Origin of the sequence: Paenibacillus sp. Soil787 (assembly GCF_001429545.1) — a bacterium.
Lineage (GTDB): Bacteria > Bacillota > Bacilli > Paenibacillales > NBRC-103111 > Paenibacillus_E.
Genome location: NZ_LMSP01000015.1, coordinates 1 through 57671 on the forward strand (window position 1 = coordinate 1; position 57671 = coordinate 57671).

Below are 57671 nucleotides of genomic sequence, written 5' to 3' on the forward strand. Positions count from 1 at the left end.
CCTGCCATTATCCAGTATTGGATGGAATTCGTCTTTGAAAACATCTTTTCATTTTCATACATGGCGGTGACCGGTTCGGTCATGATGGTTTTGTGCGCTAGCGTCTGATCGCGGCAGATCTGACGACCTTGAGCACAATTTTTGTGCGCTAGCGTCCGGTCACGGCAGATCTGACGACCTTGAGCACAATTTTTGTGCGCTAGCGTCCGGTCACGGCAGATCCGACGACCTTGAGCACAATTTTTTTGCGCTAGCGTCTTTTGTGCGCTAGTATTCCTTCTCTCCATGCTACCAAATTAACCAAAAAAATTAGAAAGGGAGTATCCTTATGCTCTACCTCGAAACTTATACTTTCTGGTAAAAAAACGGCTTCGTCGGCTTTTCGTGTTGATGAGCCTTTAGGGGAAAAGCGGAGGTTCGGTAGCTGTAGGGGAACTTCAGGGTCTTATTCCATCGAAATGGGGCCCATTTCTACCTAAAATGGCGAAATAGCGTCCCATAGTTCCCTTCCCCTCCTCAAAGTGCTATTTTTCATGAAATAGAGCCCTCTCGTTCCCTTTTACAATAAAAAATCAAGATTTATCGACGTAGTTATTCATCACTAACATAGCTGCGCCTACTACGATCGATTTGCTCTTCAATTCGGAAGTCAATATCTTAAACGTGTCGCGAAAAGGTTCCCATACAACCTGCCCGCACTGTTCTTCGATTAAAGGCACAATCTCACTGTAATTTTCCACCAAATCACCACACAAAATGACGGTATCAGGATTGTACATACAGACGATATTGTTAATGGTTATACCAATGTAAAGCGAAGTTCTGGAAATAATGTCTTGAGCCCAGTTCTCTTCGTTTTGCGCTGCTGCGAACAGCTGCTGGATATCGGCGGTCTCCTTGATTCGGTTGGCCTCATGCAGGATAGCCGACTCGTCAATATACGTTTGCAGACATCCTCTTTTGCCACATTCGCACATGTTGCCATTCGGATCCAGCGTCGTATGTCCTAACTCTCCTGCACTGTTTGAACCCCCACGAAAAATGTCACCGTCAATAATCAAAGAGGAGCCGACTCCGGTACCCAACTCAATCAATGCTGTCTTCCTCGATCCTTGCGCGGAGCCTAATAAATACTCCGCAAGGATTTTCACTTTCAAGTCATTGTCAATGACCGTATGAATATGCAGCTTGTCCTGGATAAACTTAGTGAAAGGGATATTTCGCCAACCCAATGTCGACGAATATTGGACGATTCCCCGTTCATGGTCGATCACACCGGGCACGCCTATACCGATGCCAATGATTTTTGACTTGTCGAGATTTTTATGCGTAATTATCAAGTGAATTGTTTCGGAGATGATGGCGGCTGTAGCTTCAGGAGTTGTTTGCAAAGCGATATGCTCAACTCGCTCCTCATGGAGAAGTTCGCCGCTGAACTCCATGACTCCGAACTTAATCGCCTTTTTACCGATATCCACCCCAATGGTATAAACCGCTTGAGGATCGATATCTAACATAATCGCCTTACGCCCAACGCCTACCGAGGTTAACGCAGTCTCCCTCACCAATCCTTGTTCGCATAACTCAGCCACGATGCGTCCTACAGATGTAGGACTTAACTTGGTGATTTTGGTGATTTCCGCACGGGAGATGGGGCGACGCTTTTTAATGATTTCCAAAATCATCTGCTTATTGTGGAGTCTAATCACATCTTGATCATGTTTCTCAATTTTTTTCATTCATTTAGATTCCTCTTCTTTATTCCACCCATGTTAATAAATTCATGTTATCAAGCTACTACACCGCAGTCAACCATTAGCAACATGATCTATCTCTTTATATTTTTTATTGCTTTTATTTTTTCCATATCGATCTCATTTAACGGATCATTATCCACTCGTACCCCTCTACCGAAATGAATCTCTTTAACGCCTGTCGATTGCAGGAAGGAGGGAATTGCACTTACCGTCAAGCCGCTTCCGGCCAAAATTTGCAGGTGCGAATGCTCCGCCTTTTTAACAAGCTGCCTAATTTCTTCTTGCGCATCAAGCACGTTTGGCTTTCCTCCGGATGTTAGCACCCGGTCAATTTGGCTATAAGATAGAAGGTCCTCTAGAGCCTTCTCAAGATTGCTCGCTTCGTCAAAAGCACGATGAAAAGTCACGGACAACCCTTCCGCCTCATCTAACAATCTGCGCAGCGTCTCATGATCAATCCTACGGTCTGCGGTAAGCGTCCCAAGTACAATGCCATGAGCGCCAATCCGTTTCACTTCTTGTATATCTTTCATCATCGCACCCAGATCTCTCTGGTCGTAGCAAAAAGATTGGCTATGCGGGCGAATCATCACCTGAACAGGGATGTTCGTGCTGTGCACAACCTCGTCAATTAGACCGTAGCTTGGCGTTAAGCCACCCTCCAGAATTCCCGTTATGAGTTCGATACGATCCGCACCGCTCTGTTCAGCCAATAAAGCATCCCTCACGGTAGTTGCAATCACTTCCAGCAGCATAATTCTCCTCCTAATATAGGGATCTTTGAGCGTAGCTCAAAGTCTCTCCGCTTCACCAATTGAAGTCGTTATCCTTTGACTGCACCTTCCGTAAGACCTGATACAATGTATTTTTGGGCAAAAGCGAACATAATCACAACCGGAATCAAGGATAAAATACCCGCTGCACTCATTTGACCCCAGTTAATATCAAATTTTTGCACAAAACTGCTTAATCCTACTGGGACGGTTTTGGTGCTTTCGCTATTCGTAAACATAACCCCGAAAAACAAATCATTCCACGCGCCTGTAAATGCGAATACAAGGGTAGCAACAATTCCCGGCCGCATAATCGGCAGAATAATTTTGATCATCGTTTGAAACTTGTTACATCCGTCAATAAGAGCCGCTTCCTCAAGGGATACGGGAATTCTCTGAAAGAAACTGGACATCGTCAGTAAACAAAAAGGAATGTTCATGGCCGTATAAGTAATAATCAACGAAGGCAGTTTATTTAACAAGTGCAATTGGCTGAATGTTATGAAGAGCGGAACTAGAATGACCATCACAGGAATCATTTGAGTAGCTAAAAAGGATATGATAAATAGCTTCTTGCCTCGAAATGAATACCTGGCCATACTATAGCCACCTAGAATGGATACTATCAACACCAGGATTGAACTGCTCATACTTACAATAAAACTGTTCATAAAATAATGCGGAAAGCTAGAATTCTGGAAAGTGTCTATATAGCTAGAAAAGGTTAAATTTTGGGGCCAAAGCGTTAGCTTCCCGCTATAAATTTCTTGTCTATCCTTTAGCGAAGTGACTAACATCCAATAAAAAGGAAACAAAGCACCGATTAAGAACAAGGTTAGCGCAATGACTCGAGAAACGGTCGGTGTTGCATGCCGAACATAGGAGGCCATTAGAAATCACCTGCATCATCATATTTAGTCGTTTTCAAGAAAATTAACGTATAAAGAATAAGAATCGCCAGCATCATAATTCCCAAAGCGGAGGCTTGCCCATAGTCGGTCGTATAAAAGATTTTATTAAATATATAGGAAGGCAAGTTATGAGAAGTATTAGCTGGACCCCCGTTGGTCATGATGTAGATCAAATCGGCTGAATTGAATACCCAAATCACTCGAAGCAGCAAGGTAATAATAATCGTCGGTTTGATATAAGGAATCGTTACCCGAAACAGTTTGGTCATTCGGCCTGCCCCATCCATATCAGCAGATTCATAGATGTCTTTAGGTACATTTTGTAGAGCAGCAAGAATCATAATCCCGAAAAAAGGCACTCCATACCATACCATCGCTGCGATGACTGGGAAAATAGAGACATGTGGAATAGCCAAAAAGGGGATGCCTTTTTCCAGAATTCCGAGTTTCACCAATAAGTAATTAATAAGCCCGTTCTGTTCATTAAACAACCATTTAAAAATCATCCCGATTAAAAAAGCAGACACAGCCCAAGGCAGGAAAACAATAGATTGATAGATGTTTTTCCCTTTAAACTGTTTATTTAGGGCTAATGCCAAAATAAAACCAAGAACGAATTGCAAACCGACCGTTAAGATGACCCAAAGTACAGAATTAACTAATATTTGAGGGAGATTCTTATCTGCCAGCAAAGATTTAAAGTTTTCGAAACCTGAAAAATGGATATCCCCCGGTTCAAATAAGACATAATGCATAAAAGCAAGCTTAAGTCCCGAAAGTAATGGATAAGCAAAAAAAGCTAGAATAATTAGAACAGCAGGAGCGATTAATAAATAGGGCTCGAATGATTTCCATCGAATTGCTTTCAGCATGCTTTCTCTCCCCGCCTTTTCAATACTTAGAATAGATAACCGGGGATTCATCCGTGTCCCCGGTTATCTGCTTTCTTTTTTATGGATTTTCCTTCAAATAAGCTTGTTGTTCCTTTGTCAGAAAATCTGCAAGATGTTTAACAGTATCTTCGAGCGATTGCGCTTTTGTCAAATATTTTTGCGTTTCTTCCACAGCGAACGTTCCCGTGAATTGACCAAGCTTCGCTAAATGGCTCGGAGGGCCGGCAAACACAATGTTGGAATCCGCCATGGAACCCGCATACCCAGCAATAGGACCTTTGCTGAAGAACGGATCTTTCAGGTTTTCTTTGTAAATAGGAATCGTTGAATTTTTGATACTGTACGCCAAGTTGTTCTCAGGAGAGCTTAAGAATTCGATTAGCTTCCAAGAAGCGTCTTTATTTTGTGATTTGGAAGACATGGCATAAGCGGCCGTGTAACCCCAGAAAATATAGCGTTTTCCGTCATCGGCTTTTGGCATTGGAACGACGTTCCACGTGCCTTCTTTCATATTTTTCTGAGCGGTAATAATCACTTCAGGCGTTTGATTTAAAATAGCCGTTTGTCCGTTTAAGAACCCTTGAACCATTTCGTTGAAGCCCCAGTTCACAGATTCTTTAGGAGCATTCCCGTTTAAGTAAATATCATAGAATTTCTTAAAGGCCGCAGCGCCTTCAGGTTTATACAAAATCGATTTGCCATCCTTATCAAACCAACTGTCGGAGTGAACCGCCGCCATCACATATTCCATTGCGCGAATAACGCCATTGGCTCCTCCCCTAAAGGAAATACCGTATCTGTTTTTCGCTGAGTCTGTGAATTTTTGCGCTAGATTAAAGTAATCATCCCATGTCGCGATTGTTTCGGGCATATTCAGTTCTTTAAACCAATCGCTTCTGATAAATAAGCCCTGCAGCAAGAATCCATCTGGAATCGCATAGACTTTACCTTTGAATTTGTTTCTCGCTTGCTTGGTTGCTTCCGTTAGATTATTTAATTGATCCCATTTGTTATAATAGGGCTGCAGGTTCTCGATATAACCAGCTGAAGCCATGGCTACTAAGGAAGTATCATCAATACTCAATACGTCAGGAAGAATGCCAGCTGCCCCCATGGTCATCCATTTCTTATTCGCATCATCCCAAGGAACAGACGTATATTCAACTTCGATATTCGGGTTTTTCTCTTGAAATTGCTTCAAAAGCCCCTGCATAAGCGCTGTTCTTTCCGGGCTTGGAAGCGGATCGAGATACGAGATTTTCGCTTTCTTGCCTGTGGCTTCTTTGGCTCCAGCGGCTGCTGTGGCTTTTGCTGCTTCATTCTGCCCGCCATTCGTAGAGCAGCCTGCTAAGGAAAAAGTAAGCACAAGACTGGTACATAAGGCTAGAATTGTAGCTTTTTTCTTCATTTTATAACCCCTCCTATAAGTTGATCTATGTTATAAATCTTGCTGAAGATAGCTTCTTCAACAACATTTAGTAACTAAGCCTGGGTTTCTACACAGTTTCTAAAGTAAACACCGCTTTGTTCATTCCGATAATCTTGCGATTATCGTTCGTAATGTCAGTTGGCGTGAGTTGATACATACGGTCAATCGTCTCTTGGTTGCTATAACCAATCTGCTCAAGAATGGATGCCGTAATGATAGGCCACTCCTCCTCAGAACCATCCATCACTTTAAGCGCGAAACCTAGCTTTTCTTTTTTCAATCCAAAGCAGTACACGCCTTTCGCTCCGCCCTTAGCGACTATATTGGAATCCATAAGTAAACTGGAGCAGATGCGATCTGAACCGGCAATCATCTCATAGTGCTTATTCATAAGAGCAGTTATTCGGATGACGGCGGCTCGAAACTCAAGATCTTCAATCACCTCTGGGCAGGCCAGTTTCATGAAAGCAGTCGCCAAATGCTTAAGAGGAATAGCGAACACCGGAAATCCGCAACCATCTGTACCTAGGTGGATGTGCTCTCTAGGACATTCAGATAAGTAAGCGAGCGTATCTACGATCTCGATTTGAGCAGGATGATCAGGTTCAAAGTAGCCTTCGGTTGGATATCCCATTGTTTTGCACAATGCAAGAATGCCAAGATGCTTTCCTGAACAATTATGATAAATTGAACGTTTAGGCTTCTGCGCTCTAAGCATCGCTTCTGAAGCAGGAACACTTAAAGGGTAAGTAGGGTGACAGACAAGCGCTTCCTCGCCCACCCCAATTTTGGTAAGCATGGATTCCAACGCTTCAACATGGAAGGTCTCCGCACGATGGGACCCGATCATAATCGCCGTTTCTTTATCAGAAAGCCCGAACTTTCTATCCGCGCCATGCCGAATAACGGGAATAGCTTGAAATGGTTTACCGGATGACCTTAAATAGGTTAATGACTCTACATCCCCTACTGCGTACTTAACAGCACCCAAGATGGAGACTCCGCAAATATGCCCGCTATGCACGCATTCCAGAGTACCTCCACGATACTCTTCAACTAATGTTTTCTCCATTTGTCTTCCCCTCTTTTGCGTTAAAGTTCATGGTCTAATGTTGTTGTGAGACTAGTTATTCCATAGGTGTTATTAATTGTCGAAATAAAACGATAAAATGAGAATATTAACAGTGGAAATAGACCGATATCACGATATTCACTCTTCATTTTCCTTTTATTTATTCCAGTGGTGTTAATAATTGAATAGTAACAACTCACCTATCTGTTGTCAAACATTTTTATTGACTCTAAATCCTCAAACGGATAGGCTCTTTCTGCTTATTTGCAGCAAAAGCCTTCCATCAAGCTAAAACTTGAGGGAAGGCCTTTTCATTAATTAGTTGGCGAGAACGGTTTTGACGCCCAACGAATCTCCCATTCAGAACCAAAGGATGGCAAAAACATCCCTTTGACCTGTTGATTTTTTAAATAGATACGGCTTCTAAAATACAAAGGTGCAGCTGAAGCATGATCTTGAATGCCAATTGCTCCAACCATTCCCCCTCCCTGCTCATTCAGATGCTTGATCCGAAACTAATGGTTTATAGAGATTCTCCCAAAAAGGTCTTTCATAATATAGTAAGATTTCTTTAATCTTTCATGATACTGAGGCTTATCCCAGTCTTCCCATTGATAGCGATACATATCGGAGGAACTAATCTTTCTATTGTTTGCTTGTGGATACGTATTGACAGATGTTCCACCACCAGGACTTTCTTTTTGCTGCGTCCCGTCTTGTTTATAGGTTACTATCGCCATTTTGATTTCTTTTATGATTTCAGAAGCACCTAGTCCTTTACCCCAGATGTCCCCGATAGTCTCGTGTTTGCTTGGATCTCTAAAATTAAGCAATTGCCATGGAATTCTTAACTCTAATACATGATCCTTGGCATTCAAAGCTACATCCGTTAACGAATTAAAGGCTGGATGATTTGGATTCCCATCCCCTGAACGTAACACCCCAGTTTCGTAGCTTTCCAACGGCAACACAATAGACTTCCCGTTTACATTGGGGATCGTCAGCGGTTTGCTTAAGACCAGCTTCATGGTATGGAAAATGCCATTGTCCTTATTCTTGGGATAGTCTAGCTTAGGTATCATACCTAAAGTATGCCCGTAGGTAAAATAATTCGTATCATAGTAGCTGTCTACCCAGATTCTTGAAGTTTTATCTCCCTTCAGATCGATCACGAAATCTATACCCTCTTCCGTCGTGAGATCTGAATCTCCCGGAACACGGTGCTGTCCTTGATTTGGAATTGTACTGAGCAGCAGCATCGTATTTATTTGTGACCAATCTAACGGTTGTTCGGTTCTATTGAAATCCAAGCGGAAATAAACATAGCCTTCGTCGCTTGTGACAAAAAATTGCTTCAGGGACGCTTGTCCATCGACTTGATGATTAGCGGAACTAGCGGAAGAGCCATTCAATTGGATCGGTTTTATTTTCTTGGAGTCCCAGTCACTAGTCTCACCATCCACATAAATCGACTTATCAGCAGGACCCGGGTCAAAACTTAGCAGTCCAAAATGCTGCTCTCCGGTCTGCACATTGGACCAGAATGGACGACGGTCGCTATTATCCAGTTCCGCAGTATTCCAAGTTCGCTTAAACCATTCATCCTGCCAGCTAAAGAGTAGTCCCCCAGCCAAGCCTTCACGGGTCATATCCTCAAACAATCTCACATCGATATTCCCTTGTTCCGTTTCATCATGCTGCCCCTGATTCCATCCGGCTACATTTCGGTGGGCCATCCCCCTGGAAGAGGGTACCCCAAATTCTGCGATTAAAACAGGCATTTGGTGATTTTGTTTCAGATCGTTTAAATAACCGGCGTAACTATTTTTCTCACCGCGAAAATCGATGTAATTTGTATATTTAGGTTCATAATTGAGAAAATCGGGGTAATAGGGATACACGTGATAGGATGCGAAATATCCCCCTTTATAACTCGGATTTACTTTAATGAGATTCGGGTTTATGACAGCCATATCTTCTGTTTCCGAAGGTTCCGTGGGGTGTTGCATCAGATCGGTTGTTACCCAGTTGGTGAAGCTGATTGGTCTTTGCCACTGATAACGATCTGATTCATAGACAGCGATTGATTCCATTTTATCCGCGAGCCAGATCTCAAAAGGTTGTGCATTTTCTGTCCTAAAATATTGTCCGTTATAATTCTCCATGCCCTTATGCTTGTTGTTGGTGGAGTCGACTACTGTCGGGTCCCACTCGACACCCAAGATCCAACCTACGACATAAGGGGAGACATCGGCTTTATATGCACCAGCGGCATGCCCTGACCGTTCAGGCAGATTGGCTTTTCCATGAATGACATCCACTACATTCTGCATTTCCTTCTTAAAGTCATCTGCCGTATTCCCGGCAAATGCGTCATTCGACGCAACCATATCCTCTTCATCGACCCATACGCCATGAAACAAATAAATGGGCTGGCTCGTTTTCGAATTATACTCTAGCAAAGCCTCGTAAAATGCTGGTGGATGCAAGGTATAAATCCTTATGGAATTTACATTCATATCCCCCATTTGTTTGAACCACCGCAAGTAATCAGCCTTGGCAATTCCCATTTCCCCAGGGAATAATCCCGGTTTGGTAGCCCCTAAGTTCACACCTTTAATCAGCATATCCTGCCACTCGCCATTATGATTAATCTGTATGTAGGAACCCCCGACTTTAGCGGGAACTTTAACTCCATCTATGGTTACTGGTGTTATCGTCGATACTGGCGGAACAGATGTTTCCGGTGTCATAGGCGCTGCATCTTTATCTCCTCGCTGTACAATATAAGCAAGAACTCCTAGCGCTACAACGAACATGATTACTAACATTGCACGTTTCCCTCTAAACAACCCCATGCCTAACTTCCCCTACTTTTTATTAAGATGAAACACCTTTGCGCTTCATCTCTCCCCAACCCTGTTTTTTTCCCATAATCGCTGAAAAGAGTGCTTTCACGCGCCAATACGTCATGATCGGCCGATACCAAAACGCCTCCGACAAGGCAAAGAAAAATAAGCGATTGAGCTCGGATACACGCTTATGTTTTCCTAACCTCCATTCCTCAAGAAGCACGGATCCCATGGACAGGAATGATCCATACATGATCATGAACAGAAGTAAAGCCAACGAATATTGAATATTGACTTCCCCCAGGATCCAACCAATCCCGACGACAAGATAACCTATCATTTCAATGACAGGACCAAATAATTCTACAAAAAGGAAATACGGAATGGCGATTAATCCGATCCCCCCGTATTTTGGATTCAGAGCCATTTTCCGATGCGTCCACAAGCTTTCGAGCAACCCCCGGTGCCATCTAACCCGCTGGTTTCTCAATATTTTTAAATCCTCAGGCGCCTCGGTATAGCACACTGGATCTGCGACGTATTCGATTCTGGCTCCCCATTTATTCTCGATATTCATTCTGTGAAGTCGAACTACAAGCTCCATATCCTCGCCAATTGTTCCCAGCTTATAGCCGCCCGCTTGAATGACTCTTGCTGTTTTGAATACCCCGAATGCACCGGAAATGATGAGAAGGAGATTGTTTCGGCTCAACCCGATTCTCCCCATAAGGAACGCGCGCATGTATTCGATCGTTTGCATAATGACCCAAGGATTCCGGGAAAGCTTCATTTCTTTCATTTGCCCATGAATGATCGTGCTTCCGTTCGCAATCAGCACATTTCCTCCCGCGGCAAGAACTTCCTGTTCGGTATTTTCTATGATCGGCTTCATGATCTTGAGAAAAGAATCCGGCTCCAATACGGTATCACCGTCAATAGAAGCAAAATACGGATATTTGGTCAGGTTAATCCCAGCGTTCAATGCATCCGATTTTCCGCCGTTTGCTTTGTCGACAAGCAATAATTGAGGATAAATTTCCGACTTATAAACGGCTTTGATCGGTTTGGTTTCGATTCCGTTACGCTTTTGGAACACTTTATCTTTCAAGGGTGCCATTTTAAACCGTTCGATCATTTTTTGGAGGGTTTCGTCCGTCGATCCGTCATTGACAACAATGACCTCATATTCGGGATAGTCCAATCGTCCGCTTCCTGTGACAAGGGAAAGCACTGTACCGATTATTCCCATCTCTTCATTATAAGCCGGAACGAGGACAGATAAAGGAGGGGTAAATGCAGATCTTTTGACTTTCTTATAGGGCTCCACATTATGGAGGCCCCGCTCCCTCTTTAACCGATTAAAAGCCAGGAAGAAAAGGATCAAATAAAACAAACAAACAAATACAAGATAAAAAAAGATCACTTGATTCACGATCTGGAAGAGAGAGACAGCAAGATCCCAATAATTATTCATAATCCATGCTCCTCTCTAACCATTCATTAGCAATATTCCTGGCATAACTATCTGGGTGCGTCGCGGTGATAGAGAGAAGGATTTCTCTTCCATTTTTGTATTTACGAATGGCTTTGGCTGCCTCAGATCTTATGGCATAGCTTTTATCGCTGATGAACTGCTTCAGGTATGGCAAAAACCGTTCAGTTTTTATATTTCCCATGAGTCGGGCATACATCAGTTTTTCCCCAGTGAACTGTGGACTCCCCCATTCTTCTTTTTGGGACTGCTCATTAATAATCTGCGTAATTACGTCAGGAGAGCTAATATAACCAAGGCTTGCAATCGTTTTGGTTGCCCTCACTCTCTTCTCCTGATCAGTTACATTCAACAAGCTTTCCAGCAATTCTTGTAGTTTCAACGAGCGAAAATTTTTATCTCTAAGTACATCTAACATACTTAACTGCCATTCATAAGGGAGATCATAGAAAATTTCTACATAGCTCTCGAAATTATCTGTATGAATAACTAGGCTAATCATCTCGTTTAACAGAAAAGGAGGAAGCCCCTTCGATTCCTTGAACAACTCCTGCAGATGGACGTATCCGAAATCGGCCAAAAGGAGATAAATCTGATATCTCTCTTCCGATGAACACTTCTTGCTCTCCAACAGCTTCAATAAATCGTCCTGCATTCTTTCAATCTTAAAAAGTTCAATGAAATACAGCGTATTCATTCGGGTACTCCATTTGGAGTGAAAGAGCCTTTTTCTGTACCAAGGGACAAAATATTCCTCGACAAACGGTTTTACCGGATTAAAACTAGGCTCAATTTTGAAATTACTCAGATAATCGCCGAAAAAGTCTTCAAGGGCTTCAAACTGATAACGTTTAATCGGGCGACACCGACGGCTTATTAAGGAATTATTCCTCTTCCCGGCGACAAAGTATTCTTGGAGCTCGTTCATGATATGTTCCAGCCATGCCTTTTTCCGTTTCTGAAACAGGTTGATCCTCATTTTTCTCAAAACCAAATATACATAAACAAAGCATAACAGCACAAAGAAAACGACCGTGAGTAGTATGACAGTGAAGAGATTAATCATCGCGTCCCCCGGATTAATCGTCTTATTCGGGCGCGCAGCTCTTTAATGCTGAATGGTTTAATCATATAATCATTGGCACCTCTTTGAATAGCCATTGAGATTTCTTCTTCCGAATCTCTGCTGGTTAACATCATGCACAAATACCTGCGCCGGTCGTATTGCGTCCGGATTTTCTGCAGAACCTCCAAACCATCCATCTTTGGCATGATTCTGTCAATAATGAGAAGAAAGCGTTCATTCTGGCGATGCCAAGGGTCGTTGAAAAATTCCTCCCCGTCCGGATATGCTCTAATCTCAATCTCAAAATCTTGATCCGCAATATCCTCTAATTGATGCTTCAACATTTCACGAATTAATCTGTCGTCATCAATAATTCCGACTTTCAGCTTCCTTAATGTGATGGAGGTGAAATCCGCCGTCCCGTCCATAACGCACGCTTTCCTGTCGGCAACAGCCTGATCCTTCGGAAACGGCATAAGTGTTAAGCATTGTTCTACGGTCTGTAAGGGATCCATAAAGTCCAACACTCTAGCCGAGAAGGTACCGCAGATCTCTCCTGCAGTTGTCTGAAAGCGGAGCTTAGCGAATCTTTCAATCAACCGGTACAATAATTTCATGGCGTCTTCTTTGACGGTTTTCGGAAGAACGAGAACAAATCCTTCTCTATGGAATCGATATAAGGAATCCGAAGGCCGGATGCTATTTTGGATAAATTTCCCCAGTTCCTTCACCAACTGATGTCCAATAGCATAGCCATACGTTTCCTGAACGTCAGGGAGATCATCCACCTGTACATAGACCATGGAGAACGGCTCATGGGAACGTTTCAAATCATTAAGTTGATGCTCTATTTCTTGTTGAAGACTTTTGTAATTATTTATTCCGGTCATCGGATCAATAAGAATCTGATCTAAGATTCGGTTTCGTTTCTTCAGGTTTCTGATCACCCTTGTGACGAGTTCAACGGGTTCAACACGGGAACTAATAACATCATCCGCCAAGGCAATACATGCGTGACGCAACTCCAAATCATCCTTATCTAAGGATATCAGGATCGGAACATGGTTATCTTGACACAGTTGAACGAGTCCATCTAATACATGAATGCCATCTTCTGCGATAAGGTTTACGTTAATAATGACATAATCAGGGTATAGCTGATAGAAGAGTTCCATGGCTTTCGGCTGGTTATCTGATTCGAAAATAGCCATCCCGTTTTCTTTCTCCAGATGTTCTTTGTAAAAGGAAAGAAACTCAGGGTCATCATTAAGAACCAATACGAGAAGTTGGTTTACCAATGTTGAATGATTATGGTCGTTTGCTTCATGATTTTGCTTGGCATCATTCATATTTTTAGACTCCTCGACTGGCTCATAATTTTTATCCTAAACACAAAATACTGTACGATAAATTTATGACTTTTGATTAATTTCGGAAAGCGGTAAATTTCTTCTCCACTGCTATCCCTTTACGATCAATTCCGATATATAGTCCTTTAGAACTAGTATAAACTATAGAAAGGTCGAAAAATAGTGAATTTTGTGTAAGTCTCGCAAAAAAATGCTGTTCGAGAACTTTGCTGTGCTGCAAGTTCCTTCCACCAGCATGGTTCGATCTTTCATAAAAAAAGCCTTCGGCTCAGGGAATCCATCCCTGTTCGCCGAAGGCTTTTTCATTCTAACCCAGCACCACGCGGTCATCCGAAAGCTTGTTGCCGCTGATATGCTCAAACTCACCGAGCAGCTGCTCCACGGTGAGGTCCTTCTTCCGTTCCTCGCTCACATCAAGGATGATGCGGCCTTTGTCCATCATGATCAGGCGGTTGCCGAGACGGATCGCCTGCTCCATGTTGTGCGTGACCATCAAGGTGGTCAGCTTCATCTCGCGCACGATCTCCTCGGTCAATCGTGTGATGAGCTCCGCGCGCGAAGGATCCAGCGCGGCGGTGTGCTCATCAAGCAGCAGAATCTGCGGCTTGGTGAACGTCGCCATCAGCAAGCTGAGGGCTTGGCGCTCTCCGCCGGAGAGCAGGCCCACCTTCGCGCGCAGACGGCCCTCCAGGCCGATGCCGAGGCGCTGCAGCTGTTCCAGGAACAGCGCGCGCTTACGCGCGGTGACGCCGAAGCTTAGCCCGCGCTTCTTGCCGCGGGCATACGCCATGGCGAGATTCTCCTCGATGGTCATTCGAGGAGCCGTCCCCGCCATGGGGTCTTGAAAGACGCGGCCGACCCAGCGGCTACGCTCGTATTCCGGCAGGTGGTGGATCACCTCGCCGCCGATACGCACTTCGCCGGCATCCGGCGTCATGACGCCGGAGATGATGTTCATGAGCGTCGATTTGCCGGCGCCGTTACTGCCAATGACCGTGACGAAGTCGCCGGGCCTCAGGTTCAAGTTAATACCGATTAACGCGATTTTCTCATCCGCGGAACCGGGGTTAAATAGCTTAGAAACGTTAGAGAGCTGAAGCATTAACGATCACCTCCCTTGTTCATTTTCACAGCAAGGGCGATGAGTTCAGCCGAACGCCTCTTCGCTGTAGCTTTTTGCTTAATAGCTCGCTGCACAGAAGGAAGAACGAGCGCGATAATTACGATAATCGCAGTAATTAACTTCAAGTCTGATGCTTTTAGCCATTCGACTCGCAGGGCCAATGCGACAACAATACGGTACACGATGGAACCGAGTACAGCAGCGAGTGTCGCTCGAAAAACCGTCCGAGCCCCAAAAATCGCTTCCCCAATAATAACGGAAGCCAGTCCAATGACGATCATCCCGATACCCATCGAGATGTCGGCGAAGCCCGACTGCTGCGCGATGAGAGCTCCGGATAGCGCTACCAATCCGTTCGATAAGCTTAAGCCTAGAATCGTGGTTCTGTCTGTGTTCGCTCCAAAACTGCGAATCATTCGTGCATTATCACCCGTCGCTCGCAGAGCAAGTCCCAAGTCAGTATGCAGGAACGCATCCAGCAGCAATTTGAACACGATGACAATAATGAGCACAACGGTAATCGGCGACATTGAGCTGAACAACGTATCCGCTCCAAGAAGCGAAATATTCGGCTTGCCCATAATGCGCATATTAATGGAATACAAGGCAATCATCATGAGAATCCCTGATAAAAGTCCATTAATTTTACCCTTCGTATGAAGCAGTCCTGTACAAGCTCCAGCCACAAGACCACCTGCAAAAGCAGCCAAACAAGCTAGCAGCGGCGAATAGCCATGAGCAATCATGATAGCTGCAATAGCGCCGCCTGTTGTAAAACTCCCGTCAACCGTTAGATCGGGGAAATCGAGAATGCGAAACGTGATATAAACACCAAGCGCCATCAACGCATAGAGAAGTCCTAGCTCGACGGCACCATTCATTGAATCCATCATGTGAATAACCTCCTACTTTGAAAAAAAGGGATGAACGAAAGCGACGTTCACCCCTTTTGTGTCATAAGCCTTACTGAATGATGTTTTTCTCTTTATCTTTTACGGCATTTTTCATAGCGTCTGTTACATCAATTCCTTGAGCTTTTGCTGCCTTCAGGTTTAAGATCAGATCCATTTTTTCAGGAACAGTCACTTTCATGTCTGCTGGTTTTTTACCATTCTTGAGAATGTCGACAGCCATTTGGCCAACTTGGTAGCCATGATCATAATATTTGAAGCCAACCGTTGCAAAAGCTCCTTTTTCCACGGTATCGCGGTCACTGGAGAAGAACGGAATTTTCTTTTCATTCGCGATTTGAATGATACCATCCACTCCGCTAACAACTGTGTTATCAAGGGTAATCAAGAAAGCATCCGCGCGGCCAACGAGGGATTGCGCAGCTTGTTTGACCTCAGACGTATTGGTAACCGGCGCTTTAATGAGCTTAATACCATGCTTCGTTAAGGATTGCTCTGCATTTTGGGCCATGACAACAGCGTTAGGCTCCCCTTCGTTAATAACAAGACCAACTGTTTTCACTTTAGGCATGTTCGCAGCAACGAAATCCATTAATTGCGCTACAGCCATTGGGTTCGTGTCTGATGCTCCGGAAACATTACCGCCCGGCTTGTCCACATTGCTAACAATTTTGGCTGCAAGCGGGTCTGTAACAGCTGCGAAAAGAATTGGAGATTTCTTCACTTGCTGTACAAGAGCTTGCGCGGATGGTGTTGCGATACCAAGCACCAAATCGTAATCGGCGGAAGCAATTTTTTGAGCAATAGATAAGTTATTCGGTTGATCGCCTTGCGCATTGTTGAAATCGACTTTCAAGTTGGTTCCTTCTACGATACCGCCATCTTTAAGCGCTGCTAGGAAGCCTTGACGTGTTGCATCCAGAGATGGATGTTCGACAATTTGTGAGATAGCTACTTTGTAAGTCTTTTGGGCGGCAACAGTTGCTGCCGGAGTTGCTGAAGCTGCAGCGCTTGCTGCTGGAGCCGGAGCCGCCTTTTGCCCACAACCTGCTACGACCATAAGAGCTGCTGTTAATGCGAATGATACGAGTGCTTTCTTTTTCAACATAATTACCCCTCTCTAAATTCCCATTTATCGCTTGGACTCATTGCTCACTCACCACTTTAACGCTTTTGCGGGACAAAGTTTGAGGATATGAAATACCCAAGTCTCCATATTAATTAACCATAGTTTAAAGGGCTCTGGGGTTTCCGTCAATTGTTTTATCCGTATTTATATGTTTTCTGTAAACATTTGGAGAAGATTGCTCAGGACTGCTGATGAACATAAAAATCACGAAGCAATTCATCCATCACCCGATTCGTTCGCGCCGCAGTCCGACCGGTACTTGGGCTTTAGCTACTCCGTGCCTTTTGGTGTAATCCTCTACATATTCGACACGAGATCGCCTCCTCCTTTGGCCTTTTCTTATAAAAGCAGCTGATAACATGAGTGGTACAATACATTTATGATAAATTGGCACTTCTTCTATACCACTTGAATGGGTATAATTTATGAAAACTAATTAGGAAGGTGAATATATGTACATTCCATCACACTTCGAAATAGATGACGACCTGATTACTTACGATATTATCGAGAAAAATGGCTTTGCCACACTGATTTCTCAGCATCAAGGCGGTCCATTCGCAACTCATCTACCCTTATCATTGGATAAGAGTAGAGAATACTTATTTGGCCATTTTGCACGCCCTAATCCGCAATGGAAGGAGATTGAAAAGCAGGAGGTCTTAGCGATTTTTCATGGCCCGCATTGCTATATTTCTCCCTCTTGGTATGAGACACAGACTACTGTTCCCACTTGGAATTATGTAGCTGTTCATGTGTATGGTCAGGTTGAGCTTGTAGACGATGAACAAATAGTGATGAATTCGTTAGCAGATTTGGTTCTAAAATATGAAGAATCGGGCAGTTCCTATCAATTAGACCAAGTAGACGCTAATTACTTAGCAGGGTTGAGTAAAGGTATTCAAGGATTTAGAATCAAAATTACTCGCATCGAAGGAAAGGTTAAATTGAGTCAAAACAATCCAACAGAGCGCCAAAAGCTTGTTATTCAGCAGTTAGAAAATAGGACTGGTGAAGATGAACGTAAGATTGCCTCTCTTATGAGAGAAAATCTTAGATCGTGAACCTCTCCTATTATCGTGAACAGGTACCCCGTACAGGCGTTTTTGCCATAAATGGGTCAGAAGTGTGCCTCCATACATCGAACAGTGTGCTGATTCCCGAATTCAGTTAATCAACAGCCATCATTTCGCACAATCAACAGGTTCAATCGGGCATAGTATTGAAATATTGCATTTCTTAGAACAATCGGCGGGTTTAAACTAGCAATTTGGCGAAATGTTGTATTTTGTACAAGAATTGGCGGGTTTAAACAGGTAAATTGGTTAATTGTTGTATTTTGTGCAACAAATCATCCGGTTTTACTCAGGAAAACGTGTTTTTAGCTCAAATTGTTGTACGAAATGCAACATGTAGGGCTGGAACGCTTCAAAAGCAGCTATATTGTTGTACATTGTGCAACTTGGACCTATCTTTAAGCAGCAGATGATTAGGCCTATCTTGAAACAGCAGATGATGAGGACCTATCTAGAAACAGCGGATAATTGGATCTATCGTGAACTGCGGACGGCCAACTCCATGTCGTGATGCTGCACCTCAACGCCCCTAACAACCTCACCCAACAGCTACCTAAAATAAACGGCTACGCCGTCCAACTAGGACGAGTGCGTTTATCAAAAAATACAGCCGACTTACTGCGTGAAACATATAAAATCTTATATTTCAAGGATAAACGACTCCGTCGTCCTTCTGGGACGAACTCATTTATTAAGGTAGATGCGAAGCAAAAGTATAAAACTTATATTTTCTGCCCTGAAAATTAAAAATTTTTATTCATCAGTGGTACCGCAACGCGGCTCTTATCTACGGACAAAAAGCCCGCATATGCGCTGGCCTTCAACTATCCGAGCTACTAAAAAAGCGTTCCAAACCCCGAAGTACTAGGGTTTGAAACGCTTTTTGCATTCTTGGCTCATCCTATTTAGGAACGAACTTCGATAGACGCCATGGATTCCAACTGTGAGTGATCCGAAGACATCTGCTCTTGCAGCTGCAGCTGCTGCGCAGCAAACTCGCGGTACATCTCATGAGACTCCAGCAACTGCTGATGTGTGCCACTGCCTGTCACAACGCCTTTGTCCAGAAAGATAATTTGGTCGGCGTCTACGACCGTCGATAAGCGGTGCGCAATCACTAGCGTGGTGCGTCCTTGCATCAAATTTTGCAGGGCTTGCTGCACAACGACCTCCGATTTACTGTCCAGACTCGATGTCGCTTCGTCCAGCATCAGTATCTTCGGATCCCGCAGCAAGGCGCGCGCAATGGCAATCCGCTGCCGCTGTCCACCCGACAGCTTGATGCCGCGTTCACCGACCTCGGTCTCATACTTCTGCGGCAGTTCCTCGATAAAGTCATCGGCATACGCCATCTGTGAAGCCCGCTTTAGCTCCTCCAGCGTCACTTCATGCTGCAGCCCGTAACAAATATTGTCACGAATCGTGCCTGCTATGAGCGGACTTTCCTGCGAAACATAACCAATCTGACTCCTCCAAGAAATGAGCGAGAATTGATCAATTCGGTCGGCCCCCATCGTGACTGAGCCCTTTTGCGGTGCATAAAATCTTTCCAAAAGAGAGAACATCGTCGTCTTACCGCTGCCGCTCGGTCCTACAATTGCCGTTACCTTGCCCGCTTCCATGGTGAAGCTGACATTTTTCAGAACAGAGTCCCCTGCTTTGTAGCTGAAGGATACTTGATCGAAGTGAATCGACTGCGAGGCATTCGTGACAGGTACTCCGGCATGCGGATTCTCTTCTTCGTAGTCGAGTACCTTGAGGATCGTATCGGTCGCCCCCATCGCCTTCTGTACCTGATTGAAAAACTGTGTAATTTGCGTAATCGGCGCAACAATCTGGAACAAATACAGCATGAAAGCAACGAGCTGACCAGCGGAAATAGCCCCAGAGGCAACCTGCATGCCGCCATACCCGAAAAGTACGACAAACAGCATGAGCATGACAAAGGTGACAAGCGGCGCCATTAAGGCTTGAATCCGACCCTCTTTGAGCCCGAATTTGAAGAGCTTTTGAATCCCTGCAGCACCTTCATTATACTCAACAGGCTCGGCGTTGGCTGCCTTCACTAAACGCATTTCCGATAGCACTCGATTCAGCACGGAGGTGAAGCTGGCTGTCTCGGCTTGCATGCCCTTGGATATTTTAAACATTTGCCGCCCCAACGGAAAAAGGATGACGAAGGCGATCGGGAATACGCTGAACATGATGAGCGTCATTTTCCAATCCATAAACAGAAGCACTACAACTGATCCAATAATCGAGATGACCCCCGTGACGAAACCTGCCATATGCTCGGCAATGAGTCCCTTAATTACAGCTGTATCATTCGTCATTCGAGAAATCGTATCCCCCGTCTGGTGGTTATCATAGTATCGAACCGGCAGCACGAGCAGCTTCTTCCACAAACGATCCCGAATGCCGGCCACAACGCGCTGTCCCGCAAAGTTCAGTAAGTACACCGAAATCCCGGAAGCTACTGCCGATGCAACAAAAGCGATGGCCATACCGCTAATCTGCGCCCAATTCAGGGAACTAACAGAGAAGCTATCGACGACATTCTTCGTAAATAACGGGATCACCAATCCCACCAATGTTGAAATAATGCTTAACCCTAATGCTATGCTTAATACAAGCTTAGGCGGGTTAGCCTGTGCGAGCAAACGAGCGAACCCGCGCCAGTTGCTTTTAACCTTAGGCTCTTCTTTCCTTGTAACTGCCATCTATCTCTACTCCTTTACCGATTGGATGTTCATCCGTCTGTCTGGTATGATTGCTTACCTTAGGTATCATACACTTCTATTTTAAACGGAATATAAACAAGATCCTATCGGCCTTCAGGCGGAGAAGCAGCCTCCTATTTCATTGTATTCTCGCGATAGTACGCCACGGTCTCGGTAAGCGCTGTCCGCAGCGGCGTAGGTCCCGCTTCACCGCCAAAACGCTGTACAAACTTCCTGCTATCCACGACGAAAGGCTGCTCAAATTGATACAGCATCTCGATAACCTCCTTGGCCGCCGGTAGGAATAGACCGCCCAGACGGAGCATCCCACGGCCCATCGTGCCAATGCGAGGAGCGTGTCCTGCAACCTCATAGGCTAGTTCCGCGAATCGCCGTGCGCTTACCGTCTCTGCATTGGGGACATGCCACACCTGCCCAAAGGCATCTTCATGCTCACTTAGGGTCACGAGGGCTCGACCGAAGTCGTCTATATACGTAAATGTATGCGGCGCATCTGGATTCCCAAGCAATGAAATCGACTTTCCAGCCGCCACCGGTGTGAAAAAACGCGCGCCAACGTACGAGTTTCCTACCTGAGGTCCAAAGAAATCAGCTCCTCTGCCGATCGTTACTCTTACATTCCCTTTCTGGTGTAAATCCAACAGCTCACGAGCAACTTCAGCCCTTACTTTGCCTTTACGCGTGAAAGCCTTATAGGCTAGTCCTTCATCGATCAATCCTACAACTTCACCGTACATATAGAGGTTATCCCCCATGATTAGGTTCGCCTTATGATGGGCAGCTGCTTTCGTAATATGGCTCATCAGTTTCTGAAACAACCCATCCCACTTATGATAAGGTGGCGACGCGCATTGAAATACGTTCTTCGCCCCTTTTAGCGCAGTTAGAGCACCGCTTTCACTCATCAGATCTGCTTGCATCACCTCAACACCATCAGGCACAATTGCCCTGCCCGTGGAATTAACCATTCTGACTTTCTTCCCTCTCCTTATAAGCTCCTTCATGACGGCCCTGCCCAGCGGACCCGCTCCCAATATGACTTCCATGCTGCATCCTCCCAAATGGTTTTCATCCAGATTGACCGGCTGACTGCTTCCTTATGAAAAAACAATAAACCCTATAGCAGCTATAGGGTCAATACGTTTTTCACAGGAATTTGAAGATCAACAATAAAGTCATCTGTATGGATCATATGGGCAAAATCGATCAAATACCGTTCCAGCACAGGACCGTTTTCTTCATAGCCGTTCAGGTTCATCCAATCCTTCAAACGTTGGAACAGCGATTTGCACGTATCTTCATTAGGAAAACCCGCGTAAACTGCGGATATGTAATCCCCGCCTGGGAGCCATCGGGTAAACGCTGGTTCAGGCTTAGTTGGCAGCAGCGGAACACAAATCTCAATATCGGAGTCGTCCCTGTCAAACGTAAGTATATCTTCATGGTAGATAGTCAAAATGTGTCCATCTATCGTCAATCCGTGCGCTTTGATCCGGTCGAACAACGCCATAAAGCGTATGACTGAAGCCTCCATTCCGCATTCGTCTCTTTTACGTTCGAAAGCGATGAAGCGATCTGAATATGTTTTCAGCTCTACCACAACTTGCGTATGCTCGAATTCGTTGCGCAGCTGCCTCCCGGTGTCTAAATGCCGCAGCCTTTGATCAATTGTTCCAACTAACGTCTCCAGCATGCGGATGTTTTCTTCCGCTTCCGCCTTTTTCTCACGCATCAGCTCCGGAATGCTGTCCATACTTTTGCTTTTGAGAATCTGACCGATCTGCTCTAGCGTGAACTGCATGCTCTGCAGGTCCTGCACGATTTTAACCGCAAGAATATCTTGACTGGAATAGTATCGATAGCCATTCTGCCCATCCACACGGTGCGGCTTCACAAGCCCAATTTTGTCATAGAAATGGAGCGTTTGGATCGAGATCTGACATATTTTTGCCGTCTGCCCAACGGTGTATCCTTGCCTACTTGGCATAGTTTTCATAGCATGATTACGATTCCGTCGCTATCTGCCAGATCACTCCGAAAGGATCTTCCAGACGACCGAACATCGTCCCCCAAAACATTCGTTCGAAAGGCATTTTCACAACGCCACCCTCGGAAAGTCCATCAAATATACGGCGCGCTTCTTCTTCACTCTTAAATTCCAGCGTCAAATCCAACCCGTGGCCTCTATCCACCGTATCCTTACCTGAATCAGCCATGAAGAAGCGAAGGCCAAGGGCCTGCAGCTCCAGATGCATGACGCGATTTTTGATAGATTCATCCGCATCCGGCATATCCGCGAACGTACGAAGACTAACCATTTCCCCGCCTAGTGCCTTCACGTAAAAGTCAGCTTGTTTTCTTGCATCACTGCTGTAAATGTATGGAGTTAACGTTGCCATAATGCTTCCCTCCTAATGAATAATCGTTGGATACAAACCGATCATACCAGATCTAGCCTAGGGAAGTGAATACGATCCCCAAACTAAGCGGTCTCTTCCTTTCTCTTTCGCTTCATACAGAAGCGCATCTGCCCCGGCGACTAACTCTGTCGCACTTTGTTCCTTGTCCCGAACCGTAGCTCCGAAGCTCATAGTGATATTGAACTTATTCTCGCCAGTACCGAACTCAAGCGCGCGCAGCTTTTCTCTGATTTGATGCAGCAAATCACTTGCAAAATGCCGGTCCTGCGTGTACAAAATAATGACAAACTCCTCGCCTCCATATCGGAAGGCACTGCCATGCTCACTAGGAATGCTTGATTCAAACAATGTTCCGATCGACTGCAGAACCGCATCCCCTGCCTGGTGACCATACTGATCATTAATGTGCTTGAAATAATCAATATCTGCCATAACGAGGGTAAAATGCTGCTGCTTCGCAATCGTTTCCTTGATCCGCTCTTGGAAGCTGCGATGATTATAGAGCCCAGTGAGGTAGTCTTTTTTAGCTAAATTCTCAAAAATGCCCTTCTCTACAAAATGCCTTCGCTCCCGCGCCACGAGGATGCCGCCAATCACACCGACCATGATCAAAAAAGCAAAATTGAAAAAATGCCGCGGCAGATCTTCTATTATAAAACCGCCATCGACCGTGATTACAACGCCGATATAACCAAGAACCACCATAACGGTTGCTACCATGGCCCCAACGAGACTCCAGTATAATGACGCATGTAAAATAACCAAATAAGCAATTGGATATAAGGGACTCAGGGTACCTCCGGTTAGCGAAATAATCACTACAAAGGCCACGTAATCTAACAGTACTCCCGTCCTTGTAGTGTAGCGATAGAAGGCAGAATCGATAGGACTGCGATGTATGGCAAATTCCGTTATTCCCATATAAATAATAGTAAAGACAAATAGACTCAAAAAAATGATCAGATCTAATGTCGTTTGATGATAATACTTCATAAATAGAATGGTTGAGGTCGGTATAAAAAACCACCGTACACAACAATAGGCAATTTCCAAAACATGGTCAGATCTTCTAGTCAAAGGCACGGTGCATTCACTTCCTTGATATGGGCGTCGTCTATTACACATCATATTATTATTTCCCGATTGAAGGAAGAGCTTACTTTTTTCGTTATTTTGTTACGCAGGATGGGACCATTTATTGGCTGCGAGACCGGCCATTCACGCGCTAGGAATCTATAGCAGGGGCTGTCGTTATGCCCTAGCAGAGGCCAGATTTTGTTTTTCACTGTTTCTTCTATACAATGAAAAGGTAAGAACATTCTACCTACAGACTCACTGAGGAGGTAATCCAATGAATAATTTTACATTTTATAATCCAACCACACTGCATTTCGGTCAGGGACAACTTGAGAAATTAACAGCCGAGGTACCTAAATATGGCAAGAACGTGCTGCTCGTCTATGGCGGCGGGAGCATTAAGCAGAATGGCATTTATACGAATGTCGTTCATCTGCTGAAAGGCTTGGATGTAAATATCTTCGAACTGAGCGGTGTAGAGCCTAACCCGAGGCTAACAACTGTTCATCGGGGTGTTGAAATGTGCCGCAGCCAGAACATTGACCTCATCCTCGCTGTCGGCGGAGGCAGCGTTATCGACTGTGCCAAGGCTATAGCTGTAGGAGCGAAGTACACGGGTGACTTCTGGGATATCGTTACACGGAAGGCTTCTGCAACGGGTGCGCTGCCATTGGGAACTGTCCTCACCATCGCGGCAACAGGCTCAGAAATGAATTCCGGTTCTGTTATTACGAACTGGGAGACCAAAGAGAAACTCGGTTGGGGCAGTCCGTTCTCATTCCCTAAATTTTCGATTCTCGACCCAGCTCACACGACTTCCTTGCCAGAAAATCAGACCGTCTATGGCATGGTTGATATCATGTCTCACGTGTTTGAACAGTATTTCCATCATACGCCTAACACACCGTTGCAGGATGGCTTCTGTGAAACAATCCTTCGCACAGTGATCGATACGGCTCCGCGCTTACTGCGAGATCTAGATGATTTGGAACAACGTGCAACAATTCTATATAGCGGTACAATGGCGCTAAATGGAGTCCTAAGCATGGGCGTTCGCGGCGATTGGGCGACCCATAATCTCGAGCATGCCGTGTCAGCCGTGCACGATATTCCGCACGGCGGCGGCCTGGCGATCCTCTTCCCGAACTGGATGACCTACACACTCGATGCAAACGTGTCGCGGTTCAAACAGTTCGCACAGAACGTCTTTGACATGGATGCGATAGATAAATCGGACCGCCAAGTTGCGGAGGAAGGCATCGCCGCTCTACGTGAATTCTTGGCCTCCATTGGCGCGCCAAGCAGACTTTCGGATTACGACATCGACAACTCGACAATTGAGCTTATGGCCGATAAAGCCATGGTTTACGGGGATTTTGGCAACTTTAAGAAGCTGACTCGCGAAGATGTTGTAAACATTTATCGGATGTCATTGTGAGAATAGGAGTGGGCTGACATTATTGTCAGCTCACTCTTTTTTTCTTTCTTTTTAAAAGCTGCAATTCATTTACAGACAGGGTTTCCTATGAAATACTTAGATGGAAATTATTCCTTTTGTGGAGGTTGGGTTCATTTGAGCGAGATTCGTGTGTCAAGTCCGATTAAGAATCGAATTAGCAACGTCTTTATTCCCGTTAAGAATATTGAAAATGCACGGGATTGGTACTGTAAGTTACTTGGTGTAGCTCCTGACGGGGATATCTTGTTCGGACACCTCTACGCCCTTCCCATGGATGGAACATCTCTTGTGCTTGATCAAATGCCCATGTGGGGCGGCAACGAGCCTGGCGGCCCTCCGACCTATCAAACACCTGCTTTTATGTTTCAAACCGAGAATATTCAAGCTTCTTATGAATTCATGCAAAATAACGACGTGGAACTTGTTACAGAGATCCAGAATGAGCAATGGTTCGCTTTTCGAGATCTGGATGGTAACCTGCTTATGGTTTGTAAATAACATTTGAGGAAGTGTCGTACATTGTGCTGCACTTCTTCTTTTTTTTTGCCTCCATCAGCATCTGAATACTTAAAGCGTCAAGGATCATACTATATCCATGACAAAACTTACTTTTACAGCCGATCAATTGGTCAGTTCCACCACGGCTTCCAAAAAATTTGGCGAGTTTCGTAAAAAGGCGAAGGATCTACCCCAATTTATAACAGAGAATGGTGTCGTCGATACGGTATTGGTTGGGTACCCTTACTTCGAGCAAATGTTTGAACGACTGACTCAGCTAGAAGCACAAGAGGAAGAACGCATCCTGAATGAACGAATAGATCGACTCACGCAAGACCCGGCCTCTATTATGAATTGGAATGAAATCCGCAAAGAACCACACGAAGGAGCGATTGGCTATTCGTTTTGATGTAGGCGCAGCTCAAGAGTATCGGCAGTTGGATATTTCCGTATTAGATGCAGTTAATCAAGCAATTGATGAATTGAGTTACCGAGCGAATGAGGTTGGCGAAGAGCTTAGCCATTGTCCGAACCCTAAATTCGCAGGTTGTAAAGCGATTACCCTACAAGGGGCTGGCATCCGAATTGTTTTTAGGATAACAAACGATATCGTCGAAATTCTGCGTGCGGTCCCCGTTTCTAAAATAATGGCAGCTGAGGCCCCTAATTATAAAGCATTGGACCATTTTCCAGGCAACCATCGGAATGAATTTATTTTAGCTATCCAAAAATGGAAACAAGAATATGAGCACTAAGGCCGCGTTTTCTTATTAAAGCCATTCAATAAATTCAAGGCGATTGCCGAATGGATCATTCAAATAGAATCGTTTTACTCCCTCATCGTCTCTTGCATCATCCGGAGTGGTTTGCATGTTAAGATTCGCCAAATATCTCTGCAACTCGTCTAATTGGCTGACCTGAAAGGCTGGATGAGCTTTTGTAGCAGGAACAAAATCCTTTTGAACTCCGATGTGAACTTGATGAATACCGCATTGAAACCAAACACCGCCGCGTTTTCTTAAGTTTTCAGGTTTCGGGATTTCTGTCCAACCTAGTAATTTGGCGAAAAAGTTTCTCGCCTCATCCTCGCAACCCTCAGGTGCTGCTAATTGAATGTGGTCAATTCCATGAAATGAAAAGTTCATACATAACCCCTTCCATATAAATTTCACATAGTGAAACGAGGTTTCATTTTTTCTTTAATTTTATCAATAACTTCCTATAAATTCCACTATTTATTTGTGAGACGCCTGATTGGTTACAAGCAGACAAACGAAGAATCCTGGGTTAAATATACTAGTTTGCCGATCGTTCACTTAAATGTATAATGATTATTCGAGGTGATGACGATGGCAAGATCAAAAGAATTTGAAGTTAATGAAGTATTAGATAAAGCAATACAACTATTCTGGGCACAAGGGTACGAGAAAACTTCAATGCATGAATTGGTTAACTTTATGGGCATCCATCGTAGAAGCATTTATGATACGTTTGGGGATAAGCATGCCTTGTTTATGAAAGCTCTCGAACGATATGAAGCTAAGCAAGCCAATAAAATTAAATTTTTGGTTGAAAAGAAAAAGCCGATCAAGGAATTAATTCGGGAGTTGTTTGAGTCGATATTAAGAAATGAAGGAGAACCTCTAGGGTGTTTTCTCGTGAATTCAGGCGTGGAACTGGGCGTGTTGGATCCTGAAGTTGCATCCCTGGTTGATGAGAGTTATTCACGAACTGAGGAATTGTTGACTAACCTTGTTCTGGAGGGTCAGCAAACTGGTGAGATCAAAGCTGACTTTGAACCTAAAGTTATTTCTCATTATTTAATGAATGCGTGGTTGGGTCTACGTACGCTGGTTAAGACAACAACGGATCAACAAAAATTAAAGAATATTATTGATATGACACTGTCCGTTTTAGATTAAAAGTGTAAGTCAAGGAATGCCGCTCCAAAATTAACATTCTTAGCCACAAAAAAATTCTTTACTGTTCGTTCTAAAATTGATATACTAAAAGCAAGTTAGATCTAACTTGTTTTTTTTACCTAAATAAGAATGATCGTTCTAAAATCATTATTCACACTAATCTGCATTTTATGAAGGAGAGAATATTATGAGGTATACAGTTATTACAGGAGCAAGTTCAGGGATTGGATATGAGACGGCATTGGCGTTTGCTGCACGTGGCAAAAACTTAATTTTAGTAGCTAGAAGATTGGATAAATTAGAAGAGCTTAAATCAACAATTCAGGAAATTGATCCTAGTGTAAATGTTATTGTTCGTACAAGTGACCTGTCTGTTACAGATCAGGCCTACACACTGTATAGCAATCTAAAGGAATACCAAATTGAGACTTGGATTAACAATGCGGGGCTCGGTGAAGCTTCTTTTGTAGCAGAACAGAATTTAGATAAAGTTGAAACTATGTTACGTGTTAACATCGAATCCTTGACGATCCTTTCTACACTATATGTGCGAGATTATGCTGATGTAGAAGGAACTCAGTTAATTAACGTCTCATCCGCACTCGGATATGCCATTGCTGTTGGGAGTGTTGCTTATTCTGCATCTAAATATTACGTTAGTGCCTTTACAGAAGGGCTTGCAAAAGAACTAGAAATGAAAGGTGCAAAACTAAAGGCAAAGGTTTTAGCACCAGCTATAACGGAAACGGAATTCGTGAAGAAATCATTAGATACTGAAGAATTTGATTATAAAGCAAACATGCCTAAGTACCACACTGCCAAACAAATGGCGGGCTTCATGGTGGATCTTTATGATAACAACGAAGTGGTAGGGATTGTAGACCAGAACTATGATTTCAATCTGAGAGGCCAAATCTATCCAATAATTTCAGAATTTTAAATTCAATTCATATATCCGTGGAATACATTGAAAAAGGAGAGTATCCGATGAAAAAGTTGTGGAGTAAAACGAACATTGGAACAATGGAATTACCTCATCGTTTAGCAATGGCACCAATGACACGTAGTAGATCGCAAGAAGATGGTACACCAGGAGAGCTAACATCTCTTTATTATGCTCAACGAGCGTCAATGGGACTCATTATTACTGAGGGTGCCCAGCCTTCTGATGATGGGCAAGGTTACTTATGGTCACCTGGGATCTATACGGATAAACATATTGAAGGATGGAAAAGGGTTACAGATGCAGTGCATGAAGCAGGTGGATATATGTATATCCAATTAATGCATGCCGGTCGCATGTCGCACCCTGATAATACACCACATCATCGCCAACCTGTTGCGCCATCTGCAATCGCGCCCGGTGTAGAAATGTTTACTGCTAAAGGTATGCAGGACATCCCCGTTCCTCGTGAGTTAAGTGAAGAGGATATTCAAACGACCATTGCGGATTACCGGAAGGCAGCGGCAGCGGCGATTAAAGCAGGTGCGGATGGCGTTGAAATTCATGGAGCCAATGGTTATCTGATTAATCAATTTATCGGAGAAAATTCGAATACACGGACAGATGGATACGGGGGATCTATAGAAAATCGTGCTCGCTTCGCGATCGAAGTAACGAAAGCTATCGTCGAAGAAATTGGAGCAGAAAGAACAGGCTTCCGTATTTCCCCAGGGACACCTCTTGGTGGGATCCAAGATGGTGAACAAGGTCCTGAACTTTATCGCTACCTTGTAAAGGAATTAGCTCAATTGGATTTAGCTTACCTTCATGTCATGCATCTTGGAAATGAAAAGCTGCTCCAAGACATTCGCTCAATCTGGACGAATCCATTGTTAGTCAATCGGGCTGGAAGAGCTATGGAGGATCTCAGCGTGGATATAGATAGTGGCCTTGCTGATCTGGTGCCTGTTGGTGTATGGTCATTAGCCAATCCGGATTTAGTGGAACGACTTCAAAAAGGTTTGCAACTAAATGAAGCAGATCCGACAACATTCTTTGGTCTGGGAAGTAAAGGCTACACGGATTATCCTACGTTGGAAGAATTAGAATCGCAAGAGGGGTTACAATAGCAAAAAGGGTGATGGAAGAGGATGAAACATGAGAGCAGCACAAATACAGAAATATTCAAAAAAAATCCAAGTAGAATTGAATGATGTTAACATACCACCGATCAATAGCCATGAGGTACTTGTCAAAGTAAAAGCTGCAGGCGTAAATCCACTGGACATTCTTAATCTGAATGGCAGTGTTCGGATGATTGCCGACTATAAGTTACCATTAACTTTAGGGAATGAACTATCTGGCGTTGTTGAAGCCGTTGGTGATGATGTTTTGAATTTTAAGGTTGGTGACCCTGTTTATACGAGGTTGCCGCTTAATAAAATCGGTGCCTTTGCTGAATATGCTGCCGTGAATGAAGATGCTTTATCCATCATGCCTGAGAATCTATCTTTTATTGAAGCTGCTGCGGTACCCCTTACTGCCTTGACTGCTTATCAAGCATTGCACGATGTACTCCGTGCCCAGCCGAATAAAAAGCTATTCATTCCTGGAGGAACCGGAGGATTTGGCGCTATGGCAATCCCCATTGCCAAATCAATGGGATTATATGTTATTACAAGTGGCAGTGAAAGAGGCAGATCACGTACACTGTCGATCGGGGCTGATCGATTCATAAATTATAAGACAGAGAATTATGCTAACATACTGTCCGATATCGATTATGTAATCGACACCTTGGGTACCAAAGAGATCAAAGCTGAATTGGGCATTTTAAAACCACAAGGGAAATTGGTATCATTGAAAGCCGGACCTAATTATCGCTTTGCGGTTGACAATCATTTTCCGATGTGGAAAAAAGTATTGTTTGGTCTAGTGGGTGCTCGCTTAGATTCTTTAGCGCGTAAGAATCTAAATGAATATCGTTTTCTATTTGTGCAAGCCAATGGAAGTCAATTACAAGATATCACTAAACTTGTTGAAAAAGAAAATATCAAGCCCTCTATAGATTCAACTTATACGTTTGGTGACATTAACAAGGCGTTAATTAAAGTGTCGACGGGTCACTCCCAGGGCAAAGTGATAGTGACCTTCTGACAGGGGGAATCCAAATGGCCAGAAGCAAAGAGTTCGAAGAGTCCGTTGTATTAGATAAAGCGATGAGACTTTTTTGGGAACAGGGTTACGAGAAGACATCCATGACCGATCTGGTCGATCATATGGGGATCCATCGTAGAAGCTTGTATGACACATTTGGCGACAAACATACGCTGTTTCTAAAGGCAGTAGAGCTTTATGATAATAAAGTTAGCACCGCAATAGCAGCAGGGGTGAAGCGCTCCAAAACTGCAACGGAAGCACTTCAGTTTATTGTTGGCTTCTTGATCTGCGGAGAAGAAAATCCAGCTTCTGGCTGCTTAATAGTGAATTCGACGGTGGAATTGGCGGCGCGTGATGCAGATATTAATAGCAGATCCATTGAGATGTTTTCGGCTGCAGAGAAACTATTCAAGGACATTATTCTGTGGGGGCAGCAAGATGGTGAATTCACATCTGAGTACGACGCCGGGGAATTGGCGGAATATCTGCATAATGTAGGGGTTGGCTTAAGGGTGATAGCAAAAACTTCGATTACAAAAGAAAAACTTCTCCGTATAGCTATTCTATCCATGCAGCTTATAGTAAAATGACAGTTTTTTTCATAATATTAGAATGTTCATTCTACTAATTGTTTCTATTCCGTGCATTCTAGCGAGCTAAAAAACGGTATTATTATGGCTTAAATTATAAAATAAAAATGAGGTGAGCTCAAAATGAGAAAGACAGTTCTGATCACAGGAGTATCAGGTGGGATCGGTAAAGAGTTAGCAGATCGTTTTGCCAAGGGTGGACATAATATTGTGCTGGTAGCTCGCAGCGAGGGTAAAATATTGGAGCTTGCGCAGGAGTATCAGAATAAATACGGCATTCGGGCGACGGTCATTGCCAAGGATGTTGCGGCACCTGGGGTACCGAAGGAGATTTTCAACGAGCTTAAAGAGAAGGAGATCGTCGTTGACTATCTTGTCAACAATGCTGGCTTCGGTTTGTTTGGGACTTTTATGGAGACGGATATGGAGCAAGAAATAAATATGATTGACGTTAATATCAAGGCTCTGACGGTTATGACGAAGCTTTTCCTGCCGGATATGATCAAACGTGGGCAAGGCGGAGTGTTGAATGTGGCTTCGTTGGTGGGCTTCTTTCCTGGACCTATGATGTCGGTTTATTACGCGACGAAGGCGTACGTACTATCGTTCACCGAGGCTTTGGAGAACGAAGTAAGCGGAACAGGAGTTACTGTGACGGCACTGTGCCCAGGGCTGACATCAACCGGTTTTGTTGATCGTTCGGGTATGGGTGCCTCGAAGATGGTGAATGGCGCGATCATGGAAGCCGGACAGGTGGCTGAAGAAGGATATCGAGGCTTCTTGCGTGGCAAGACGTTAATTATGCCAGGTGCTCGAAACCGACTCATCGCGTTTTTGCCGCGGTTGTTGCCTCGTAAGGTGATGACCCGCATGATTAGATCCACACAGGACAGAACGGGGCATTAAACCGAATGAGGTGCTATACAATGGCCGTCAGCAGGCTGTTATTTCGCCAGTTGACCAAAATTGGGTTCCCTCACACCATCAAACGGAAAGGAGCGGTCCCAATGAAGGCTGTACAAATTTCTCGGTATTCCAAAAAATTAATTGCACAAATCAATACAGTTACTGTTCCGACAATCAAATCAACGCAGGTTTTGATTAAGACTAAGGTTGCTGGTGTTGATCCTCACCTTGTCTTGGCGATTATGGGCAAAGTTAAGTTGTTTGATCGTTATGACTTTCCGTTGACGCTGGGCAACGAATTGGCTGGCGTTGTGACCGAAGTTGGAACCGGTGTCGTGGATTTGAAGGTCGGTGATAAAGTCTACACCATGCCACCGCTAGATAAGATGGGCGCGTTTGCTGAATATGTCGCCGTAGATGCGGCGATTGTGGCTAAGATGCCAGCCAATCTTTCCTTTTTTTTTTGCTGCCTCGCTTTAAAAGTTACAGTATTACACATAACTTACACTAATGACGCTGTGCCTGCAGCACTGTGTAGTCGCGCCACTCTTCTGGCAGTAGACGCTGATACAGCGGCTGCAGGTAGCGGTCGTCGATCAACAGTAGAACGCCGCGATCCGTTTCGGAGCGGATCAAGCGCCCGCCGGCCTGTTGCACCTTGTTCATGCCCGGGAACACATAGGCATACTCGTAGCCGTTTTTGCCGGTACTGTCCATGTACGCCTTGATTAGGTTGCGTTCAGGTCCCAGCTGCGGCAAACCGACTCCGACGACGGCTACGCCTGTTAGGCGGTCTCCTACTAGATCAATCCCCTCCGAGAAGATACCGCCCATCACAGCAAAGCCTACAAGCGTCTTCTCCGTTCCCGCTTGAAACTCCGCCAGAAAGTTCTCCCGCTCTTCCTCCGACATCTGTGTCTGTTGTACGAGAACTCGGAGCTTCCTTTCCGGTTGCTCTGAATGCAGGACCTCCCGCTCACCTACGAGGTCAGTGAAAGCCTCATATACGCTGCTCATATAGGCATACGAAGGAAAAAAAACCAAATAATTACCCGAACGCTTCGCCATCAGCTCATACAGCGAGCGGGCAATCGGCTCGCGACTACGCTCGCGATCCTGGTAGCGAGTTGATAGCGGCTGAACGAAGACATCCAGCTGCTCTTTGGAGAAAGGGGACGGCACCGTCACAGAATAGTCGTCCTCCCCAGCTCCTAGCGTGTCCATGAAGTAGGACAGCGGCGATAGGGTCGCCGAGAAGAACACATGCGACCGATACCCCTTGCCCATCTGCCGAAGCAAGTGGGAGGGATCGAGGCAGAACAGCTTCACGTTGACCTCGTTTCGGTCACATGCCATGAACGTCACATACCGTTCATCGTACAGCTTCGCAATGCGCACAAAATTTTGTGCGCCAAAGTAAGCCTCCAGCAGCAGCGGGGCTGTAGAGGTTGCAGGCGTTGCGGGGCTGGTTTCTGCGCTTAGCAAGCTTTCCGGGCTTGCCAGAGTTCTGGCACCTGCCCCGGCCAACTCTTTTTCCGCTGCTGCAATAAACACGTCCAGCAGCCCAATCAATAGCTCCGGCAGCTCCGGGTCCACCTGCATCTGGCGATCCCCGATCTGCTTACGCATCGCAATAAAGTACTGATTAATAGCCTTGGCCGCATCATGCAGGTCAGCTCGAATGCCCTTAAACTCGCGCTGCAGCGCAAGGAAATCAGATTTATTTAAAACGCTGGAATACATCTCGCGCGCACGATCCACTAAATTATGAGCCTCATCAACAAGCAGTGAGGTTTGCCGCTTCTGTTCCTCGAAGAGCCTTTTCAGATTCACACGAGGGTCGAAAATATAATTATAATCGCAAATGACAGCATCTGCTGCATAAGCGACATCAAGTGAAAATTCAAAAGGACACACCCGATGCTTGCGCGCATATGACTCAATGACGGCGCGAGTCATTATAGTCTCATGTCGCAGCAGATCGAGCACGGCTTCATTAATCCTGTCATAATAGCCGTCGGCGAACTCACAATGCTCTTTCGAGCACCGCACTTCCTCCTTAAAACACACTTTCTCCTTCGCCGTGATCGTGACGACTTGCAGCCTAAGCCCCCGAGCCTGTAGAAGCGAATACGCTTCTTCCGCTGCAGTTCGGGTAGTTGTTCTCGCCGTTAAATAATAGATCCGCTGAAGCAATCCCTCACCAATCGCTTTGACCGATGGAAATAGGGTCGACATCGTCTTACCGATGCCTGTTGGCGCCTTGGCGAACAGCTTGCGCCCTTCGTTTATCGTTTTGTACACCGCACCAGCCAGCTTACGCTGCCCTTCACGATAATTCGGGAACGGGAAAGAAAGCTCCTTGATGCTATGATTCCTGCGCAATTCATGCTCATATCTCGCCTGCGCATAAGGATAATAATGCTCCACCACGTCATGCATGAACTGTTCGAGCTCATCCGATGATACTTCCACAATAAATCGCCGAGTCTCTTCCGTATCGACTTGCATGTAAGTAAGTTGAATACGCATACGGCTTAGCCCTCGATCTTTGGCCACCATATAGGCATAACATTTGGCTTGTGCCCAGTGAACCGGATAGGAATCCTCCTCGATCTGCCCAATGTCGGATGAGGTGGATTTAATTTCGTCCACGGTAACCGTCACGCCATCCGCATCCATCAGAAGCCCGTCACAGCGCCCATCGATGACAAATAAAAGATCCTCATAAGGGATCTCAGTCGAAACGTAAACCTCATGCTGGTCCGACTCGCCGTACTGCTTCTGCAGTTTTTGATGCGCTTTGGTCCCTTCCGTCAGCGCACGGCTCGTCCTAAAACCTGACTCAATACTGCCGCTGCGATACACATATTCCACTAGGGAGCGCACGGAAATGTTGACGTTAGGGGTCATCTCTATTTTTCTCCGTCCTAGAACATTTGTTCTTTATTGTAGCATGCGCCATTACCAAATAGCTACTTCTCTCACTATTATATAAAAAAGGACACCCTCTCGCTGTTATGGTTGCGAGTCGGCGTCCTATTCACTCTATCCTTTCGGTTGAACCCAGCGAAACGGTGTCGTATTAAAAAACAAGTTCGGGTTGACCTGCACATTGTGCGCCCAAAAAGCAAAGTGCAAATGCGGCCCGGTAGAGAACCCAGTCGTGCCGACGAGGCCAATGATATCGCCCTGCTTGACTCGATCACCCGTTTTCACGCGCAGCTCCGAGAGATGGGCGTATTGCGAGAAAAGACCCATCCCATGGTCGATATAGATGGCGTTGCCGGTCAAATACAGAGTTTCTGCCAGCGCGACAACCCCGTCGTTCGTAGCTTTGATCGGGGTGCCTTCCTTCGCGGCCAGATCAATGGCTAGATGAGAGCTGTCGTATTTCCCGTTCACATAACGGGTGTATCCATACGGTGTTGTCAAAATCCCCTCGACTGGCTGCACGAACGGCCCGCTGAACAGAAACTGCGGCTCGGACTTACTTCGCGCCAGATCGATCTTCTTCTGGTCGGCTGCAATGCGCCCCGTGTCCTGCTTCATGCTTTCCATCTGAGCCGTCACCTTCAGATACTGCGTTTCGAACTTCTTCGGTTGAATGGTTAGCGTCTGATCACCGATCGGATATTTCCCCGGCTTTGCACTCATCGTAATTGGCAAATACGTAAAGTATCCCGTCCCATAAGGCTGAAGGGTATACGTTTTATCCAACCAAGTGATACTCCCAGGTTCGTTATGACGCACCAGCACCACATCCCCTGGAGCTGCGCTATCCGGAACGAGCTTCCACTTCGATCCGATGACCGTTTTGGCATCCTCCTTGGTTCCGTAGAGCGCCGATTCCATCTTCAGTTGCTGCAGATGATTCTTCTCTTTCAGAATGGCCTCTTTGACCTCTGTCGTCATACCGTCCACCCAGGTCTGTCCACCATCCGTCGTGATGAGCAGCGGGTTCTTACTATCCTTGCTACTAACGAGAAGCACCCATCCGATGCGAGGTGTTAGGAACTGCGACTGCTTCACTTGTAACGAGGCATTGCCCACTGTGACCGAAAGCAGTTTTGGGCTGTCCTGGCTGGCTGAGCCTGCCTCTAGACTAAGCAGCTCCATGATCGGTCCGCCTATCGGCAAGGAGTCTCCCGTGTCCTCGGAGGTGATATCCGTTCCAAGCGCTTCTCGCCACTGCGACCCACCATCCTCTGTTATCGCGATCCCATCTGCATATTTCACCCAGCCGCGATCAAAGTCGAGCATGCGAAATTCCACAGCCTCTCGCGGTGGTGGCGTTGGTAGCGGTGTTGCTACTGCTGCAGCAGGCGTGTTATCTTTCCAAGAGAATGGTGCGCCGAACGGCGATTTACCAACTAAAATCACCACACATGCTGCAAGTAGGCAGGCGCCGGCCAATAGCGGCCATTGACGACGTTTCCTAGATTTCACTGACACTTTTCCCCCCCTGCTTACAAGTGAGTACTTACTTTTATGCTCGCTTTACGTTTATGGCAAATTAAACGGTTGACGTCGTACTTGGTTGAGACTACAGCACACCTGGTATTCATAACTCCAAAATGCGATTTTAGAGCCATTCAGCTTTCGTGGGGGCAGATGGGCTATCGTGGTTACCAATGTTGCATTTTCTACAACATCACTCAACCGCGAATATGGATCCATTTAAGAATCTCATCACTGAGAACACAAAAAACCCGAAGACATCCGTGCCTCCGGGTTTCGTTATATTAAATTTGCACGCCCTTTTTGAGCGCTTTCTGATCCGTATTCGTGTTATTAACTAAAGGAAGTAACTTGACACTTCGAACCATTGTGGACTGACATAAATGACAAGTCGGCACGTGATCGAATGCAAAATTATCTCGCATCCAGCCTTTACAGCCTTCTTTTTCACAAGACCATACCGTCACATTTTCTAGAGGCATCTCTTCAAGCGACTTTTTTCTGGAATACATGGATAAACCTCCTTAGAGTTTTACGTTAGTAAAACTAGCTTGGTAAGCATTTTGACGCAGCGTTTTGCTATTGGCAAAACATTCTTCGCCCTCATAAGCTAAATTGAAAAAGACTGCCATTACACAAGTAAAGGCAGTCTTTTTAATTATATTACAGTTTTACAACGTTTTCTGCTTGTGGTCCGCGGTTGCCTTGAACAACGCTGAACTCAACGCTTTGGCCTTCGTCCAAAGTTTTGAAACCGTCGCCTTGGATTGCGGAGAAGTGAACGAATACATCGTTTCCGCCTTCAACTTCGATGAAACCGAAACCTTTTTCTGCGTTAAACCATTTTACTGTACCAGTAGCCATGAGAAATACCTCCAAAAATTATTAACATGTTTTTTATTCTTCAAAGAGAAAAAATTCACACATTGTATAAGGTTCACTAACAAAAATGAAAACCCTTTACAATATGTGAATTCAGGTTCTTTTTGTCGATTGGATTTATCATACCATACCCCTCACGAGAACGCAAACTATTTCCAGTTGATTACAAGCAAAGTAACCGCTTACCTCAAAAAATGGGCGAATGGTAATGGAAGTATTTTTAACCCCTACTTAAGTCTAGGTTTTCACTTAGCCTCTGGACCGTATTCCGTATGAAGCAGGGGAACTATACTGAAGTTATCGATTCTTAGGAGGGTTTTCATTGTACAGCATAAGTGTTCTAATCATACTGTTCGTTAGTTTATTATTCCTCATTTTCACCTGGATAGGGAGCGTCAAAGCGTCCCGATTACTATATAACCAGAGTCTGGAACGGATGCACCGCAAAGCAAGCAAGCTGCTTTTCTGGTCATGGTTTCCGGCTATTCCAGCTGCCGCTATCCTTGGAGCTATTGTCTGGATGCAGCAGTCCATGGATTCGGTCTTCTGGCAAGACCGCGTGTTTATTCAAGCGCCACTGGTAATTCTGCCTATTTTGACCATCTGGTTCTTATCGGTTCCTAAACTGATCAAATTACGATCCCTAACGAAACAAAGCTTAGGCGAGCCTGGTGCTGAAATTGAGCCAACTATTTATTATAGAGCTGCTAGCCCCGGTCTCATTATTCCTTTTCAAATGACGGCTCTTGGCGCGTTAACCGCGTTGTATTTCTCACTCGTGCCTCCTGTTCCATTTCGGTGGTTGGAAATTTCCATACCTCTGGCAGCCTTTGTACTCGCAACGGTTGGGCTTTGGTGGAGACATCAGATTCGCTTCAAACAGGTAAGTAAAATGGAAACTTACGTCCTTCCTACCTTATGGAAACGCGCCTTAACGATGGTAAGCGTTTTGGCGGTTGTGGCTGGGTCTGCCTATTATTTGTTTACGCTTGCGATGAACAACAGTCAATTACCAGCAGAAATTGATATGACGAGCGGGACTCACGATTATGGCGGTCAGGCAGTAACAGCGAATATGAGTCCGCATAATCACGGAACAGTGGGTATGAACGACTCCTCCTCCTCTGCCAAAATGGTGTCTGTTGCTGAACTAACAGGTCCGCGCGAAGGGACGCCGGATCGCCATTTTACACTTACAGCTCAGAAAAAAACGGTCACACTTAGCTCTGGCAAAACCGTGGATGCTTGGACGTACAACGGGCAAATTCCAGGACCGGAACTTCGCATGAAAGCAGGGGAGCTAATCGAGGTCACTTTGGTTAACGAGGATATTGAGCAGGGTGTTACCGCACATTGGCATGGCTTGGATGTGCCGAATGCCGAGGATGGCGTTGCTGGAGCCACGCAAAATGCCGTTATGCCGGGCGAGACCTACACGTATCGCTTCCGCGCAGAGCAAGTGGGCACTTTCTGGTATCACTCCCATCAAGACTCACAAGAAGCGGTTAGCATGGGGCTTTTTGGAGCGTTAATCGTTGAGCCGAAGGTGGAGACCCTGCAGCAAGTGAAGGACATCACGGTTATGTCACATCGCTGGAAAGGCAATTCTTTCGCCATTGGCGCGTCAGATCAATTAGAACGCGTGACAATTGCGCCAGGGACGCCTGTCCGTATGAGACTTATTAATACAGACGATTGGGTGCAGCAAAAGTATACCCTTATCGGTACTCATTTTGAGGTGGCAGCGATTGACGGAACGGAACTGAATAAGCCCGATGTATTGACCAATACACATTTGGTGGTGACTACAGGTGGTCGGTATGACATCACGTTCATCATGCCAGAGCGTCCTGTGTATCTGAATGTTGGCGGTATCCGCAGCAGCGGCATCTTGATGTCGCCAGACGGAAAGGGAGAACTTCCCGAGCTTCCTCAAACGGTCGCTTTCGATCCCCTTCAATATGGGACCTCGACCTCGACACCCTTTGATGCAAATAGCCGTTTTGACAGAAATTTCACTTTGATCTTGGATAACAAACTCGGGTTCTACAATCGTAATCTGGATTTCCTTTATACGTTGAATGGCGAAGTATTCCCGAATACACCAATGTTAATGGTGAAAGAAGGCGATCTCGTCAAAACGACCATCGTGAATCGAGGTAACGTCGAACATCCGATGCACTTACACGGTCATCATGTCCTTGTACTATCTCGCAATGGCAAGCCTTCCACGGGCAGCCCTTGGTGGTCCGATACGCTGGCTGTACTGCCGGGAGAAACTTATGAAGTGGCTTTCGTTGCAAATAATCCAGGACTATGGATGGATCATTGCCATAACCTCGTACATGCCGCAGCTGGGATGACGATGCATCTTATGTATGAAGGCGTTACGACGCCATTCTCGGTAGGAAGCGGTACGATCAATCATCCAGAATGATTGACTCCGTTTTCATAAAAGAGGGAGGGGATGTTAGGATACGTAACATATTGTTGACAAGATGGCCTATATCGGTTTACGCTAATGGAAAGCAGGAACTGAATACTACCCATTTCGTATAACCTTAATAATTGGATTAAGGGTCTCTACTTAGAAACCGTAAATTTCTAGCTACGACAAATGTGCGCATGTCAGGCATATTTTTCGTGGCTAGTTTTTTTGTGTCCATTGCTTCATACAATACTAGAAGTAGGAGGTTTATAACGATGACGACCATTCTAATCAAAGATGCACAAATTGTAACGATGAACGGCGACGGGGACATAATAACAGGGGATATTTTCATCGAAAATGACCGAATTACTGCAATTGGACCGAGCTTGAATCCTGTACGGGTGGATAAAATCATTGACGCCAAGAATCGTACGATCATTCCAGGCTTCATCCAAACCCACATTCATTTATGCCAAACCCTATTCCGCGGCAAGGGGGACGATCTGGAACTAATGGATTGGTTGAAAAAGCGGATATGGCCGCTTGAAGCCTCACATGACGAGGAATCCATCTATTATTCCGCCATGCTTGGCATCGGCGAGCTGATTCAAAGCGGGACAACGACGATCGTCGATATGGAGACGGTTCACCATACCGACTTTGCTTTTCAAGCTATTGCGGAGACTGGCATACGCGCTTTATCCGGCAAGGTGATGATGGACAAAGGGGACGAGGTGCCTTTTGCTTTGCAGGAGAAAACCTCCGAATCGCTCCAGCAAAGCGTCGATTTATTGGAGAAATGGAACGGCCACGACGACGGCCGCATCCAGTACGCGTTCTCTCCACGATTCGTGATATCGTGTACGGAAGAGCTGCTGCGCGAGGTCCGCAGCCTGTCGGAGCAGTACCAAGTGAAAGTGCATACACACGCATCTGAGAATCTCGGCGAGATCGAGATTGTGCAGGCCGAAACCGGCATGCGCAATGTCGTTTATCTCGATCATCTCGGTTTGGCGAATGAGCGCCTTATTCTGGCGCACTGCATTTGGCTTGATGAGGAAGAGAAGCGCATCATCCATGAGCGAGGCGTGCATGTGAGCCATTGTCCCGGCTCTAACCTGAAGCTTGCTTCAGGCATTGCCGAGACGCCCGACATGCTGAAGCTCGATATCTCCGTCAGCCTAGGAGCGGATGGCGCGCCGTGCAATAATAATCTCGATATGTTCAACGAGATGCGTTTGGCTGCGCTTATCCAGAAGCCGGTACACGGGCCGACGGCCATGAATGCGCAGACGGTCTTCCGCATGGCGACCATCGGGGGCGCCCGCGCGGTCGGCATGGAGAAGGAGATCGGCAGCCTCGAGGTCGGCAAGAAGGCCGACCTTGCCATTCTCGATCTCAACAACTTCCATACGTATCCCTCCTTCGACGTGGATCCGATCTCTCGCATCGTTTACTCCGCGACGCGGGCAGACGTGGAAACGACGATCATTAACGGTCGTATCGTCATGGAAAACCGCATCATGCGCACGATTGACAAGGACGTCGTCCTTCCCGAAGCGAACCGCTCCATTCAGCGGTTGCTGAAGCGCGCCAACCTGCGTTAAGCGGCGGCAAACGCATACAGGCCTGCAATCCAACTAGTGCAGATTTGGTTGGATTGCAGGCTTTTTTGCATCCTCCTATAGCTGCAAATCGGATAGCACATCTGGTGGCTAAACGATTATCCATCGAAGATGCAAAAAGTGCATCAAATTCAGTCTATATGGGCGATTTCAACAGATTTGCTGCAAAAAATGCATCAAATCAGTCAAGTTCTGCCCACTTTCGTTCGAATTTCAATTATTTGATGCACAAAATGCATCATCACTGCTCAAAATCAAAAATAACTGATAGTTTGATGCACTTTTTGCATCTAGTTGTATGAAGAACCCACCCTCTGCTGCAAAAAATGGCCAATACTAGCTAGTAAGGTTGTTTAGATCATTTAGAGTAGCTAGTTCTGTGCACTGTGTCTAGATCAATCGGAGTAGCTAGTTCTGTGCACTGTGTCTAGATCAATCGGAGTAGCTAGTTCTGTGCACTGTGTCTAGATCAATCGGAGCAGCTAGCTCTGTGCACTGTGGCTAGATCAATCGGAGCAGCTAGCTCTGTGCACTGTGTCTAGATCAATCGGAGCAGCAAGCTCTGTGTTCTGTGTCTAGATCCCTTAGAGCAGCCAGCTCTGTGCATGTAGTTAGATTTCTAGATTATTGGGATTAGCCAAAGGTTCCCCCTTACACGATTGTTCATATAGTAGTACTACTATGTTCATTGAAAGGGGAACTTCCATGGATCGAAGACGAGATTCCCTCGCCCTTGCCCGATTGTCACTAACGTTGCCCCATGTCGTTACAATTGTTAAAGTTGCCGGGGCTGTCGGTGATATCCAAACGAATTTAGTAACGAATCGTGTCTATTTTGTTCATAGCGAAAACCAAGTGGGCGTCCTTGATGGGAAGACCAATCAGGTCCTCCGAAATGTGAAGGCTGGCGATGGCACCACTTTCCTAACGGTGAATTCTCGTACCAATCGCATTTACGCCACGAACTTCCGGGATGCTTCCGTTTCCGTAATCAGCGGAAAAACAAACATTGTGCTGACGGCTGTGTCCGTCGGGCAGCGCCCTTTTGGCCTTGGTATCCACCATGGCAGCAATCGAATCTATGTAGCCAATCTGAGCGGGACGATTAGCGTCATAGACGGCAAAACTAACCGAGTCCTCCAAACGTTGAGGGTGGGCGGATCACCAGCACTTGTGTCCGTTAATGAGCGGACGAACCGCATTTATGTCACGAATGTAAGCACAGATTCGATTCATGTGATTGATGGGAAGACACTTCAAGTTGTTTCGACAATCAAAGTAGGCCGAAATCCCATTATTACACCGGCAATCAATAGCGTGACCAACCGTATTTATGCGGCTAACAACCTGAGCCGTTTTGCCTCGTTGATAAAGAGCCGCACCTTAGGAAAAAGCATCCCCATTCAACTAGGACGCCTGCAAAGCGAGATCACTTTGAACCCGCTGACGAATCGCATCTATGTCACAAGCGCGCAGCAGGAGGGAAGCGGCAAACTCTTCATCCTTAACGGACAAACGAATAAGATCGTAAAGACTCTAAAGATCCCGACATTTTCATCGATTCTCGTCAATCCGCTCACGAACCACTTTTTTGTCGGGGATTCCGAGGGAAGAAATTTATCAGTATTCAATGGACGAACCAATACACGACTAATCATGCTCCGCACGGGGAAATCCGCAGGGAATATGGCCTTGAACACACGGACCAACCGAGTCTATGTAGGAAATACGAGCACCATTACGGTTGTTCAAGACGGCATCTAATCAAAAAGCCTCCAAACCCACGGGCAATCTGTGGACATGGAGGCTTGTCTATACGATCATTCGAATGAAGCACGAAGGTCGCTATTTTTCCGTTGAACAGACTTCATTAAATCGGCATTAACTTCTTTCTCGTCCGCCATGCTAATCAGCGCATGAACATCCTTCGGCAAGCATTTCCCGCCGTACCCGCGACTATCTTCATACACGAAGGTATGGCTGCGGCCGATTCTCGGGTCCTCGAGCCAAACTTCCCGCAGCTCGTTGTAATCAATCCCATGGGCTCCGGCAATATCATAAAACTCATTGCAAAACGACACTTTAAGCGCAAGGAAGCAATTCTCCATATACTTCGCCATTTCGGCAGTGCGGGCATCCGTCCGCCGGATTCTCACTTCTGCGTTGTACACCTGCTGATAGACACGGATCGCAAAGCTAGCATCCTCAGCTTCGCCTCCAAATGTAAGCCACGTCCGATGACGTAAATCCGAAAAGGGGTGATCCACGGTTTCTCCATAGTATTCCGGCTGGAACACGATTCTTTTCCCCGTTCGTTCCTTCATAGCGTCAGTGAACCCTACGGGAACTGTCGAGCGAATCACAATGACTTTGGCTGTCAGCCACAAGATCACTTCTTCCACGATGGATGTATCACATTTGCCGCTCGGGAGGGAGGGAGTCGGAACACAGACGAAGACGATATCACTTTCGTTTACCTCCGCTTGGCTGCCCACCTGCATAGGTGCATCATAAACCGCAGCGTTTGGAAACAAAGCATGTATCGCCTTCCCAACATGACCGTATCCAACAATTCCTATGTTCATCGTCATTCAGTCCTCGCTCCTTATGCTATCCATACGAAATTCCAATTGCAGCTGTTACGCAGCCACTTTCTCTTCTTCAACCTGCTCATTTTCATGACGCTTCTTCTGAACAGCTAGCAAGATGAATACCAAGAAGTAGTATCCCCAGTAACCAACGAATTCTTCCAGTGAAGGGTTCTGTGTATAACCTAGGAAAGCTTTGAAGAAAATGCCGACTTGACCGTTAATAAGCGGCTCTTTCCCAAAATCACGGAGATACTGCACACCATCAATTGGATGCTCCGGCATAATGCCCGTTATATTATATATTTCACCGATTTGGTGTCCCGCTGTCCGATATAAACTTCCAATAATACCCAAATCCTGCATAATTCCGATGGCTTGCACGAACAAACCCGCAGAAATCATCATCAGAAATACACTCGTGATGCGAAAGAACGTGCCAAGCCGAATTTTCTTCGTCCCTTTGAAAAAAAGCAGGCCAATGACGACAGCCAGAATGAGTCCGCCCAGTGCTCCCCAGCTTTCGAGTGCTTTCTGTATGTTTCCTCCTGTAATTGCCGCAAAGAAGAAAACCGTCTCCACGCCTTCGCGCACAACGACTAAGAACGAGTGGACGACCATATTAATGGCGCCGCCAATGGTCAAAATATGAGCAACCTTACTCTGAACCTTCCCTTGCAGCTCACTATTTTGTTTGCCCATAAACATGATCATATGTGTCAGCAGGCCGGAAGAGACGAGCATGATGCTGATTTTCAAGTAATTTTGACTGCCCATACTAGCAAATCCGGTCAATAAAACTTGGAAAGCCAGGGCCAATCCGTAACTCGCGATCAAAGCCAAAAACACACCAACCCACACCCATTTATGCCAGTGCACAGCATCAATACGGGTTAAATACGTTACGATAACACCAACAATGAGAATAGCCTCGAGCGCTTCACGAAACGTAATGAGAAATGCCTGTAAATCCATTATCTGCCCCCTGTTCTCTTCCTTGTTTCAGCATGCTGAAAGACACTTGCGCCTACTAGGCACAAGTGTCTTCGCTATGAACGAAATGATTAACGAAGAATGATAATTTCACCATTTTGGTAGAATACGCGTTTGCCGAACAACTCAGCTACTGCACGCAATGGAATGAAGGAGCTGCCATTTTCAATGACAACCGGTTGATCAAGTTTGACTTTCTCATTCACTTTACCATTCTCTACGACTTGATCGGATCCTAATGTAATTTCTGTTTTCTTGCCATCTTTTGTGATGACAACTGTTTTTGTTGCGTCTTCCCATTCAACCCCAGCTTGAATCGCTTGTGCAATAACACGAACCGGCACCAATGTGCGACTGCTTTCCGCGTTGATGAAAGGAGCATTCTCAGCTGTGAACGCAGCTCCATTTACTTGATACGCTTTGTCGCCAATTTTCAAACTGGAACCATCTTTGTCAACGAGGAACTTAAGAATTTGGAAACCGTACTCTTTGGTAGCAGCAAGATCGGATTTATTAACGGCTTCTGTGAATTTCGTTGCCGCTACACTTGCAGCCGCATATTTCTCTTTACCCAAGAAAACTTCTTGGCTAGCAAGGAACATCGTACCTTCAGCTACATAACCGCGAGCCGCTTGCAGGTCTCCAGCTTCAAGCTTGATAAAAGCTTGGTTAATATATTCGGATACTTTACCGATCATCGTGCGTTGTAAGGCCTCACCAATTTCGTCTTTTTTAATTTTGCTTGCATCGCCTGATGCGAATGCATCTTTCACGAAATTACCGTCAGCGACACTTCCACCTCTAAGGTATGTGTATACAGGCATATACAGGAAATAACCTTCTGTAATAGCTTTCGGTTGATCAGCTGGTGCTGCCAATCCAACGTTTTCAGCATATGTATAAGCCGCAAGCGCGTAATTTTTGATTAACGTTTTGTCAAGAATTTGACGGTGGAAGTTAAAGTCATTTAGGTTATTTTCGTTGATATCTTTTTGGATAAGTTCAATCGTTGTTTTTAAAAGTGGAACCATGTTCAAGCTAAATTTAGCATCGCGTTTTACAACGTTAGGTTGCAGCGTACCTTCATAAATTTGAACAACTTTATCGAAAGCAGCTTTCGCTCCGGCAACATCACCTTTGGTCATAGCAGGACGTACTTGGTTGCTCATCAGATCGCGAAGTGCGAAGAAGAAATACCATTGTAAGCCTTTGTCAATCGCTTCATCCGCTTGGCCGACATTCAAATCACCTTTAATAGCGCCGTCCAACACAAACATGATGTTCGTATCGATCTTAGGATCGTCTGCTTTGATGTTCACATCAAGACGTTTCACATCGGTTTGGAATTTATCTACATATAATTTCTTTACATCAGCAAGTACCGTTTTGTCTGTAAAAAGTGCTTTAATGTCTGTGAAAGATTGAATTTTGGCAGCTATCGTTTGATCCTCTGTGATTTGAAATTTACTTTCTGCAAAAGCCACGGAGCTAACAGTAACAACGCTAGATAAGGCCAATGAAACACTTAAAGCAACAGCTAAAAATTTACGCATAATAAGTTTCTCCTCTGTTCATCTCATAATTGTTTAACAAACGCTCAAATCCACTTTTTCTTGCGGGCGAACCATACGCCTCCGCCAAGTAATACAATGACTCCTCCGATAACGGCTACGCTGACGAGAGGATTCGTTTTGTCTGTACGCTGCATAGGTGCATGTGCTGAAGCTACTTTCGTGGAATCAGCTTGTTTAGCATCTGAGGCAGCTGCTTCTGATGCTTTAGCTGGCGCTTCTACAGCTGCTGAAGGCTCAGCGGCTTCAGCCGTTGGTGTTGGACTAGCGCTTGCCGTCGCAGAAGGCTCAGGCGACTTCGTCTCAACGGCTGCAGCTGCATCGGGTGCCTTCGTTTCGGCCGGTTTGGCGTCTTTCCCTGCAGCAGGTTGTTCCGGCTTAGCGGCAGGCTCACTTTTGGGAGCTTCCACTTTAGGCGTTTCCTGCGGTTTAGCTACAGGAGCAGTCTCACTTGGAGCAGTTGGCTTGACGTAAGCCGTATAAGGGAACAACGGTTTCACTTTACCATAGATGAAATTGACCTTTTCCTTGAAGACATCGGGCTGTACATCCTTCTTCCCTACACCGAACAATCCAGGATTCCCTAGCGCTTCAAGTGCGGCTTCGAAAGCTTTATTAATGTCACTCGAACCCGCCCCCACATAAGGCTCCAGTGTGTCAAAGGTTGCCTTAGCTTTGGCCAGCAAGAGTTTAGACTCTGCATAATCATCAATGCCTTTAGTAGCATAGGTAAACCGTCGATCCAAGTTCATCACAAGGACAGCTTTGAAATTAGCAATGACTGCTTTACTATCTTTGGCCTGGAAATTAGCATCCAGTGTGACAGCTATTCCTTCGCCGAAGTGCGATACGAGTTCTGCTCTTATCTCCTTGTAAGCACCTTCCGCAGCACCCCAATTGTCCGCTCCGTCGCCTACACTGGCTTGAACCAGCTTAAAGGTTTCAGCGACTGCTTCTGTATTGGCGTCACCATACGAATAGGCCAACGCGGAGGTCGGCAAGATGATCAATGCCGCTAGAACAAAAGTCAAACCGGCTAGTAGCCATCGTTTCATGTCTTCACCCCTGATATGTATGTTTGGAATCTCGCTGCCAGTGATAATCATTTTCATTGATAATGATAATCATTATGCATTTATGTGTCAACCATTATTTTACTCTACTAAAAAGAAAAACCCAGACTTAACGCACCCACTCATATAAAATGACGTGAGCATAAGCCGGATCAAAAAGCGCATCTGACTTAAACTCAGCAAGCTGCTTAACATGCTCCTTCACCGATTTACCTTGCTGCACAAAGCCTTGAACGACATGATCAGTGAGAAGCACTCGCCGCTCGGGACTCGCCCCAGCCAACGCTTGAAAATAACCGTACGTATAGATGCGCTGATGATCATAGTCGGCCTGCAAGTATTGCAGGACTCTTGTTTCTTCCCATGTAAACAGCAGAAGAGGACCTTGCAGACGGCTTACATAGTCATGAAGCTGATAAACCGCCGGCTCTTCCACGGCCTGCCGTTTCTGAAGCTGAGCCCCATATACGACTTGAATGGATATAAGGCTAATGAGGAGAGCGTACAGGATCGTTGGTGCTTTTCTCAATAGACGCATCCCCTGCGTGGATGTCCTTAATCCCTCTGCTGTCCGAATGATAAAAGCAAACATAAGAAGCAATATCGGAGCAACGACCGGAACGATATGGCGCGGTTTCTCAATATTTTGACCCAAAAGAGCCCATAGGGTGTACAAAACGGCGCAGCCAACGAGCCAGAACATATATCGTCGATTCTCATTACCTTGCACACTAGGAGGGACCAATCTCCGACCGATAAACGCTGCTGCGACAACAATGACCAACCATAAGCCAATGAGAAGGGATCCGCCTAGCAGAGCTGATCCCAGTAAATTGTGTCCAATAAGTTGGTAGATTCGTTCTCCAATCGGCATCGGGGTAGAGATGACACCGCCGCCCCATTCGGAGAAGTGTCCTTCAACGAAAGCCAAAGAGAGCTTCCAGAAACCAGCGAGGGTTCCTTCGGAAAGCACCAAACCAGCTACCCAAAGCAGCTGGAATAGCAGTGCCGCCAAGGCCGAGCACCCTAGTCTCAACCATCTCCGCCAACCGCTCGCACCGGACTGCCAAATTCCGTACCAGAGCGGCACTAGCGTTAGACCGTATGGAAAGAAGGATAGCCGTGTACCCATAAGGAAACCGAACATCAGCAGCGCCAGGCCATGACGAAGCATGGAACCCGGACGATCCATCGCAAAGCGGATACTCCAAAGAAACCACCACAATAAGGCCATACCTGCACATTCCGACATGGGACGTGAGGACATGAGCCAAATGTAGGGGCTGCTTAATACGAGCGCAGGCAGTAAAAGACTCTTCATGCCGCTGCCCGTCAGACGGTTTGCCAGTAAAAACATCGGGAGCGCGGAGCTTAGGGCTGCTAAGCTATTGAAGACAGATAAAGCTTTAACAGGATTATTCATCCACTGGTTAATAAACCAACCGCCTAGAATAAAATACGGATAACCCGGAAAATGAGGCTGCATGGCGAGTAGATCGTACCGATGCAGAGCCAACGTGAAATCGACCTCGTCCCATGTTCGCGCAAAGGGGCTAGCGTAGACAATACTCAGGCACGTCACTCCAGCAATAACCGCAACTGCGAAAAGCGCCAACCATACTGTGTTGCGTCTCATACGCCCGCATCATCTCGATTCGTCTGTGGATTCACATTGCGTTTGGAAACAGGGCGTCTCATTTCTTTATAGATCGCCGGAAGTACGGAGGTCACATACTGTCTGAATTTGATGAAGGATTGCCCTTTCGTACGAACTTGATAGGAGATCGGAATCTCCTCCAAGCGATATCCTTGTCGAACCAGGTTCAACGTGAGCACCTGGGCATAGTTATAATCATGAACAATGACGGCATTCTCCATGGCATCGCGAGAAAATCCGCGCATCCCGGATTGGCCGTCATAAATCCATCTGCGCAGCAGAATCGCCTGCAGCAGCGTGAACGTATAGTTGCCTAAACGGCGATGCAGCTTCATGCCTTGGATCTGACCTTTGAAGCGTGAGCCGAAGGTGTAGTCCGCGCGCCCGGCGATGATGGGCGCAAGGACATCGGGAATTTGCTCCGGCGGATACTCATTATCCGCATCAATCATGATGCCGATGTCTGCGCTAAGCAGGCAGCTTTGCTTCAGCCCTTCACGAACGGCTGCGCCGAGCCCTTTATTGTGCGGGAACGATACGATGTGGTCGGCTCCCGCTGCCTTGCTGGCGGCGACCGTGCGGTCCTTGGACCCGTCGTCGATCACCAGCACTTCCACCTCATAATGAGGGTGGAAAGCTCTCGGTACGCGGGCAATAACCCCGCTAATATTCTCTTCTTCGTTATGCGCAGGCATGAAAACGATAATTTTCTTCTTAGTCATGTTGCTTGATTGCCTCCGTTAGGACTGGTCCGCGACTATGGCTAGGGAATGGCGCTCCCAACAGGTAGGCCAAAGTTGGAGCCATCGATACGAGGGAATGCTTTTCGTCAATGCGATGGCCGGCCTCAATGGCCCTGCCATGCAGGAAGAAAGGAACATAACGCTCACCCTCATCCAAATGGCCATGTCCGCCGATACCATCAGCCTGTCCGTGATCGGCACAAATGATGAGTGTCGTATTCTCCATCATGCCGCGCTCTTCAAGCCAACCGACGAATTCTTCAATTAATTTATCGGCTTCTGCGATTTTTTGCGTGTAATCGTCATATAAAACGCCTCGGCTGTGACCCGTTTGGTCAACACCAATCAATTGGGCAACGAGTAAATCCGGATTTTGTTCCGCCATAATCTTCTTCGCCCGTTCGATAATATTACGATCTGCGACATCGTTGTGCATCACAGCGGTCACACTCTCAACATCGTCCCCCATGGAGTCGATTAAGTGCGCTATGCCGAGCAGACGTCCTTTTTTGCCAACTTTACGCAGCGAATCAAAAATACTTTCAACCCGAATCCCCAGTCTCCAAACCATATTGGAGCGAATACCGTGCTCGCGCGGGTAAGTACCTGTGAACATCGAAGAGAAACATACCACGGTACGCGCAGGATACACGGTTTCCATTTGGGCATACTCCGTACCTTCCGCTCTCAGTTTCTTCATAAATTTCGCGTCGGCTTCTTCAAAGCGCTCTTTGCGCATCCCGTCCACGACAATCACAATGACCTTCTTGTTCAGTGCTTGTCCACCCGCTTGTACATCGCTTGAATCGCGTGTGTATGTAGGGATTTCGGCTGGTTTCCAGTCAAACAAATAACGGTGGAGAATGAAGCTGTATATCAGCAAGCCGCCTGCAAATAGAAGCCCCGTACCCACATCAGAGGAAACACCTGCCTCAAATTGACGGTAATAATGATTCCATACGAAAAGCAGCAGCAAAAACTTTGGCATCTGCTCCTGCGCATTGCCGCTCGTCGAATCGCTATTCTTCAGCACGAGTTTCCAGAACCGCGTGAAATTCCACCAAGTCGTGCCAATTCGCAGATGATAGTAAAAAGTGCCCCAGAAGTACACTGTAAAGAAGTAGAATAACCCAAGCGCCAGCAAATACAGCGAGAAATCAGACCGCTCCCATATCAACAGCGCAGCAATTAACGGCATCCATAAATAATTTCGCAAAAAAAGCGGAAAATCAAAGCAATAATACAGCACAAAAAGAGGGAGGGTCACCAGCAGCCCCAAACCAGCGGCACTCCAAAAGCTAGGATCAGACCAAACGCCGATATGATAGAGCAGAAAAACGCCCACAACGAAAATCGGGGTAAACGGTTTTCCTTCATTTAACAAATTCCAGCAGCGAGCTGCGACTATTTCAAACGATGAAGCTTTTTTCATATTAATCATCCTTCCATGCGTTGCCATTCAATAATGGTTTTTTGTGACTCGTAAGCCGTCCAATCCAGGTTTTCATCTCGCGCCAATGTAAAGGCATTCGCACAAGTGAATACGCCCCTAACGTATAAGCAAATACAAACTTAAATGTATGCGACACAAGCGCCGCTCTATAAGCATCCTTCGCATCCACACCCAGCAAGACAAGGGACCCGATCATTGTACTCTCATAAGTACCTATCCCGCCTGGGGTTATATGAAAAATTTGTCCGGCAATCGTCATACTATTCGCCCAAACGAGCGAGATTGTCCCAAGCTGCAAGCCGATCATGCGAGCAACAGCAAAGATAATACCAGCTTCCAGCATCCAACTTATCGCAATAATGCCTATAATGACGAGCCCTTTGCCAGACAGCATTTTAAGATGAAAATAAGCCGAATGCTTGGCTATGAACGGAATTTGGCGAATCACAGGCAGGTAATGCGCTGTTGCGAGAATCACGGTTCCCCCAGCCAACACCGTCACCCAGATCCAAGAAGAGGGAAGACCTAACCGAATGATACCGATTCCCCCAATGCCGGCAAGCACGAGCATATCAAGCAATCGCATAACCGCAACGGAATGGAATGCTTCCTCCCACGATTTCCCGCCATGCTTCATATATAAGCCAGCACGAACACCATCTCCCGCTTTCACCGGAAGTACATGATTCACGAGCAAGCTATAGCTAATGGCATGAAAATAAATGCTGAACCGAACCTCAGATCCTGTATACATTCGCCAAGCCGCGGCCTTTAGAAGGAAAGAGACCAGATATACGATGAACATGAAGACCAACCACTCAGGTTGATGGCAAAGAAGCTCTACATCGCGAAGCCATTCCTTCGAATCGAACCATTGCCATGTCAAAACAATAGAACAAACGATCAAAAGAATCGCCATGAAACGAATAATTTGTTTCTTTGTTGGCATATTTGTTGTGACCTTCTTTTAGTTAAGGGTACCTCAAACTAGTTGTATGTGAGAATGAGAATCATGGTCAGTATAGGCGGTTTAGGGGGCTACGTCAACCAAATCTTGTTCTTTGGGATAACGTACAGAATGACTATAGCGATTCTTTATCGGTAATATCCTTATATATTTTGTTATCATGTTCATTAGGAGACATGATGGATTATTCGAAAGAGAGTGAAGATGTATTATAAATGAAACAATCTATGTCAGCAGGCTTCGAGCAGCTGGTTGTGTTTTCGCCGAAGAGGAGGCCCGGTTACTCGTCTCAGCAGCTCGGACGTCGGAGGAGCTCATCGCCATGGTGGATCGTCGAGTCGCCGGTTTGCCTCTCGAACACGTTATCGGATGGGCGGAATTTTGCGGTCTGAAGATAAGCGTGGATCCAGGAGTCTTCGTACCTCGCCATCGCACAGAGTTTCTCGTTCGCCAGGCCGCAGCACTCGCACAGTCAGGAGCCGTAGTGATCGACCTATGCTGCGGCTCTGGCGCGGTGGGCACAGCACTGGCTGCCGCCTTAGAACGGATCGAGTTGCACGCCACCGATATCGACCCAGCCGCAGTACGGTGTGCCCGCCGCAACGTCGCTTCCGCTAGTGGTCACGTATATGAAGGCGACCTCTACGAGCCGCTGCCCGCCCTACTGCGAGGCCGCGTCGACATCTTGGTCGCCAACGCACCTTACGTCCCCACCGAGGCGATCCGGCTGCTGCCTCCAGAGGCCCGGATACACGAGTCGCAGGTGGCGCTCGACGGGGGAGCGGACGGGCTTGACGTCCAGCGCCGGGTGGTGGCTGCGGCGCCAATCTGGCTGGCACCGGGCGGCCATCTTCTGGTCGAGACTAGTCAGCGGCAGGCGCCGCAGACAGCCAAGCTTTTCGCTAGCAATGGGCTGATCCCGCAGGTGACCAGATTAGACGAACTGGACGCCACAGTCGTAATAGGAACCAAGCCCGGCCTGTCCGCAACCAAGGGGTGATCCCTAATAAACCCAGTTAAACACTTATTTATGGTGTTTTGACTGGGTTTTTTTATTAGAATCACATTGAGAACAAATAAGCGCAAAAACGCGCTTTCAACGAGAGCTCCGCGAGCCGAAGCTCGTCGACTGTGTCGGAGAGGTCGGAAATCGGCTTCTCAGCTGACCTTCCTGCGCATCCGCACTGTGTAAGCGCGGAAAACGCGCTTAATCGCGCAGCCCTGAACAAAATCACCCTTCGGTTGTTGAAGCATAACCACTTATCCACAGGCGCTCAGAACAATTTGTTCGATTCTGAATGAATTGTGTTCATTACTCTCATTTTTCGGGTGAGCAATACCTTTTATACTAAACATAAAGGTGTTATTGAAATGAAAGGCGGTTTAACCGGATGAAGCCTGAAACTAGCATTACTCACCCAAAGCTTTCCTCACGCAAAAAGACAACAGCATTCACCCTGAAAGGACGCTGGGAATCGCCAATAGCCGGGTATCTATTCATTTCCCCGTGGTTACTTGGATTTCTGCTGTTAACCTTATGGCCGATGGTTCAATCGATGTATTATTCCTTCACTAAATATACGTTATTAGATGCCCCAGAGTGGATTGGCCTAAGAAACTACGAGCGGATTTTTGCAGACGATGAGATGTTTCGTCAATCAATGAAAATAACGATTCTTTTCGTCGTTTTATCCGTGCCCATCAAGCTCTTCAGTGCTTTAATGGTTGCGATCGTGCTCAATAAGAAAATAAAAGGGATTTCTGTGTATCGAACATTCATCTATTTGCCTTCACTCATAGGGAGCAGCATTGCTGTAGCTATTCTTTGGCAAAACATTTTCGGTATCAACGGGTTTATCAATCGATTTTTAAGTTATTTCGGTATTGAGGGAATCAGCTGGATTAGTAATCCCAATACGGCATTAGGCACCTTAATTATTCTGGTTGCTTGGCAGTTTGGTTCTTCGATGGTTATTTTCCTAGCCGGATTAAAACAAATACCTGCCGAGTTATACGAGGCTTCTTCCGTAGATGGCGCATCTAAAGTCAGACAGTTTTTCAGTATTACTTTACCTATGCTGTCGCCTGTACTGTTGTTTAATCTCGTGCTGCAGACCATCGGTTCCTTTCAAATGTTTACGCAAGCCTTCATCATTACGAAAGGCGGGCCCATTAACTCCACGTACATGTACGCTTTATACCTATATGATCGCGCCTTTTCTAGATATGAGATGGGTTATGCTTCCGCTCTGGCATGGATACTCCTTGTGGTGATTGCGATCGTAACGGCTTTAATTTTCGCCTCATCCCGTTACTGGGTATTCTATGAAACAGAAGGAGCGAGAAGAAAATGAGAAACCAATTGATTGGAGCACGGACTTTTCGAACGCATTTCTTATTAGCGCTTTTTAGTCTAATTATGATATATCCCATGCTATGGTGGGTGGGAGCTGCCTTTAAATCGAACGCGGAGATGAGCTCGCCCAGCTTCTTTCCTACCGAGTGGTTATGGAGCAACTTTAGCCAAGGGTGGGTCGCCATTCCTAAGTTTACCTTTACTCATTTTTATCTGAATACCTTTGAACTGATTACAGGAGTTCTTGTAACGTCTATCATTTCCTGCAGCTTGGTGGCTTTTGGTTTCGCTCGATTGGATTTTCCGCTGAAAAACTTCTGGTTTTCCATTCTGATGGTCACCCTGATGCTGCCAAGTCAAGTGACACTGGTTCCACAGTACATCATGTTTAATACTTGGGGTTGGGTCAATACGTATCTGCCTTTCTATGTTCCACATGCCCTAGCAGGCGGTATCGGCGGACCCTTCTTTATCTTCCTATTGGTGCAGTTTATTCGCGGGATTCCGCGGGAGCTGGATGAATCGGCCAAAATGGACGGCTGCAGCTGGTTCGGCATTTACTTAAGAATTGTACTGCCCTTAACGAAGCCCGCGCTTGTAACGGTCGCCATTTATTGTTTCCTTTGGAATTGGGACGATTTCTTCGGACACTTGCTGTATATCAATTCGGTGAGCAAATACACCGTCGGTCTTGCCTTGAAGCTGTTTGTCGACAGCCAATCGGCTCTTCCGTGGGGACAATTACTTGCCATGTCGCTCGTTTCTATTATTCCATCACTGATTCTCTTTTTTATGGCGCAGCGCCATTTTGTCGATGGCATTGCTTCAGGTGCAGTGAAAGGATAGAATAATAGAATAAAGGAAAAAGGTTGCGCTACCGCAGCCTTTTTTGCACTTTTATGGAAGTAAATGAGGAGGAGCTGCTGTGTTTAACTTATTCAAGCGCGTTCGAATCGGTCGCCTGTTCTTTGGAAGCTTCGCCGCGTTCATTGCCGTGCTGCTGCTCATTTCCTCCTGGATCAGCTACAGCCTAACTTCACGCGAGTTAGCTGACAATACGGCTAATTATCAGCAGGATCTGTTAAATGAATTGAATAAACGCTTGGTCACTCAGTTGAACTCTATTGAGCAGATGTCTAATGCAGCCTCTAGAAATATCGAAATTATCGGATATGATCCTCTGGAGACTGACTTATTTGAGCTAAAAAAGCGTAAGGAAGATTTGGCTAATCTACTTGCCAGCATTACCTACAGCACAACAATGGTGCAGTCCATTTATTTATATATCGAACACCCGTTCGTGACAGATGCTCAAGGGCCAATTCGCGTTTATGACTTAAAGAAGGTGAAGGACGAGGATTGGCACGCGGACATCCAAAATAATGATTTTGCCTGGGTCAAAGAACGTACGATTCAAACCAATAAAGGCGCGCTATCGGTTACTAGCTTTGCAAGAAAGCTTTACAATAACTCAGGTATCTATTACGGCTTGCTCTTGCTCAATGTGAAATCATCCGAGATCCAGAATTTGATTCGGGGTGAAACGGAGGGAAGAAGCAGATTGTTAATTGATGCAGGCGGCAGAACCATTGCTGCCATCGGCGATCCCAACTTGCAAGAGAGTGAGCTTGAGAAGATTAGGCTGATTAAGGAGAAGTCTGGAAGTGTTCATTTAACAGCCAAACCACAAAGTGAATCCTTACTCGTTTGGAGTAAATCCCCTTCGAATTGGACACTGGTTGAGGTGACACCGTGGAAGAACATTGTCCATGGCAGTATTCGATTAGCCCTTATTCTTCTAACTGTAGGTCTATCCGCCATTTTTATCGCTTCCTTTTTCACCTTCTTTATTTCCAGACAATTCACCAATCCTATTCGACTTTTGGTTGCTTTTATGAATAAGCTTCCTGATCGGGGTCTTGTTTCGGACTTGCCTACGGATTATACCAATGAGTTTGGTAATTTATTTAATGGCTATCGGAAACAAATGGAACGAATTGAGGAACTTCTAACCTCATTGAAAGCTCAGCACAAGCGCCAACGCGAAGCCGAAATTAAGGCGCTGCAGGCCATGATTAATCCTCATTTTCTGTATAACACTTTGGATCAACTGAACTGGCTAGCTATTGATTCCGGTCAAACGAAAATCAGCAAGATCCTTTCCTTAATGGGTAAAATGTTTCGCATCGGCCTATCCAATGGTGAGACATTGATTCCTATCGCAGACGAGATGACGCATGTCGAATGTTATTTGCAAATACAGCAAATTCGTTGGGGTGACCGCTTGGCATTCACGATCAC

Annotated in this window: 50 protein-coding genes, 1 pseudogene and 1 riboswitch (1 of these 52 running past the window's edge); of the genes and pseudogenes, 19 read left to right on the forward strand and 32 right to left on the reverse strand. The window is 45.8% G+C overall.

Annotation, left to right across the window (positions count from 1 at the left end; translation table 11 throughout):
* Nucleotides 1–572: 572 nt before the first annotated feature.
* From ASG93_RS16880 to ASG93_RS16940, 14 genes are all read right to left on the reverse strand, one after another.
* On the reverse strand, nucleotides 573–1739 hold the full coding sequence (locus tag ASG93_RS16880) for an ROK family transcriptional regulator (protein ID WP_056833733.1): 1167 nt from the start codon (nucleotides 1737–1739) through the stop codon (nucleotides 573–575).
* 89 nt (nucleotides 1740–1828) lie between these two features.
* Nucleotides 1829–2512, reverse strand: a complete 684-nt coding sequence (locus ASG93_RS16885) for a copper homeostasis protein CutC (protein ID WP_056833734.1) — start codon at nucleotides 2510–2512, stop codon at nucleotides 1829–1831.
* Nucleotides 2513–2580: 68 nt separating this feature from the next.
* Nucleotides 2581–3420 (reverse strand): carbohydrate ABC transporter permease, encoded by an 840-nt coding sequence (locus ASG93_RS16890; RefSeq protein ID WP_056833735.1) that lies wholly within the window; start codon nucleotides 3418–3420, stop codon nucleotides 2581–2583.
* Nucleotides 3420–4313, reverse strand: coding sequence for a carbohydrate ABC transporter permease (locus ASG93_RS16895; RefSeq protein WP_056833736.1), 894 nt, complete (start codon nucleotides 4311–4313; stop codon nucleotides 3420–3422). Before ASG93_RS16895 ends, ASG93_RS16890 begins: the two co-directional genes overlap by 1 nt.
* A gap of 79 nt (nucleotides 4314–4392) precedes the next feature.
* On the reverse strand, nucleotides 4393–5742 hold the full coding sequence (locus ASG93_RS16900) for an ABC transporter substrate-binding protein (RefSeq protein ID WP_056833737.1): 1350 nt from the start codon (nucleotides 5740–5742) through the stop codon (nucleotides 4393–4395).
* A gap of 88 nt (nucleotides 5743–5830) precedes the next feature.
* Nucleotides 5831–6835 carry an asparaginase gene (locus ASG93_RS16905; RefSeq protein WP_056833738.1) on the reverse strand — a complete coding sequence of 335 codons (1005 nt, stop codon included), beginning with the start codon at nucleotides 6833–6835 and terminating at the stop codon, nucleotides 5831–5833.
* 314 nt (nucleotides 6836–7149) lie between these two features.
* A complete protein-coding gene (locus ASG93_RS35160) occupies nucleotides 7150–7314 on the reverse strand; it encodes a hypothetical protein (RefSeq protein ID WP_156410938.1) in 165 nt (54 codons plus the stop codon).
* 36 nt (nucleotides 7315–7350) lie between these two features.
* Nucleotides 7351–9693, reverse strand: a complete 2343-nt coding sequence (locus tag ASG93_RS16910; RefSeq protein ID WP_056833739.1) for a hypothetical protein — start codon at nucleotides 9691–9693, stop codon at nucleotides 7351–7353.
* Nucleotides 9694–9715: 22 nt separating this feature from the next.
* Nucleotides 9716–11161 (reverse strand): glycosyltransferase family 2 protein, encoded by a 1446-nt coding sequence (locus ASG93_RS16915; RefSeq protein WP_056833740.1) that lies wholly within the window; start codon nucleotides 11159–11161, stop codon nucleotides 9716–9718.
* The gene (locus tag ASG93_RS16920) at nucleotides 11154–11876 is read right to left on the reverse strand and encodes a HEAT repeat domain-containing protein (RefSeq protein WP_156410939.1); all 723 of its coding nucleotides are present in this window, start codon (nucleotides 11874–11876) and stop codon (nucleotides 11154–11156) included. Before ASG93_RS16920 ends, ASG93_RS16915 begins: the two co-directional genes overlap by 8 nt.
* Nucleotides 11877–12241: 365 nt before the next feature.
* A complete protein-coding gene (locus tag ASG93_RS16925; protein WP_056833742.1) occupies nucleotides 12242–13594 on the reverse strand; it encodes a response regulator in 1353 nt (450 codons plus the stop codon).
* A 328-nt stretch (nucleotides 13595–13922) separates the two neighbouring features.
* Nucleotides 13923–14717, reverse strand: a complete 795-nt coding sequence (locus ASG93_RS16930; protein ID WP_056833743.1) for an ABC transporter ATP-binding protein — start codon at nucleotides 14715–14717, stop codon at nucleotides 13923–13925.
* On the reverse strand, nucleotides 14717–15631 hold the full coding sequence (locus tag ASG93_RS16935; protein ID WP_056833744.1) for an ABC transporter permease: 915 nt from the start codon (nucleotides 15629–15631) through the stop codon (nucleotides 14717–14719). Before ASG93_RS16935 ends, ASG93_RS16930 begins: the two co-directional genes overlap by 1 nt.
* Before the next feature lie 70 nt (nucleotides 15632–15701).
* On the reverse strand, nucleotides 15702–16757 hold the full coding sequence (locus ASG93_RS16940) for an ABC transporter substrate-binding protein (protein ID WP_082614936.1): 1056 nt from the start codon (nucleotides 16755–16757) through the stop codon (nucleotides 15702–15704).
* 473 nt (nucleotides 16758–17230) lie between these two features.
* On the opposite strand from ASG93_RS16940, the gene ASG93_RS16945 reads away from it, so the two are divergent.
* Nucleotides 17231–17842 carry an FMN-binding negative transcriptional regulator gene (locus tag ASG93_RS16945; RefSeq protein WP_056833745.1) on the forward strand — a complete coding sequence of 204 codons (612 nt, stop codon included), beginning with the start codon at nucleotides 17231–17233 and terminating at the stop codon, nucleotides 17840–17842.
* Nucleotides 17843–18759: 917 nt separating this feature from the next.
* Here the strand turns inward: ASG93_RS16945 and ASG93_RS16950 are convergent.
* The 5 genes from ASG93_RS16950 to ASG93_RS16970 all read right to left on the reverse strand — a co-directional run bounded on the left by ASG93_RS16950 (nucleotide 18760) and on the right by ASG93_RS16970 (nucleotide 24098).
* Nucleotides 18760–20574 carry an ABC transporter ATP-binding protein gene (locus tag ASG93_RS16950; protein WP_056833746.1) on the reverse strand — a complete coding sequence of 605 codons (1815 nt, stop codon included), beginning with the start codon at nucleotides 20572–20574 and terminating at the stop codon, nucleotides 18760–18762.
* Between the two features lie 134 nt (nucleotides 20575–20708).
* Entirely contained in the window at nucleotides 20709–21641 is a 933-nt protein-coding gene (locus ASG93_RS16955) for an NAD-dependent epimerase/dehydratase family protein (RefSeq protein ID WP_082614937.1), read from the reverse strand.
* 80 nt (nucleotides 21642–21721) lie between these two features.
* Complete coding sequence (locus ASG93_RS16960) at nucleotides 21722–22591, reverse strand: MerR family transcriptional regulator (RefSeq protein ID WP_056833747.1); 870 nt, start codon at nucleotides 22589–22591, stop codon at nucleotides 21722–21724.
* 7 nt (nucleotides 22592–22598) lie between these two features.
* Nucleotides 22599–22994, reverse strand: a complete 396-nt coding sequence (locus tag ASG93_RS16965) for a VOC family protein (RefSeq protein WP_056833748.1) — start codon at nucleotides 22992–22994, stop codon at nucleotides 22599–22601.
* Nucleotides 22995–23051: 57 nt separating this feature from the next.
* Nucleotides 23052–24098 carry a GGDEF domain-containing protein gene (locus ASG93_RS16970; protein ID WP_162262861.1) on the reverse strand — a complete coding sequence of 349 codons (1047 nt, stop codon included), beginning with the start codon at nucleotides 24096–24098 and terminating at the stop codon, nucleotides 23052–23054.
* Nucleotides 24099–24366: 268 nt separating this feature from the next.
* Here ASG93_RS16970 and ASG93_RS16975 point away from each other — a divergent pair, with 268 nt between their 5' ends.
* The 4 genes from ASG93_RS16975 (at nucleotide 24367) to ASG93_RS16990 (ending at nucleotide 26804) form a co-directional block, all read left to right on the forward strand.
* Nucleotides 24367–25530, forward strand: a complete 1164-nt coding sequence (locus tag ASG93_RS16975) for an iron-containing alcohol dehydrogenase (protein WP_056833750.1) — start codon at nucleotides 24367–24369, stop codon at nucleotides 25528–25530.
* A gap of 135 nt (nucleotides 25531–25665) precedes the next feature.
* Nucleotides 25666–26049, forward strand: coding sequence for a VOC family protein (locus tag ASG93_RS16980; protein ID WP_056833751.1), 384 nt, complete (start codon nucleotides 25666–25668; stop codon nucleotides 26047–26049).
* 97 nt (nucleotides 26050–26146) lie between these two features.
* Entirely contained in the window at nucleotides 26147–26458 is a 312-nt protein-coding gene (locus tag ASG93_RS16985; RefSeq protein ID WP_056833752.1) for a hypothetical protein, read from the forward strand.
* A complete protein-coding gene (locus tag ASG93_RS16990) occupies nucleotides 26442–26804 on the forward strand; it encodes a hypothetical protein (protein ID WP_056833753.1) in 363 nt (120 codons plus the stop codon). The genes ASG93_RS16985 and ASG93_RS16990 overlap by 17 nt, the downstream gene beginning before the upstream one ends.
* Before the next feature lie 15 nt (nucleotides 26805–26819).
* Here ASG93_RS16990 and ASG93_RS16995 read toward each other — a convergent pair whose 3' ends face one another.
* Nucleotides 26820–27194 (reverse strand): VOC family protein, encoded by a 375-nt coding sequence (locus tag ASG93_RS16995; RefSeq protein ID WP_056833754.1) that lies wholly within the window; start codon nucleotides 27192–27194, stop codon nucleotides 26820–26822.
* A 204-nt stretch (nucleotides 27195–27398) separates the two neighbouring features.
* Between ASG93_RS16995 and ASG93_RS17000 the strand changes: the two genes are divergently transcribed.
* The 7 genes and pseudogenes from ASG93_RS17000 to ASG93_RS37190 form a co-directional block, all read left to right on the forward strand.
* The gene (locus tag ASG93_RS17000; RefSeq protein ID WP_056833755.1) at nucleotides 27399–27971 is read left to right on the forward strand and encodes a TetR/AcrR family transcriptional regulator; all 573 of its coding nucleotides are present in this window, start codon (nucleotides 27399–27401) and stop codon (nucleotides 27969–27971) included.
* A gap of 187 nt (nucleotides 27972–28158) precedes the next feature.
* Entirely contained in the window at nucleotides 28159–28911 is a 753-nt protein-coding gene (locus ASG93_RS17005) for an SDR family NAD(P)-dependent oxidoreductase (protein WP_056833756.1), read from the forward strand.
* 47 nt (nucleotides 28912–28958) lie between these two features.
* A complete protein-coding gene (locus ASG93_RS17010; RefSeq protein WP_056833757.1) occupies nucleotides 28959–30044 on the forward strand; it encodes an alkene reductase in 1086 nt (361 codons plus the stop codon).
* A gap of 28 nt (nucleotides 30045–30072) precedes the next feature.
* Nucleotides 30073–31071 carry an NADP-dependent oxidoreductase gene (locus tag ASG93_RS17015; protein WP_056833758.1) on the forward strand — a complete coding sequence of 333 codons (999 nt, stop codon included), beginning with the start codon at nucleotides 30073–30075 and terminating at the stop codon, nucleotides 31069–31071.
* A 14-nt stretch (nucleotides 31072–31085) separates the two neighbouring features.
* A complete protein-coding gene (locus ASG93_RS17020) occupies nucleotides 31086–31664 on the forward strand; it encodes a TetR/AcrR family transcriptional regulator (protein WP_056833759.1) in 579 nt (192 codons plus the stop codon).
* A gap of 123 nt (nucleotides 31665–31787) precedes the next feature.
* The gene (locus tag ASG93_RS17025) at nucleotides 31788–32570 is read left to right on the forward strand and encodes an SDR family NAD(P)-dependent oxidoreductase (protein ID WP_056833760.1); all 783 of its coding nucleotides are present in this window, start codon (nucleotides 31788–31790) and stop codon (nucleotides 32568–32570) included.
* Nucleotides 32571–32671: 101 nt separating this feature from the next.
* Nucleotides 32672–33001 (forward strand): annotated as a pseudogene (locus ASG93_RS37190) (alcohol dehydrogenase catalytic domain-containing protein); the annotation flags it as partial.
* Between the two features lie 76 nt (nucleotides 33002–33077).
* On the opposite strand, the gene ASG93_RS17030 reads toward ASG93_RS37190, so the two are convergent.
* The 4 genes from ASG93_RS17030 to ASG93_RS17045 form a co-directional block, all read right to left on the reverse strand.
* Nucleotides 33078–35483, reverse strand: a complete 2406-nt coding sequence (locus ASG93_RS17030) for an ATP-dependent DNA helicase (RefSeq protein WP_056833761.1) — start codon at nucleotides 35481–35483, stop codon at nucleotides 33078–33080.
* Nucleotides 35484–35618: 135 nt separating this feature from the next.
* Nucleotides 35619–37019 carry a M23 family metallopeptidase gene (locus ASG93_RS17035; protein WP_235550878.1) on the reverse strand — a complete coding sequence of 467 codons (1401 nt, stop codon included), beginning with the start codon at nucleotides 37017–37019 and terminating at the stop codon, nucleotides 35619–35621.
* Between the two features lie 296 nt (nucleotides 37020–37315).
* Nucleotides 37316–37543, reverse strand: coding sequence for a cold-shock protein (locus tag ASG93_RS17040; RefSeq protein ID WP_029199449.1), 228 nt, complete (start codon nucleotides 37541–37543; stop codon nucleotides 37316–37318).
* A 151-nt stretch (nucleotides 37544–37694) separates the two neighbouring features.
* A complete protein-coding gene (locus tag ASG93_RS17045) occupies nucleotides 37695–37895 on the reverse strand; it encodes a cold-shock protein (RefSeq protein WP_047679716.1) in 201 nt (66 codons plus the stop codon).
* Nucleotides 37896–38235: 340 nt separating this feature from the next.
* Here ASG93_RS17045 and ASG93_RS17050 point away from each other — a divergent pair, with 340 nt between their 5' ends.
* The 3 genes from ASG93_RS17050 to ASG93_RS17060 all read left to right on the forward strand — a co-directional run bounded on the left by ASG93_RS17050 (nucleotide 38236) and on the right by ASG93_RS17060 (nucleotide 43733).
* Nucleotides 38236–40350, forward strand: a complete 2115-nt coding sequence (locus tag ASG93_RS17050; RefSeq protein WP_056833763.1) for a multicopper oxidase family protein — start codon at nucleotides 38236–38238, stop codon at nucleotides 40348–40350.
* 94 nt (nucleotides 40351–40444) lie between these two features.
* Nucleotides 40445–40544: riboswitch (purine riboswitch) on the forward strand.
* A 72-nt stretch (nucleotides 40545–40616) separates the two neighbouring features.
* Nucleotides 40617–41951, forward strand: a complete 1335-nt coding sequence (locus tag ASG93_RS17055) for a 5'-deoxyadenosine deaminase (RefSeq protein WP_056833764.1) — start codon at nucleotides 40617–40619, stop codon at nucleotides 41949–41951.
* A 723-nt stretch (nucleotides 41952–42674) separates the two neighbouring features.
* A complete protein-coding gene (locus ASG93_RS17060; RefSeq protein WP_056833765.1) occupies nucleotides 42675–43733 on the forward strand; it encodes a YncE family protein in 1059 nt (352 codons plus the stop codon).
* Nucleotides 43734–43789: 56 nt separating this feature from the next.
* Here the strand turns inward: ASG93_RS17060 and ASG93_RS17065 are convergent, their stop codons facing one another.
* From ASG93_RS17065 to ASG93_RS17100, 8 genes are all read right to left on the reverse strand, one after another.
* Nucleotides 43790–44560, reverse strand: a complete 771-nt coding sequence (locus ASG93_RS17065) for a UDP-glucose/GDP-mannose dehydrogenase family protein (RefSeq protein ID WP_056833766.1) — start codon at nucleotides 44558–44560, stop codon at nucleotides 43790–43792.
* Nucleotides 44561–44608: 48 nt separating this feature from the next.
* Entirely contained in the window at nucleotides 44609–45532 is a 924-nt protein-coding gene (locus ASG93_RS17070) for an FTR1 family iron permease (RefSeq protein WP_056833767.1), read from the reverse strand.
* 89 nt (nucleotides 45533–45621) lie between these two features.
* The gene (locus ASG93_RS17075) at nucleotides 45622–47103 is read right to left on the reverse strand and encodes a copper amine oxidase N-terminal domain-containing protein (protein ID WP_056833768.1); all 1482 of its coding nucleotides are present in this window, start codon (nucleotides 47101–47103) and stop codon (nucleotides 45622–45624) included.
* A 44-nt stretch (nucleotides 47104–47147) separates the two neighbouring features.
* Nucleotides 47148–48176: a hypothetical protein gene (locus tag ASG93_RS17080; protein WP_056833769.1), complete on the reverse strand. Its 1029-nt coding sequence runs from the start codon at nucleotides 48174–48176 to the stop codon at nucleotides 47148–47150.
* Between the two features lie 127 nt (nucleotides 48177–48303).
* Nucleotides 48304–49830, reverse strand: a complete 1527-nt coding sequence (locus tag ASG93_RS17085; protein WP_056833770.1) for a hypothetical protein — start codon at nucleotides 49828–49830, stop codon at nucleotides 48304–48306.
* Nucleotides 49827–50573: a glycosyltransferase family 2 protein gene (locus ASG93_RS17090; protein WP_056833771.1), complete on the reverse strand. Its 747-nt coding sequence runs from the start codon at nucleotides 50571–50573 to the stop codon at nucleotides 49827–49829. Before ASG93_RS17090 ends, ASG93_RS17085 begins: the two co-directional genes overlap by 4 nt.
* Nucleotides 50566–52026, reverse strand: a complete 1461-nt coding sequence (locus ASG93_RS17095; RefSeq protein ID WP_056833772.1) for an alkaline phosphatase family protein — start codon at nucleotides 52024–52026, stop codon at nucleotides 50566–50568. The genes ASG93_RS17090 and ASG93_RS17095 overlap by 8 nt, the downstream gene beginning before the upstream one ends.
* 1 nt (nucleotide 52027) lies before the next feature.
* Nucleotides 52028–52996 carry a lysylphosphatidylglycerol synthase transmembrane domain-containing protein gene (locus tag ASG93_RS17100; protein WP_056833773.1) on the reverse strand — a complete coding sequence of 323 codons (969 nt, stop codon included), beginning with the start codon at nucleotides 52994–52996 and terminating at the stop codon, nucleotides 52028–52030.
* Between the two features lie 226 nt (nucleotides 52997–53222).
* On the opposite strand from ASG93_RS17100, the gene ASG93_RS17105 reads away from it, so the two are divergent.
* From ASG93_RS17105 to ASG93_RS17120, 4 genes are all read left to right on the forward strand, one after another.
* Nucleotides 53223–54014 carry a putative protein N(5)-glutamine methyltransferase gene (locus tag ASG93_RS17105; protein WP_056833774.1) on the forward strand — a complete coding sequence of 264 codons (792 nt, stop codon included), beginning with the start codon at nucleotides 53223–53225 and terminating at the stop codon, nucleotides 54012–54014.
* A 391-nt stretch (nucleotides 54015–54405) separates the two neighbouring features.
* On the forward strand, nucleotides 54406–55368 hold the full coding sequence (locus tag ASG93_RS17110) for a carbohydrate ABC transporter permease (protein WP_056833775.1): 963 nt from the start codon (nucleotides 54406–54408) through the stop codon (nucleotides 55366–55368).
* Nucleotides 55365–56216, forward strand: a complete 852-nt coding sequence (locus ASG93_RS17115; RefSeq protein ID WP_056833776.1) for a carbohydrate ABC transporter permease — start codon at nucleotides 55365–55367, stop codon at nucleotides 56214–56216. The genes ASG93_RS17110 and ASG93_RS17115 overlap by 4 nt, the downstream gene beginning before the upstream one ends.
* 79 nt (nucleotides 56217–56295) lie before the next feature.
* Nucleotides 56296–57671, forward strand: the 5' portion of a protein-coding gene (locus ASG93_RS17120; RefSeq protein ID WP_056833777.1) for a sensor histidine kinase. It continues 385 nt past the right edge of the window; only the first 1376 of its 1761 coding nucleotides appear in the window; it begins with the start codon at nucleotides 56296–56298; its stop codon lies beyond the right edge, outside the window.

Coding starts and splice junctions, on each gene's coding strand:
- ASG93_RS16880 (WP_056833733.1), bottom strand. CDS start 1,739: ATGAAAAAAATTGAGAAACATGATCAAGATGTGATTAGACTCCACAAT.
- ASG93_RS16885 (WP_056833734.1), bottom strand. CDS start 2,512: ATGCTGCTGGAAGTGATTGCAACTACCGTGAGGGATGCTTTATTGGCT.
- ASG93_RS16890 (WP_056833735.1), bottom strand. CDS start 3,420: ATGGCCTCCTATGTTCGGCATGCAACACCGACCGTTTCTCGAGTCATT.
- ASG93_RS16895 (WP_056833736.1), bottom strand. CDS start 4,313: ATGCTGAAAGCAATTCGATGGAAATCATTCGAGCCCTATTTATTAATC.
- ASG93_RS16900 (WP_056833737.1), bottom strand. CDS start 5,742: ATGAAGAAAAAAGCTACAATTCTAGCCTTATGTACCAGTCTTGTGCTT.
- ASG93_RS16905 (WP_056833738.1), bottom strand. CDS start 6,835: ATGGAGAAAACATTAGTTGAAGAGTATCGTGGAGGTACTCTGGAATGC.
- ASG93_RS35160 (WP_156410938.1), bottom strand. CDS start 7,314: ATGGTTGGAGCAATTGGCATTCAAGATCATGCTTCAGCTGCACCTTTG.
- ASG93_RS16910 (WP_056833739.1), bottom strand. CDS start 9,693: ATGGGGTTGTTTAGAGGGAAACGTGCAATGTTAGTAATCATGTTCGTT.
- ASG93_RS16915 (WP_056833740.1), bottom strand. CDS start 11,161: ATGAATAATTATTGGGATCTTGCTGTCTCTCTCTTCCAGATCGTGAAT.
- ASG93_RS16920 (WP_156410939.1), bottom strand. CDS start 11,876: ATGAATACGCTGTATTTCATTGAACTTTTTAAGATTGAAAGAATGCAG.
- ASG93_RS16925 (WP_056833742.1), bottom strand. CDS start 13,594: ATGAATGATGCCAAGCAAAATCATGAAGCAAACGACCATAATCATTCA.
- ASG93_RS16930 (WP_056833743.1), bottom strand. CDS start 14,717: ATGCTTCAGCTCTCTAACGTTTCTAAGCTATTTAACCCCGGTTCCGCG.
- ASG93_RS16935 (WP_056833744.1), bottom strand. CDS start 15,631: ATGATGGATTCAATGAATGGTGCCGTCGAGCTAGGACTTCTCTATGCG.
- ASG93_RS16940 (WP_082614936.1), bottom strand. CDS start 16,757: ATGTTGAAAAAGAAAGCACTCGTATCATTCGCATTAACAGCAGCTCTT.
- ASG93_RS16945 (WP_056833745.1), top strand. CDS start 17,231: ATGTACATTCCATCACACTTCGAAATAGATGACGACCTGATTACTTAC.
- ASG93_RS16950 (WP_056833746.1), bottom strand. CDS start 20,574: ATGGCAGTTACAAGGAAAGAAGAGCCTAAGGTTAAAAGCAACTGGCGC.
- ASG93_RS16955 (WP_082614937.1), bottom strand. CDS start 21,641: ATGGAAGTCATATTGGGAGCGGGTCCGCTGGGCAGGGCCGTCATGAAG.
- ASG93_RS16960 (WP_056833747.1), bottom strand. CDS start 22,591: ATGAAAACTATGCCAAGTAGGCAAGGATACACCGTTGGGCAGACGGCA.
- ASG93_RS16965 (WP_056833748.1), bottom strand. CDS start 22,994: ATGGCAACGTTAACTCCATACATTTACAGCAGTGATGCAAGAAAACAA.
- ASG93_RS16975 (WP_056833750.1), top strand. CDS start 24,367: ATGAATAATTTTACATTTTATAATCCAACCACACTGCATTTCGGTCAG.
- ASG93_RS16985 (WP_056833752.1), top strand. CDS start 26,147: ATGACAAAACTTACTTTTACAGCCGATCAATTGGTCAGTTCCACCACG.
- ASG93_RS16995 (WP_056833754.1), bottom strand. CDS start 27,194: ATGAACTTTTCATTTCATGGAATTGACCACATTCAATTAGCAGCACCT.
- ASG93_RS17000 (WP_056833755.1), top strand. CDS start 27,399: ATGGCAAGATCAAAAGAATTTGAAGTTAATGAAGTATTAGATAAAGCA.
- ASG93_RS17005 (WP_056833756.1), top strand. CDS start 28,159: ATGAGGTATACAGTTATTACAGGAGCAAGTTCAGGGATTGGATATGAG.
- ASG93_RS17010 (WP_056833757.1), top strand. CDS start 28,959: ATGAAAAAGTTGTGGAGTAAAACGAACATTGGAACAATGGAATTACCT.
- ASG93_RS17015 (WP_056833758.1), top strand. CDS start 30,073: ATGAGAGCAGCACAAATACAGAAATATTCAAAAAAAATCCAAGTAGAA.
- ASG93_RS17020 (WP_056833759.1), top strand. CDS start 31,086: ATGGCCAGAAGCAAAGAGTTCGAAGAGTCCGTTGTATTAGATAAAGCG.
- ASG93_RS17025 (WP_056833760.1), top strand. CDS start 31,788: ATGAGAAAGACAGTTCTGATCACAGGAGTATCAGGTGGGATCGGTAAA.
- ASG93_RS17030 (WP_056833761.1), bottom strand. CDS start 35,483: ATGACCCCTAACGTCAACATTTCCGTGCGCTCCCTAGTGGAATATGTG.
- ASG93_RS17040 (WP_029199449.1), bottom strand. CDS start 37,543: ATGTATTCCAGAAAAAAGTCGCTTGAAGAGATGCCTCTAGAAAATGTG.
- ASG93_RS17045 (WP_047679716.1), bottom strand. CDS start 37,895: ATGGCTACTGGTACAGTAAAATGGTTTAACGCAGAAAAAGGTTTCGGT.
- ASG93_RS17055 (WP_056833764.1), top strand. CDS start 40,617: ATGACGACCATTCTAATCAAAGATGCACAAATTGTAACGATGAACGGC.
- ASG93_RS17060 (WP_056833765.1), top strand. CDS start 42,675: ATGGATCGAAGACGAGATTCCCTCGCCCTTGCCCGATTGTCACTAACG.
- ASG93_RS17065 (WP_056833766.1), bottom strand. CDS start 44,560: ATGACGATGAACATAGGAATTGTTGGATACGGTCATGTTGGGAAGGCG.
- ASG93_RS17070 (WP_056833767.1), bottom strand. CDS start 45,532: ATGGATTTACAGGCATTTCTCATTACGTTTCGTGAAGCGCTCGAGGCT.
- ASG93_RS17075 (WP_056833768.1), bottom strand. CDS start 47,103: ATGCGTAAATTTTTAGCTGTTGCTTTAAGTGTTTCATTGGCCTTATCT.
- ASG93_RS17080 (WP_056833769.1), bottom strand. CDS start 48,176: ATGAAACGATGGCTACTAGCCGGTTTGACTTTTGTTCTAGCGGCATTG.
- ASG93_RS17085 (WP_056833770.1), bottom strand. CDS start 49,830: ATGAGACGCAACACAGTATGGTTGGCGCTTTTCGCAGTTGCGGTTATT.
- ASG93_RS17090 (WP_056833771.1), bottom strand. CDS start 50,573: ATGACTAAGAAGAAAATTATCGTTTTCATGCCTGCGCATAACGAAGAA.
- ASG93_RS17095 (WP_056833772.1), bottom strand. CDS start 52,026: ATGAAAAAAGCTTCATCGTTTGAAATAGTCGCAGCTCGCTGCTGGAAT.
- ASG93_RS17100 (WP_056833773.1), bottom strand. CDS start 52,996: ATGCCAACAAAGAAACAAATTATTCGTTTCATGGCGATTCTTTTGATC.
- ASG93_RS17110 (WP_056833775.1), top strand. CDS start 54,406: ATGAAGCCTGAAACTAGCATTACTCACCCAAAGCTTTCCTCACGCAAA.
- ASG93_RS17115 (WP_056833776.1), top strand. CDS start 55,365: ATGAGAAACCAATTGATTGGAGCACGGACTTTTCGAACGCATTTCTTA.